General features: G+C 61.2%; 50 protein-coding genes and 1 riboswitch (1 of these 51 only partly in view). Of the genes, 17 read left to right on the forward strand and 33 right to left on the reverse strand.

The features are described 5' to 3' along the window. Positions 1–249: 249 nt before the first annotated feature. Positions 250–684, reverse strand: a complete 435-nt coding sequence (locus DBR46_RS13145) for a MarR family transcriptional regulator (RefSeq protein ID WP_017734658.1) — start codon at positions 682–684, stop codon at positions 250–252. Positions 685–805: 121 nt separating this feature from the next. Continuing rightward, complete coding sequence (recQ, locus tag DBR46_RS13150) at positions 806–2,932, reverse strand: DNA helicase RecQ (protein ID WP_017734657.1); 2,127 nt, start codon at positions 2,930–2,932, stop codon at positions 806–808. A 276-nt stretch (positions 2,933–3,208) separates the two neighbouring features. Between recQ and DBR46_RS13155 the strand changes: the two genes are divergently transcribed. The 3 genes from DBR46_RS13155 (at position 3,209) to DBR46_RS13165 (ending at position 7,790) form a co-directional block, all read left to right on the forward strand. Beyond that, a complete protein-coding gene (locus DBR46_RS13155; RefSeq protein WP_017734656.1) occupies positions 3,209–3,796 on the forward strand; it encodes a YecA family protein in 588 nt (195 codons plus the stop codon). 20 nt (positions 3,797–3,816) lie between these two features. Next, entirely contained in the window at positions 3,817–4,200 is a 384-nt protein-coding gene (locus DBR46_RS13160; protein WP_124526724.1) for a YbaN family protein, read from the forward strand. 119 nt (positions 4,201–4,319) lie between these two features. Beyond that, on the forward strand, positions 4,320–7,790 hold the full coding sequence (locus DBR46_RS13165) for a PAS domain-containing hybrid sensor histidine kinase/response regulator (protein ID WP_124526541.1): 3,471 nt from the start codon (positions 4,320–4,322) through the stop codon (positions 7,788–7,790). A gap of 106 nt (positions 7,791–7,896) precedes the next feature. Here the strand turns inward: DBR46_RS13165 and rmuC are convergent, their stop codons facing one another. Then, positions 7,897–9,261 (reverse strand): DNA recombination protein RmuC, encoded by a 1,365-nt coding sequence (gene rmuC / locus DBR46_RS13170; protein WP_177414053.1) that lies wholly within the window; start codon positions 9,259–9,261, stop codon positions 7,897–7,899. 175 nt (positions 9,262–9,436) lie between these two features. Then, positions 9,437–9,760 carry a sel1 repeat family protein gene (locus DBR46_RS13175; RefSeq protein WP_124526543.1) on the reverse strand — a complete coding sequence of 108 codons (324 nt, stop codon included), beginning with the start codon at positions 9,758–9,760 and terminating at the stop codon, positions 9,437–9,439. Positions 9,761–10,216: 456 nt separating this feature from the next. Between DBR46_RS13175 and DBR46_RS13180 the strand changes: the two genes are divergently transcribed. The 4 genes from DBR46_RS13180 (at position 10,217) to DBR46_RS13200 (ending at position 13,369) form a co-directional block, all read left to right on the forward strand. Continuing rightward, entirely contained in the window at positions 10,217–10,522 is a 306-nt protein-coding gene (locus DBR46_RS13180; RefSeq protein ID WP_124526544.1) for a hypothetical protein, read from the forward strand. A 443-nt stretch (positions 10,523–10,965) separates the two neighbouring features. Further along, positions 10,966–11,190 (forward strand): hypothetical protein, encoded by a 225-nt coding sequence (locus DBR46_RS13190; protein ID WP_005790139.1) that lies wholly within the window; start codon positions 10,966–10,968, stop codon positions 11,188–11,190. Between the two features lie 281 nt (positions 11,191–11,471). Next, on the forward strand, positions 11,472–11,954 hold the full coding sequence (locus DBR46_RS13195) for a hypothetical protein (RefSeq protein WP_124526545.1): 483 nt from the start codon (positions 11,472–11,474) through the stop codon (positions 11,952–11,954). Between the two features lie 146 nt (positions 11,955–12,100). Continuing rightward, positions 12,101–13,369, forward strand: coding sequence for an OmpP1/FadL family transporter (locus tag DBR46_RS13200; RefSeq protein ID WP_124526546.1), 1,269 nt, complete (start codon positions 12,101–12,103; stop codon positions 13,367–13,369). Between the two features lie 65 nt (positions 13,370–13,434). Here the strand turns inward: DBR46_RS13200 and DBR46_RS13205 are convergent, their stop codons facing one another. The 13 genes from DBR46_RS13205 to cobO form a co-directional block, all read right to left on the reverse strand. Next, a complete protein-coding gene (locus DBR46_RS13205) occupies positions 13,435–13,983 on the reverse strand; it encodes a glutathione peroxidase (protein ID WP_124526547.1) in 549 nt (182 codons plus the stop codon). 150 nt (positions 13,984–14,133) lie between these two features. Beyond that, entirely contained in the window at positions 14,134–15,333 is a 1,200-nt protein-coding gene (locus DBR46_RS13210) for an MFS transporter (RefSeq protein ID WP_177325305.1), read from the reverse strand. A gap of 63 nt (positions 15,334–15,396) precedes the next feature. Then, entirely contained in the window at positions 15,397–15,801 is a 405-nt protein-coding gene (locus DBR46_RS13215; RefSeq protein WP_124526548.1) for a MarR family winged helix-turn-helix transcriptional regulator, read from the reverse strand. A gap of 42 nt (positions 15,802–15,843) precedes the next feature. Further along, on the reverse strand, positions 15,844–16,572 hold the full coding sequence (locus DBR46_RS13220) for an adenosylcobinamide-GDP ribazoletransferase (RefSeq protein ID WP_124526549.1): 729 nt from the start codon (positions 16,570–16,572) through the stop codon (positions 15,844–15,846). A 2-nt stretch (positions 16,573–16,574) separates the two neighbouring features. Beyond that, positions 16,575–17,150, reverse strand: coding sequence for an alpha-ribazole phosphatase family protein (gene cobC, locus DBR46_RS13225; protein WP_124526550.1), 576 nt, complete (start codon positions 17,148–17,150; stop codon positions 16,575–16,577). Further along, positions 17,147–18,202, reverse strand: coding sequence for a nicotinate-nucleotide--dimethylbenzimidazole phosphoribosyltransferase (gene cobT / locus DBR46_RS13230; protein ID WP_124526551.1), 1,056 nt, complete (start codon positions 18,200–18,202; stop codon positions 17,147–17,149). Before cobT ends, cobC begins: the two co-directional genes overlap by 4 nt. Continuing rightward, the gene (gene cobU / locus DBR46_RS13235) at positions 18,199–18,720 is read right to left on the reverse strand and encodes a bifunctional adenosylcobinamide kinase/adenosylcobinamide-phosphate guanylyltransferase (protein ID WP_124526552.1); all 522 of its coding nucleotides are present in this window, start codon (positions 18,718–18,720) and stop codon (positions 18,199–18,201) included. Before cobU ends, cobT begins: the two co-directional genes overlap by 4 nt. Before the next feature lie 141 nt (positions 18,721–18,861). Continuing rightward, positions 18,862–20,313 (reverse strand): cobyric acid synthase, encoded by a 1,452-nt coding sequence (locus DBR46_RS13240; protein ID WP_124526553.1) that lies wholly within the window; start codon positions 20,311–20,313, stop codon positions 18,862–18,864. After that, positions 20,310–21,299: a threonine-phosphate decarboxylase CobD gene (cobD, locus tag DBR46_RS13245; RefSeq protein WP_124526554.1), complete on the reverse strand. Its 990-nt coding sequence runs from the start codon at positions 21,297–21,299 to the stop codon at positions 20,310–20,312. Before cobD ends, DBR46_RS13240 begins: the two co-directional genes overlap by 4 nt. Beyond that, positions 21,292–22,200 (reverse strand): adenosylcobinamide-phosphate synthase CbiB, encoded by a 909-nt coding sequence (gene cbiB / locus DBR46_RS13250; protein ID WP_124526555.1) that lies wholly within the window; start codon positions 22,198–22,200, stop codon positions 21,292–21,294. The genes cobD and cbiB overlap by 8 nt, the downstream gene beginning before the upstream one ends. Further along, complete coding sequence (gene bluB, locus DBR46_RS13255; RefSeq protein ID WP_124526556.1) at positions 22,197–22,847, reverse strand: 5,6-dimethylbenzimidazole synthase; 651 nt, start codon at positions 22,845–22,847, stop codon at positions 22,197–22,199. The genes cbiB and bluB overlap by 4 nt, the downstream gene beginning before the upstream one ends. Beyond that, positions 22,844–24,235, reverse strand: a complete 1,392-nt coding sequence (locus tag DBR46_RS13260) for a cobyrinate a,c-diamide synthase (RefSeq protein WP_124526557.1) — start codon at positions 24,233–24,235, stop codon at positions 22,844–22,846. The genes bluB and DBR46_RS13260 overlap by 4 nt, the downstream gene beginning before the upstream one ends. Beyond that, complete coding sequence (gene cobO, locus DBR46_RS13265) at positions 24,232–24,843, reverse strand: cob(I)yrinic acid a,c-diamide adenosyltransferase (RefSeq protein ID WP_017734635.1); 612 nt, start codon at positions 24,841–24,843, stop codon at positions 24,232–24,234. The genes DBR46_RS13260 and cobO overlap by 4 nt, the downstream gene beginning before the upstream one ends. Positions 24,844–24,921: 78 nt before the next feature. After that, a riboswitch (cobalamin riboswitch) is annotated at positions 24,922–25,158 on the reverse strand. A gap of 99 nt (positions 25,159–25,257) precedes the next feature. On the opposite strand from cobO, the gene DBR46_RS13270 reads away from it, so the two are divergent. Beyond that, on the forward strand, positions 25,258–26,571 hold the full coding sequence (locus tag DBR46_RS13270; RefSeq protein ID WP_124526558.1) for a sorbosone dehydrogenase family protein: 1,314 nt from the start codon (positions 25,258–25,260) through the stop codon (positions 26,569–26,571). 150 nt (positions 26,572–26,721) lie between these two features. Here the strand turns inward: DBR46_RS13270 and DBR46_RS13275 are convergent, their stop codons facing one another. The 5 genes from DBR46_RS13275 to DBR46_RS13295 form a co-directional block, all read right to left on the reverse strand. Further along, positions 26,722–27,258 (reverse strand): C40 family peptidase, encoded by a 537-nt coding sequence (locus tag DBR46_RS13275; protein WP_017734633.1) that lies wholly within the window; start codon positions 27,256–27,258, stop codon positions 26,722–26,724. A gap of 144 nt (positions 27,259–27,402) precedes the next feature. After that, the gene (locus DBR46_RS13280; RefSeq protein WP_124526559.1) at positions 27,403–28,032 is read right to left on the reverse strand and encodes a C40 family peptidase; all 630 of its coding nucleotides are present in this window, start codon (positions 28,030–28,032) and stop codon (positions 27,403–27,405) included. A gap of 213 nt (positions 28,033–28,245) precedes the next feature. Next, the gene (hda, locus tag DBR46_RS13285; protein ID WP_017734631.1) at positions 28,246–28,950 is read right to left on the reverse strand and encodes a DnaA regulatory inactivator Hda; all 705 of its coding nucleotides are present in this window, start codon (positions 28,948–28,950) and stop codon (positions 28,246–28,248) included. A 194-nt stretch (positions 28,951–29,144) separates the two neighbouring features. Beyond that, on the reverse strand, positions 29,145–30,218 hold the full coding sequence (locus DBR46_RS13290) for an AI-2E family transporter (protein WP_124526560.1): 1,074 nt from the start codon (positions 30,216–30,218) through the stop codon (positions 29,145–29,147). A 35-nt stretch (positions 30,219–30,253) separates the two neighbouring features. Next, entirely contained in the window at positions 30,254–31,270 is a 1,017-nt protein-coding gene (locus DBR46_RS13295; RefSeq protein ID WP_124526561.1) for a DUF2066 domain-containing protein, read from the reverse strand. A gap of 356 nt (positions 31,271–31,626) precedes the next feature. Here DBR46_RS13295 and purM point away from each other — a divergent pair, with 356 nt between their 5' ends. The 4 genes from purM to DBR46_RS13315 all read left to right on the forward strand — a co-directional run bounded on the left by purM (position 31,627) and on the right by DBR46_RS13315 (position 34,631). Continuing rightward, the gene (gene purM / locus DBR46_RS13300; protein WP_005790182.1) at positions 31,627–32,685 is read left to right on the forward strand and encodes a phosphoribosylformylglycinamidine cyclo-ligase; all 1,059 of its coding nucleotides are present in this window, start codon (positions 31,627–31,629) and stop codon (positions 32,683–32,685) included. Continuing rightward, entirely contained in the window at positions 32,685–33,335 is a 651-nt protein-coding gene (gene purN / locus DBR46_RS13305) for a phosphoribosylglycinamide formyltransferase (RefSeq protein WP_017734628.1), read from the forward strand. The genes purM and purN overlap by 1 nt, the downstream gene beginning before the upstream one ends. An 8-nt stretch (positions 33,336–33,343) precedes the next feature. Next, entirely contained in the window at positions 33,344–34,057 is a 714-nt protein-coding gene (locus tag DBR46_RS13310; RefSeq protein WP_017734627.1) for a DUF3108 domain-containing protein, read from the forward strand. Between the two features lie 385 nt (positions 34,058–34,442). Beyond that, positions 34,443–34,631, forward strand: coding sequence for a hypothetical protein (locus DBR46_RS13315; RefSeq protein WP_017734626.1), 189 nt, complete (start codon positions 34,443–34,445; stop codon positions 34,629–34,631). A gap of 216 nt (positions 34,632–34,847) precedes the next feature. On the opposite strand, the gene DBR46_RS13320 is transcribed toward DBR46_RS13315, so the two are convergent. The 8 genes from DBR46_RS13320 to DBR46_RS13355 form a co-directional block, all read right to left on the reverse strand. Continuing rightward, positions 34,848–35,393 carry a DUF2058 domain-containing protein gene (locus tag DBR46_RS13320; RefSeq protein ID WP_017734625.1) on the reverse strand — a complete coding sequence of 182 codons (546 nt, stop codon included), beginning with the start codon at positions 35,391–35,393 and terminating at the stop codon, positions 34,848–34,850. 25 nt (positions 35,394–35,418) lie between these two features. After that, positions 35,419–36,252 carry a nucleoside triphosphate pyrophosphohydrolase gene (gene mazG, locus DBR46_RS13325; protein WP_124526562.1) on the reverse strand — a complete coding sequence of 278 codons (834 nt, stop codon included), beginning with the start codon at positions 36,250–36,252 and terminating at the stop codon, positions 35,419–35,421. A 169-nt stretch (positions 36,253–36,421) separates the two neighbouring features. Then, positions 36,422–38,665, reverse strand: coding sequence for a GTP diphosphokinase (relA, locus tag DBR46_RS13330; RefSeq protein WP_124526563.1), 2,244 nt, complete (start codon positions 38,663–38,665; stop codon positions 36,422–36,424). Between the two features lie 122 nt (positions 38,666–38,787). Further along, positions 38,788–40,140 (reverse strand): 23S rRNA (uracil(1939)-C(5))-methyltransferase RlmD, encoded by a 1,353-nt coding sequence (gene rlmD, locus DBR46_RS13335; RefSeq protein WP_124526564.1) that lies wholly within the window; start codon positions 40,138–40,140, stop codon positions 38,788–38,790. Next, positions 40,140–41,042, reverse strand: coding sequence for a cysteine synthase CysM (gene cysM, locus DBR46_RS13340; RefSeq protein WP_124526565.1), 903 nt, complete (start codon positions 41,040–41,042; stop codon positions 40,140–40,142). Before cysM ends, rlmD begins: the two co-directional genes overlap by 1 nt. A gap of 83 nt (positions 41,043–41,125) precedes the next feature. Beyond that, positions 41,126–47,065 carry an NEL-type E3 ubiquitin ligase domain-containing protein gene (locus DBR46_RS13345; RefSeq protein WP_124526566.1) on the reverse strand — a complete coding sequence of 1,980 codons (5,940 nt, stop codon included), beginning with the start codon at positions 47,063–47,065 and terminating at the stop codon, positions 41,126–41,128. A 73-nt stretch (positions 47,066–47,138) separates the two neighbouring features. Then, positions 47,139–47,729, reverse strand: coding sequence for a tRNA-uridine aminocarboxypropyltransferase (locus DBR46_RS13350; RefSeq protein WP_124526567.1), 591 nt, complete (start codon positions 47,727–47,729; stop codon positions 47,139–47,141). A 4-nt stretch (positions 47,730–47,733) separates the two neighbouring features. Further along, positions 47,734–48,627 carry a LysR family transcriptional regulator gene (locus DBR46_RS13355; protein ID WP_034108063.1) on the reverse strand — a complete coding sequence of 298 codons (894 nt, stop codon included), beginning with the start codon at positions 48,625–48,627 and terminating at the stop codon, positions 47,734–47,736. 246 nt (positions 48,628–48,873) lie between these two features. Between DBR46_RS13355 and speB the strand changes: the two genes are divergently transcribed. The 4 genes from speB to DBR46_RS13380 are packed head-to-tail and all read left to right on the forward strand — an operon-like array spanning position 48,874 to position 53,245. Then, the gene (speB, locus tag DBR46_RS13365; RefSeq protein ID WP_017134866.1) at positions 48,874–49,824 is read left to right on the forward strand and encodes an agmatinase; all 951 of its coding nucleotides are present in this window, start codon (positions 48,874–48,876) and stop codon (positions 49,822–49,824) included. Continuing rightward, positions 49,824–50,246, forward strand: coding sequence for a nuclear transport factor 2 family protein (locus DBR46_RS13370; RefSeq protein ID WP_124526568.1), 423 nt, complete (start codon positions 49,824–49,826; stop codon positions 50,244–50,246). Before speB ends, DBR46_RS13370 begins: the two co-directional genes overlap by 1 nt. A gap of 21 nt (positions 50,247–50,267) precedes the next feature. Further along, a complete protein-coding gene (locus DBR46_RS13375; protein ID WP_124526569.1) occupies positions 50,268–51,839 on the forward strand; it encodes a cytosine permease in 1,572 nt (523 codons plus the stop codon). A 23-nt stretch (positions 51,840–51,862) separates the two neighbouring features. Continuing rightward, on the forward strand, positions 51,863–53,245 hold the full coding sequence (locus tag DBR46_RS13380; RefSeq protein WP_124526570.1) for a sodium:solute symporter: 1,383 nt from the start codon (positions 51,863–51,865) through the stop codon (positions 53,243–53,245). Positions 53,246–53,313: 68 nt separating this feature from the next. On the opposite strand, the gene DBR46_RS13385 is transcribed toward DBR46_RS13380, so the two are convergent. The 3 genes from DBR46_RS13385 to DBR46_RS13390 all read right to left on the reverse strand — a co-directional run bounded on the left by DBR46_RS13385 (position 53,314) and on the right by DBR46_RS13390 (position 56,999). Continuing rightward, a complete protein-coding gene (locus DBR46_RS13385) occupies positions 53,314–55,368 on the reverse strand; it encodes an FAD-dependent oxidoreductase (RefSeq protein ID WP_124526571.1) in 2,055 nt (684 codons plus the stop codon). 472 nt (positions 55,369–55,840) lie between these two features. Next, positions 55,841–55,963, reverse strand: a complete 123-nt coding sequence (locus DBR46_RS30535; RefSeq protein WP_003193089.1) for a PA1414 family protein — start codon at positions 55,961–55,963, stop codon at positions 55,841–55,843. 142 nt (positions 55,964–56,105) lie between these two features. After that, entirely contained in the window at positions 56,106–56,999 is an 894-nt protein-coding gene (locus tag DBR46_RS13390; RefSeq protein ID WP_124526572.1) for a LysR family transcriptional regulator, read from the reverse strand. Positions 57,000–57,103: 104 nt separating this feature from the next. Here DBR46_RS13390 and DBR46_RS13395 point away from each other — a divergent pair, with 104 nt between their 5' ends. Further along, positions 57,104–57,671, forward strand: the beginning of a protein-coding gene (locus DBR46_RS13395) for an MFS transporter (protein WP_124526573.1). The gene runs 629 nt beyond the window's last position; 568 of the gene's 1,197 nt are visible here — the first part of the coding sequence; its start codon is at positions 57,104–57,106; its stop codon lies off the right edge, out of view.

Here is a 57,671-nt window from a genome sequence, read left to right on the forward strand (position 1 = left end):
GGCTTGAATCCGTGGGCCGCCGTCATGGGCCATCCTTGGCCCAGGACGGCTAACCCGGCGTCCTGCCGGGTTACCCGCGGATTCAAGCCTGCGTTCGGCCAGCGTGGTTAACGGGGCGCCTAAGATCAAAAGCTGAAGAGCCAGAGCCAGAACTTCGGGTTTTGTCAGGTCTAGTAGTTGTGTAGATACCTGTGGCCATCGCAGGCAAGCCAGCTCCCACACAAGCCAGCCGCCACATATCTTCTAGGATCAGGACTTTTCCAGATTCGCCAGAATGTGCCCATGCACGCGCATGCACACCTTCATATCCTCTTCATCCACTCCCACAAACAGCTCATGCCGTAACGCCGTGGCGATGGTTTCGATCTGATCAATCAGCGGGCGAGCGGTGTCGCACAGCAAGATGCGCTTGGCGCGGCGGTCTTCCACCACGGCCTGGCGTTGCACCAGGCCCTGGCTTTCGAGGCTGTCGAGCAAACGCGCCAGCGTTGGCCCTTCGACGCCAACACTTTGTGCCAACTCACGTTGGGTAGGCGCTTCTTCAAAACGCGCCAGGTGCAACAGCACCAACCAGCGCGCCTGGGACAAGCCCAGCCCCGCCAGGCGGCGATCCAGCTCGGCGCGCCAACCTCGGGACATTTGCGCCAACTGCATGCCAAAACGGTGTTGATCGGTTAACGGCATAAAAAACTCATGATTTAGACTGAAAACAAAGTGTGGCTAATTATTAGTCAGCTAAGCATGAGCCCTGCCAGTAGGCAAGAGGTGCTATGTACTGATTCGTTACATTGTCGTAATTGACGCACTAAATTTCGAATTCGGACTGCAAAGCGGCTCGAACGCAGTACAAAACACCCTCAGGCACCCGCCCGGTGAACAATGGCGCGATCTCCGCAACCGGCGGCAATTCGCCCTCGCCGTCAAGGAATGCATCCTGGATTTCGCCCAGCAAGTCTTCCGGCAAATCGAGGGCCTGCTCCAGCGACAGCTGTTGCGCGCCGATGGACTCGGCCAGCAAGGTGTAGACGTTCTTCTCCGAGCATTGCAGTTGCCCGGCGATCTGGATCGGCGTCATGCCCGCACGCGCCAGGCTGATCAGCTCGTGGCGGATGTCGGCGACTTCCTTCGGCGCTTCGGCCTGGCCGCCGAGGACTTCGAGGAAGGCCTGGCCATAACGCTCCAGCTTGCGCGCACCCACGCCACTGACCCGGGCCATTTCCGACATGGTTGTCGGCTGCTCGCGCAGCATCTCCAACAAGGTGGAGTCGGGGAAGATAACGTACGGTGGCACGCTGTGTTCCTGGGCCAGCTTGCGGCGCAGGGTGCGCAAGGCTTCCCATTGCTCGCGCTCTTCGCCACGTACCAGTTGGCTGGCCTGGCTGGTGCTGGTCTTGGCGGTGGTTTGCGGCTTGAGGTCGCGACGCAGCTCCAGGCTGACTTCGCCCTTGAGCAGCGGCCGGCAGCTGTCGTTCAGGCGCAGGCCGCCATAACCCTCGATGTCGATGTCCACCAGGCCACGCGCAACCATCTGCCGGAACAGCGAGCGCCATTCGCCTTCGGCGCGGGCCTTGCCGACGCCGTAGACCGAGAGTTTCTCGTGACCGAAGCTGCGTACTTTCTCGTTGTCCTTGCCCAGCAACACATCCACCAGGTGGCCGACGCCGTAGCGCTGGCCGGTGCGATAGATGGCCGAAAGGCCCTGGCGCGCCGGTTCGGTGGCATCCCAGGTCTGCACGCCGTCGGTGCAGTTGTCGCAGTGCCCACAGGGCTCGGGCATGTCTTCGTCGAAATACGCGAGCAAGGTCTGGCGGCGGCAGCGGGTTTCTTCGCACAACGAGAGCATGGCATCCAGCTTGTGCTGCTCCAGGCGCTTGTGGCGCTCGTCACCTTCGGAGTTTTGCAGCATCTGCTTGAGCATCACCACGTCTTGCAGGCCGTAGACCATCCACGCATCCGCCGGCAGGCCATCACGGCCGGCGCGGCCGGTTTCCTGGTAATACGCCTCAAGGGACTTGGGCAGATCCATGTGCGCCACGAAACGCACGTTGGATTTGTCGATGCCCATGCCAAACGCGATGGTCGCCACCATGATCAGGCCTTCCTCGTTGAGGAAGCGCTTCTGGTGCGCCGAGCGCGTTTCATTGGGCAGGCCCGCGTGGTAAGGCAGCGCCGGGTAGCCTTGCTCGCAGAGGAACGCGGCCACTTCATCGACCTTCTTGCGCGACAGGCAATAGACGATACCCGCATCACTGCGCCGCTCCGACAGGAACGCGAGCAACTGCTTGCGCGGCTGCTCCTTGGGCACGATGCGGTAGAAGATATTCGGCCGGTCGAAACTCGACAGGAACCGCTCGGCGTTCTGCAAATGCAGGCGTTCGACGATTTCTTCACGGGTGCGCTTGTCGGCGGTGGCGGTCAGCGCGATGCGCGGTACATCGGGGAACAGCTCGGCCAGTTGCCCTAGTTGCAGGTACTCGCGGCGAAAATCGTGACCCCATTGCGACACGCAGTGGGCCTCGTCAATCGCGAACAGGGCAATTTCCAGGCTCTGCAGGAAGGCCAGCATGCGCGGCTGCACCAGGCGTTCGGGCGCCAGGTACAGCATCTTCACTTCGCCGCGCTTGATCCGCGCAGCCAGGTCGCGCTGCTGCTCGGCGCTGAGGGTGGAGTTCAACGAAGCGGCGGCAACACCGAGTTCTTCGAGGGTCGCGACCTGATCGTCCATCAACGCGATCAGCGGCGACACCACCACCGCCAGGCCATTGCGCAACAGCGCCGGCACCTGGAAGCACAGCGACTTGCCGCCGCCGGTAGGCATCAATACCAGGGCATCGCCGCCACTGGCCACGCGCTCAATGATCGCACCCTGGCGGCCACGAAAACTGTCGTAGCCGAAGATGTCCTTGAGGACGCGTTGAGCCTGCTCGAGCATGTAAAACTCCAAAATATCGCCGAAATCCCTCTGTACAGGCTGGCCGAAAAAACCCGGCCTCACGGAAAATAATCCGTAAGCGAAGTTTTCGCGGGTTGGCGCTTGGCCTGCAGGGGCATCACAAAACGCGGCAGTATACCCGAGCAGCACCTGGCAAAGGGCGCGGCTGACGAATAGCGATGGCTATCTAAAACCTGGCAAATATGCAGTGTGGCTGGCCTGGGCGCTCAAGAAAGCCTAGAATTCAGCATCGTTTATTCCCAAGGTAGTCCTTCAATGTCCTTCGCTGAGCAACTAACCCGCCTGCAAGCCTTCCTCGACGCCGATGAGCTGCATGACGAGGCGCTGGACTACGTGGCCGCCCACGGCTACCTGACCGCCCTGTCCATCTGTTCCGAGGAAGTACCGGATCGTGAGTGGATCGACGCCCTGTTCGCCGAAGAGCCGCACTACGCCGACGCCGCCCAGCGTGAAGAAATCGAATCCACCCTGATCGCCCTCAAAGCCCACATCGGTCGCCAACTGGCCTCCGACGAGGAATTCGAGCTGCCATGCGACCTCGACCTGGGCGAAGAGCCGGACGACTCCGACCTGCGCGGCTGGTGCATCGGCTTCATGGAAGGCGTGTTCCTGCGCGAAGCTGCCTGGTTCGAAACCGCCGAGGAAGAAGTCAGCGAAATGCTGCTGCCGATCATGGTCGGTTCGGGCCTGTTCGACGACCAGCCAGAGTTCGCCGACATCGCCTCCGACGCCAACCTGATGGACGACATGATCGTCCAGATCCCGGAAGCCCTGACCGCCTTGTACCTGCTGTGCAACGCCCCTGACGAAAAACCGGCGATCCTCAAGCCACGTCACCACTGAGTCGCGTGCCCGTGACACCCATGGGCAACCGCTCGCTGCTCCTGCGTTACGCACTGCTGGCCATCGGCTGGCTGAGCGTAGCGCTGGGGGTGATCGGCATTTTCCTACCGGTATTGCCAACTACGCCCTTCCTCCTCCTCGCCGCCGCCTGCTTCGCCCGCAGCTCCCCGCGCTTCTACCACTGGCTGGTGGAACACCCGCGCCTGGGCCCGTGGATTCGCGACTATCTGGACGGCAATGGCATTCCCCTAAAGGGCAAGGTCTACGCCATCGGCTTGATGTGGTTGAGCATCGGGCTGTCCTGCTACCTGGTGCCGCTGCCGTGGGCACGAGGGTTCATGCTGACCAGCGCCGTACTGGTGACGATCTACATCCTGCGCCAGAAGACCTTGCCGCCACGCTGAGAGCCCCCTGCGACATTCCCCCTCACGCGACCTTGGTCGACACTGACTAACCCCCGGCATCATGCGAAACTGCCCCACCGGGCCTGGAATGCCTGGGTGTTCTTCTGCTCGGAGTTACCATGACGCTGTCCAGCGGGCTGATCGCCGCCGTTGCCCTGGCCTATATGGCCATTATGTTTGCCATCGCCTTCTACGGTGACCGCCGCCGTGCGCCGCTGCCGCCACGCGTGCGCGCCTGGGTGTACAGCCTGTCACTGGCGGTCTACTGCACCAGTTGGACCTTCTTTGGTGCTGTCGGCCAAGCCGCCGAACAGTTGTGGGCGTTTTTACCGATCTACCTGGGACCTGTCCTGCTGCTGGTGTTGGCACCCTGGGTATTGCAAAAGATGATCCTGATCAGCAAGCAGGAAAACATCACCTCCATTGCCGACTTTATCGCCGCACGCTACGGCAAATCCCAGTCCCTGGCGGTGGTGGTCGCGCTGATCTGCCTGGTCGGCGTGCTGCCCTACATCGCCCTGCAACTCAAAGGCATCGTGCTCGGCGTGAACCTGCTGATCGGCGCCGGCGCAGACACCACCGGCACCCGCGCCCAGGACACGGCGTTGATCGTGTCACTGGTGCTGGCGCTGTTTACCATCGTCTTCGGTACCCGCAACCTCGATGCCACCGAACACCACCGAGGCATGGTGCTGGCGATTGCGTTTGAATCGCTGGTCAAGCTGTTCGCCTTTCTCGCCGTCGGCGCGTTTGTGACCTACGGCCTGTACGACGGTTTCGGCGACCTGTTCAACCAGGCGATGCTCGCGCCGCGCCTGGAGGAATACTGGAAAGAAACCGTCAACTGGCCGTCGATGGTGGTACAGACCGGCGTGGCCATGATGGCAATCATCTGCCTGCCGCGGCAGTTCCATGTGACAGTGGTGGAGAACATCGACCCCCAGGACCTGCGTCTGGCCAAATGGGTGTTCCCCGCCTACCTGATCCTCGCCGCACTGTTCGTCATCCCTATCGCCCTCGGCGGCAAGATGCTGCTGCCCGGCTCGGTGCTGCCAGATTCCTACGTAATCAGCCTGCCGATGGCGGAAGCCCATCCGGCCCTCGCCGTGCTGGCGTTTATCGGTGGCGCTTCGGCGGCCACCGGCATGGTGATCGTGGCGAGCATCGCCCTGTCCACCATGGTCTCCAATGACATGCTGCTGCCCTGGCTGTTGCGCCGCTCCAGCGCCGAGCGACCGTTCGAAGTGTTCCGCCACTGGATGCTGTCGGTGCGCCGGGTCAGCATTGTGATCATTCTGTTGCTGGCCTACGTGAGCTACCGCTTGCTGGGCTCCACGGCGAGCCTGGCGACCATCGGCCAGATCGCCTTCGCCGCCGTGACCCAACTGGCACCCGCCATGCTCGGCGCGCTGTATTGGAAACAAGCGAACCGGCGCGGCGTATTCGCCGGATTGGCGGCGGGCACTTTCCTGTGGTTCTACACCTTGGTCCTACCGGTGACGGCGAAAAGTCTCGGCTGGTCCTTGAGCCTTTTCCCCGGCCTGACGTGGATGCATTCCCACCCGTTTGGCTTGTCGGTGACCTCGCTGACCCTGGGTACGGTGTTCTCCCTGGCGGGCAACTTCACCCTGTTCGTCTGGGTGTCGATGCTGTCCCGCACACGGGTGTCCGAGCATTGGCAGGCTGGACGCTTTATTGGCCAGGAAATCAGCCAGCGGGCCAGTGCGCGTTCGATGTTGTCGGTGCAGATCAGCGACCTGCTGAGCCTGGCGGCGCGCTTTGTCGGTGAAGAGCGCGCCCAGCAGAGCTTTATCCGTTTCGCCTACCGCCAGGGCAAAGGCTTCAACCCCAACCAGAATGCCGATAACGATTGGATCGCCCACACCGAACGCCTGCTGGCCGGCGTGCTTGGCGCATCGTCGACACGGGCTGTGGTAAAAGCCGCGATTGAAGGTAGGGAGATGCAGCTGGAGGACGTGGTACGGATCGCCGACGAAGCCTCCGAGGTGCTGCAATTCAACCGGGCGCTGTTGCAAGGCGCGATTGAAAACATCACCCAGGGCATCAGCGTGGTGGACCAGTCCCTCAAGCTGGTGGCGTGGAACCGCCGTTACCTGGAGCTGTTCAACTACCCGGAAGGCTTGATCAGCGTCGGCCGGCCGATTGCCGACATCATTCGCTACAACGCCGAGCGCGGCCTGTGCGGGCCGGGCGAGGCGGAAGTGCATGTGGCGCGCCGCCTGCACTGGATGCGCCAAGGCCGCGCGCACACCTCCGAGCGCTTGTTCCCCAACGGGCGGGTGATCGAGCTGATCGGCAACCCGATGCCGGGCGGCGGTTTTGTCATGAGTTTCACCGACATCACCGCCTTCCGCGAAGCCGAGCAAGCACTGACCGAGGCCAACGAAGGCCTGGAACAACGAGTGACCGAGCGCACCCATGAACTGTCGCAGCTGAATGTGGCGCTCACCGACGCCAAAGGCGTGGCCGAGTCCGCCAGCCAATCGAAGACGCGCTTCCTCGCCGCGGTCAGCCATGACCTGATGCAACCGCTGAACGCTGCACGCCTGTTCTCTGCCGCCCTGTCCCACCAGAACGACGGCCTGTCCGGCGAAGCGCGACAATTGGTGCAGCACCTGGACAGCTCGCTGCGCTCCGCCGAAGACCTGATCAGCGACCTGCTGGACATCTCGCGCTTGGAAAACGGCAAGATCAACCCCCAGCGCCAACCCTTTGCCCTCAATGAACTGTTCGACACCCTAGGCGCCGAATTCAAGGCCCTGGCCCAGGAACAAGGCTTGCGCTTCCGCCTGCGCGGCAGCCGCCTGCGGGTGGACAGTGACATCAAGTTGCTAAGGCGGATCTTGCAGAACTTTCTCACCAACGCCTTCCGTTATGCCGACGGCCCGGTGCTGCTTGGCGTACGCCGGCGCAAGGGCGAGTTGTGCCTGGAGGTGTGGGACCGTGGCCCCGGCATTCCGGTGGATAAACAGAAGGTGATCTTCGAAGAATTCAAACGCCTGGACAGCCACCAGACCCGCGCCGAAAAAGGCCTGGGCCTGGGCCTGGCGATTGCCGATGGCCTGTGCCGCGTCTTGGGCCACCGCTTGAGCGTGCGCTCATGGCCCGGCAAGGGCAGCGTGTTCAGCGTGCGCGTGCCATTGGCGCGCAACCAGGCAAGCCCGCAGGTGAAGAGCACGCAAGAAAGCGGCTTGCCATTGAGCGGTGCGCAAGTGCTGTGCGTCGATAACGAGGAAAGCATCCTGATCGGCATGCGCAGCCTGTTGAGCCGCTGGGGCTGCGAGGTGTGGACCGCCACCGACCAGGCGCAATGTGCGGCGCTGTTGGCCGATGGCGTGCGTCCGCAACTGGCCTTGGTGGATTACCACCTGGACCATGGCGAAACCGGTACCGAGTTGATGGGCTGGCTGCGTGCGCAATTGGCGGAGCCGATCCCCGGCGTGGTGATCAGCGCCGACGGCAGGCCGGAGATGGTGGCCGAGGTGCATGCGGCGGGGTTGGATTACCTGGCCAAGCCGGTGAAGCCGGCGGCGTTGCGTGCGTTGCTGAGTCGGCATTTGCCGCTGTAGGTAGGCTTGGCACATATCTCTGTGGGAGCTGGCTTGCCTGCGATAGCGGTTGGTCAGTCACCACCGCTATCGCAGGCAAGCCAGCTCCCACATTTTTGATCGGTGCTTATTCAGGAAGGTGCGCAACGCCGTCTGAGTCAGTCATTGCCCGTTCCAGCAGGTCTGCCGGCAGGCTTTTGCTGGCCCGCGCACCCAGCAACCTTAATTGCTCAGTACGACTGACCAGATTTCCGCGTCCATCTGTCAGCTTGTTCCGCGCCGAGCTGTAAGCCTTATCCAACTGCTGCAGCCGATTGCCCACTTCATCCAGATCCTGGATAAACAGCACGAACTTGTCGTACAGCCACCCGGCACGCTCGGCGATTTCCCGCGCGTTCTGGCTTTGCCGCTCCTGCTTCCACAGACTGTCGATCACCCGCAGGGTGGCAAGCAACGTGGTCGGGCTGACGATCACGATATGGCGGTCGAACGCCTCCTGGAACAGGTTGGGCTCGGCCTGCAGCGCCGCGGAAAACGCCGCTTCGATCGGCACGAACAGCAACACGAAATCCAGGCTGTGCAAGCCTTCCAGGCGCTTGTAATCCTTGCCGGCCAGGCCTTTGACGTGATTACGCAGGGACAGGACGTGCTGCTTCAACGCCGCCTGGCCGATCACCTCATCATCCGCGCCAACATACTGTTGATAGGCGGTCAGGCTGACTTTGGAGTCGACCACCACCTGCTTGTCGCCGGGCAACATGATCAACACGTCCGGCTGGAATCGCTCGCCGTCCGGGCCTTTGAGGCTGACCTGGGTCTGGTACTCGCGGCCCTTTTCCAGGCCGGCGTGTTCCAGCACGCGCTCAAGGATCAGTTCGCCCCAGTTGCCCTGGGTTTTCTGGCCCTTGAGGGCGCGGGTCAGGTTGGTGGCTTCGTCGGACAGACGCAGATTCAGTTGTTGTAGGCGTTCGAGCTCCTTGGCCAGGGAAAAGCGCTCGCGGGCTTCATTCTGGTAACTCTCTTCCACGCGTTTTTCAAAGGACTGGATGCGCTCTTTCAGCGGATCGAGCAACTGTCCCAGGCGCTCCTGGCTGGTTTCGGCAAAGCGTTGTTCACGCTCATCAAAGATCTTGCCGGCCAGCTCGGCGAACTGCGCCCGCAGTTCATCACGCGAGCCCTGCAGGTCGGTGAGGCGCTGTTGATGGCTGTCCTGTTGCTCGCGCAGCTCAGCGCGCAGCGAGGCCGACAACGCGTCGAGGCGACGCAGTTCGGTGTCCTTGGCGTTGCGGTCGAGGTTCCAGGCATGGGCGGCGTCGCGGGCGTTGTCGCGGTCGATCTGCAATAGTTCGACTTCGCGGCGCACGGCAGCCAGGTCGGCTTGCTTGGCAGCATTGGCCTGGCTCAGGTCGCTGATTTCATCGCGGCTCGCATCCAACTGGGCAGCCAGGCCTTCCTGGGCCATCTGTGCCGTGGCCAGGCGCTCTTCGAGCAATTCCCAGCCGGTGGTGCGTGCGGTCAAGCGCCGCTGCAACTGCCAGCACAGAGCCAGTAGCGGCAATCCAGCGCCAGCGAGGCCCAGGGCAATACCTGTCCAGTCAAAAGCCATAGCCATTTCTGCCATCAGCGAAAAAGAGAGAGGTTAACGGAGCACAGGGCCTGGCGACAGCTCAGTCTTCGACCTGGCCCAGTTCACGCTGGGCACGACGATCACCCGCGCGGGCCGCCAGGCGCAGCAGATCATGGCCGATGCGTCGGTCGCGCGCATTCCCGCATTCGCGGCACATCAATTGGCCCAGGCGGCTCTGGGCGGCCACGACACCGTCACGGGCAGGCTGCTTGAGCAAGCGCCCGGCAAAGTGTTTGACGTTGGTGTTGTGCCCCAGACGAGGACTGTCGAGCAACCACAAGGCGACTTTCAAGGAGAAGCGCTTGGGTGCGGTAACAGTTTGGGGGGTATCGGTAACAGAAGGTGATACTGAGCGAAACTTCATAAAGCACTGTGGGACAGAACGGAAGGCGCGCCACTCTACTCTTTTTTTCGTACAGGTAAAGCTGAAAAAACGTGGCACCCCCGTTCTAGAGCAAGCGCTCGGGACAATCCACAGAAGCTGTGGATAAGTCAGTGGACAACCCTGCTTAAACTTACGCAAAGGCCCATGCAGCGGGGGCCGCAGTCAAACTGACGATTTTTTCACCAATTAAAAAAAGCGAGATTTTTCATTGACTTAAATTTCCATCGTAGGCTAAAGGCATCCCTTCGAAGCAGTTGACAGGTTGGTTACACACATCGCAACTAATGTGCACAAGTACCCATCCGATGGTTATATCGCCGTTTTTTTTAAAGCATTTGCTCGCAAAAATGTTACCGCCGCCGCGAATCGGCCACTTTTCAAATCCTGGCCGGCTCGCCACACTGCTCCACCGATAGCGCAACGGTGAGTGAGCCGATGAAAGGGATATTGTTGTTCGCCGTGTTGCTACTGGCGATCTGTGCGACATCGTTGGGGATCAATGCAGCGCTACCCTCCCCCGACGGTGCGTTGTTTGCCATCGCCATTCTGTTGTCAGCCGCCTTTACCGCCGTGAGCCTGTGCATCGAGCTGAGCGACGGCCGGATCAACGACATGCGCGACGTGATGAACGTGATCGAGGCCGGCCAATCATTGCGCCTGACCCTGGCGGCCTACGCCCTCGGCTGCTCGCTGGCCGCAGCCGCCACGGTGCTGGTCTACCGCAGCCTGCTGGGGGGCTGATTGAAGTTTTTTGACTAGCACACTTCCTTTCCTTGTTTCAATCCGTTACTATCCGCGGCGTTAGTACCAAGCTGAAAGTCAATTCTGGTCGAACAACTCCCCCGAACAACGCGGGATCGACCACCTCGATGGTTTCCAGGTATCACTTGCGACGACACTGCCTTTGCACAAGCGAAGGGTGACGCGAAGTATTGATACTCTGACCGAACCAACCTGCAAATTGATCAGGATCTTCACCCCGGGCCCAGAACCTTTGCCCCTGTTGTGCTGCCTGCCCTCCTAAGTACCTACCTGCCAGCCCAAGCGCGCCTAACTTATCAGCGCTTCAAACTGGCTGCTTTGTTCCAGTCGGTTTCTTCGTTCGGTCAATCGTGATCAACGTCGCTGGAACGTTTTAATACGGCACGGTTCTTATCCGTGTCATTTGTAGGAACACCAATAATATGAACGCTCAAATCCATACTCAGGATGCCATTCGCACCCTCACCAACGCTTTTGCACCAATGAACTGCCTGATCATGGCTGCTCGCAAAGGCTGCTTCAGCTTCACCCTGGTCAATGAACATGGCATCGCTCGTCACAGCGAACGCCTGTACCCCGATCAATACTCCAGCGCAGAACCGCTGCAGGCCGTGATCGAGCGTACCCGTCAGGCACTGACTGCCTGATCGACCCGAGTCGCTGAAACACAAAAACCCTGTTTAAAACACAGGGTTTTTTATTGCCTGACGTTTCTGTGATGCGCTTTTTTACTCATTACGAATAGATATAAACGATATAACTAAATGAATAAGATGTTTTAAAAACAATCCTTTACATCATGAATATGACACTACACTTCAACTCAAGCGGCATGATCCGCTTCCGGCAAGCCTGAGATCCGATCCATTGCTGCCAAGCCCCCTCTCTCAGGCTTCGCCGACCCTTTTCGTCACGGATTGAGGCTTGTATGGGTATCGCTGCCAGCGAATTATGTCGTTATGTGATCCGGCCGACGTTGATCTACCTGGGCCGCCACAACCCGACTGCCGAAGCCCTGCTGCTGGGCATCGCGGCCAGCCAGTCAGAACTGGGCTCGGCCTTGCATGACCGGCGCGGCCATGGCCTGTACAGCATCACCGAGCCACGCCATCGCGCCCTGTGGGACGATTACCTGGCGCTGGACCCCGAACGCGCCAGCCTCGTGCGTGGGCTGGCCAGCCAACACGCCTTCCTCAGCGCACCACAACTTGAGCTCACCGTAAACCTGCGTTACGCCACCGCCATCGCCTGGCTGCTGGTAGAACAACATCACCCCGCACTGCCACCCCCCGGCGATGTCTTGGCCATGGCGCGTATCTGGAAAGAAATATTTCACCCTCAAGGACGCCTGCGTGATTTCACCCAAACCTGGCAAACCTGTGTTTCACCCATGAATCAGGTGGTTTGCTGACCGGGCAATTTGCAAGATTCGTCAAAAACACTGAATTTTGGTCGGATTGTCCTACAAAACCGCTCTATCTCCAGCATTCCAGCCTATGGCGCGAACTTAAATTTATTGTTACTTTCCGCAGCGGTGATCACCACGGAGTTCTAATAATGAAAAAAGTAATGCTCAAGACCACACTTAGCCTCGCCGTTGCCATGGCCTCTTCCCAACTGTTCGCAAGCGGCTTTGCCCTCAACGAACAGAGCGTCAGCGGGATGGGTACCGGTTTCGCAGGTCGCTCTTCTTCTGCCGATGATGCAAGCACTGTCTACGGTAACCCTGCCGGTATGTCGCGCCTCAATGGCCAGCAAATCACTGGCGGCGTTGCAGCCATTGATGCATCGACCAACATCAAAGATGCGAGCGGTGGCGTCAAAGGCACCAACAAAGGCGACATGGTTCCCTTCACGGCCGTGCCCTTTGGTTTCTACACCAACAAACTCAACGATCAGTGGGCCATCGGCTTTGGTGTGTATGCACCGTTCGGCTTGGTGACCGACTATGAAAACGGCTTCCAGGGCCGTGGCTTCGGCAGCAAGAGCGAAGTGAAGGTCATGACCTTCCAGCCGACTGTCAGCTATGCATTCAACGACCGCGTATCCATCGGCTTCGGTCCGACCATCAACCGGATTTCCGGCGTACTGGAATCGGAAAAAACCATCAGCCCGCTGGCCTCCGACACCAACGTCAAAATCAAGGGCGACGATACCGCCCTTGGCTTCAACGTCGGCGTACTGGTTCAAGCCACCGATACCACCCGCGTTGGCCTGACCTACCATTCGAAGGTCAAGTACAAGCTTGAAGGTCACACCACCGTCAGCGGTCCAGCCGCGACTCAAGCCGTGCTGAAAAACAACCGTTACGACGCGTCGCTGAAAATCGACACGCCGGAATCCTGGGATGCGTCGGTCACTCAAGACCTGACCGCCGACTGGAAACTGTACGGCGGTGCTACCTGGACCCGCTGGAGCCGCCTGAAAGAAATCACCGTCAACAACGAAGGTGTAACGGCCGCGTCGGGCATTGGTGCTGCCGCAATCAAGACCATCAGCGAGCCGCAAAACTGGCACGACACCTGGGCCTACGCCGTGGGTACCTCGTACCAGCTGACCAAGCAGGTTGTGCTGCGTACCGGCCTGACCTTCGACCAGTCGCCAACCAACAACAAAGACCGTTCGCCGCGTATCCCGACTGGCGACCGTACGATCTTCAGCGTCGGCCTGGGCTACAAAGTCATGGATAACATGACCGTCGACCTGGCTTATTCCTACCTGCAGGAAGAAGACATCAAGGTCACACGTACCGACGCGCCGGGCTACCGCGCCAAGTACGAGAACAGTGCCAACGGTTTCGGCCTGGGCATGACTTACACCTTCTGATTCAGACCGGTGTAAAAAAGCCCCGCTCTCCTGCAAAGGAGGCGGGGCTTTTCAGTGGCTGACAATCAAGGCTTGGAAGCTAGAGCTTTCTCCACAGCCTCGATCAAATCCGGGCTGTCCGGTTTGGTCAGGCTGGAGAAGTCGGCAATCACCTTGCCTTGACGGTCGACGACGTACTTGTAGAAATTCCACTTCGGCGCGTTGCTCTGCTGCGCCAACACCTTGAACAGGTGCACCGCATCCGGCCCCTTGACCTTCTGCGGTTCGGTCATGGTAAAGGTCACGCCGTAGTTCACGTAGCAGACCTTGGCGGTCTCCTCGCCGGTCTTGGCTTCCTGCTTGAAGTCATCGGACGGTACGCCAATCACTTCCAGCCCTTGGTCCTTGTAACGCTGATACAGGGCCTCAAGCCCTTTGAATTGCGGCGCGAACCCGCAAAAGCTCGCAGTATTGACGATCACCAGGGGCTTGCCGGCAAAGCGCTGGCACAAGTCGATGGATTCCTTGGCCCGCAGCTTGGGCAATTGGCCCTCCAGCAACGGCGGGCAACTGGCGGCCATTGCGGCACTGCCAATGGCCATCAGCACGGGTACAGCGAGCCAGCGCATCTGCATGTCGTGTGTCCTTGAATAGATTCAGGCAACGAACTTAACAGATCGCCATGCCCAGTTGCATCAATGCCAGGCCACCGTGCTGCCAGCCCATCCAGGCCAGCACCATCAGGATCAACCCCGCCGCGATCAACACCCCCCTTACCGCTTTGCTCATGCCGCCTCCATCTGCGCCTGCAAGCGTGCCACCGGCCGCTCGCGCACCGGCCAATTCAGGGCCGCCGCGAGCAGGCTCAAGAGAATCGCGCCCTGCCAGATCAAATCGTAGTTACCGGTTCGATCATAGACCACCCCGCCCAGCCAGCCGCCAAGGAAGGAGCCGATCTGATGGAACAGGAACACAATCCCACCGAGCATCGACAGGTTTCGTACACCAAATAACGTCGCCACCGTGCCGTTGGTCAGTGGCACGGTGGACAGCCACAACAAGCCCATCGCCATGCCGAACAGGTAGGCGCTGACCTGCGTCACCGGCGCCCACAGGAACAACACGATGACCACCGCACGCAACAGGTACAACGCCGTCAACAAGCGCGGCTTGGACATGCGCCCGCCGAGCCAGCCGGCGGTGTAGGTGCCGATGATATTGAACAGGCCAATCAACGCCAGCACGGTGGTGCCGGTGGTTGCCGGCAGGTGCTGATCCACCAGGTAGGCCGGCAGGTGTACGCCGATAAACACCACCTGGAATCCGCAGACGAAAAAGCCGAACGCCAACAGCCAGAACCCGGAGTGGGAGCAGGCTTCTTTCAACGCTTCACGCAGGGTTTGCTGGCCGGCCATCACCGGCAGCGGCTTGTCCTTGAGCATGCCGACCAGTGGCAGAATCAGCGCAACCATCAGACCCAACGCCAGCAACGCGGCGGACCAGCCCAACCAACTGATCAACCCCAAGGTGCCCGGCACCATGGCGAACTGGCCGAACGAACCGGCGGCACTCGCGATGCCCATGGCCATGCTGCGTTTTTCCGGCGCTACGGCACGGCCCACCACACCGAGAATCACCGAGAACGAGGTCCCAGACAGGCCGATACCAATCAGCAACCCCGCGCTGAGGGACAACGACCACGCAGAATCAGACAAGCCCATCAACACCAGGCCCACGGCGTAGAGCACCCCGCCGACAAACACCACCTTGGTCGCGCCAAAACGGTCGGCCAACGCGCCGGCAAACGGCTGCGCCAGGCCCCACACCAGGTTCTGCAAGGCGATCGCCAGGGCAAACGTGCCACGACCCCAGCCGAATTCAGCGCTCATCGGCGCCAGGAACAGGCCGAAGCCATGCCGTACACCCAAGGACAACGCCAGGATCAGCGCACTCCCTAAAAGGATCCAACCACTGGTGCGCCACATCGAGGTCATTTCTTATTCTCCGCTCGCGGGTATATACCCGCTTGTATTCGAACAAACCCGCCGTCAGGCGAGTTCGTCCAGCAAGGCCAACAAGGTTTCGCGTTTTTCCGCGCCGAGTTGATCGATCAATTTCTGCTGTGCTGCTTCCCAGGCCGGTAACGCGGCGGCCAATCGCTCCTCGCCTGCCTCGGTCAACAACACCAGGCGGTTGCGCAGGTCATCACCTTCCACCAACTGCACCAGGCCTTCGCCTTCCAACACCCGCAGGTTGCGCCCCAGGGTGCTGCGATCCAGGCCCATGGCTTCGGCCAGGCTGGAGATACTCGGCTGATCGAGACGTTGCAGGTTGCACAGCAAGGAATACTGGGCAACGTTGATCCCGAAGCCGTCGAGAGCGCCGTCGTAGTGCCTGCTGACGCCACGAGCGGCGCGACGCAGGTTGGTGCATAAACATTGGGAGGCAAGCATGGAACGTGTATATACCCGCGATTAAGGAAATGCAAGAAAGTGTTACAGCGCCAAGCCGACCAAAACCGCGACTTCCAGCAGCTCCAGCAAGGCACCAGCGGTGTCGCCCGTGGTGCCGCCCAGGCGCTTGACCATCAGGTGGCGCAGGCCGACAAAGCACAGCGCCGCGAGCAGCACCGCGATCCCACCACTAAAGCCACCGATCAGAAGGCACGCCAGGCCGCTGAGGATCAGCACCTGCTGGCCGACAACTCGAGGTAAATGATCCGACAATGCCTGGCCCAATCCACCTGCGCGCACGTAACGCGTGGTCAGAAACAGCGCGAGCATCGACGCCCGACCAATCAGCGGCGCGAGGATCAGCGCCGCACCGTTGTGTTGTTCGATCAACGCCACCAGCGCAGTGAACTTGAGCAGCAGCACCAAACCCAGGGTGACCACGGCAATCGGTCCGCTGCGTGGGTCTTTCATGATGGTGAGGGTGCGCTCGCGGTCGCCGAAGCCGCCGAGCCAGGCGTCGGCGCTGTCAGCCAGGCCGTCCAGGTGCAGGCCACCACTGAGCAGCACCCAGGCCGTCAACAACAGCGCGGCATGCAGCAGCAAGGGCGCGCCCATCAACACCGCGTTCAAGCCCCACAGCAGTCCGCCGAACAACAGGCCGACCAGAGGATAAAACAGCAACGAGCGCCCCAGTTCCTGTGGCTGCGGCATACCCGGCAGGCGAATCGGCAGGCTGCTGAGAAATTGCAGGGCGATCCAGAACGGCAGCATCGTCAGACTCCTTCCTTCAACACGCCATCAGCCGCGACGTGCAGGCTGAACAGCGCGCCGTGGCCGACTTCGACATTCAGCAACTGCTCCCGGGGCAACCCGCGTGCCCGCGCCAGCAGCAGGCGCATCACGCCGCCATGGCTGACCAACAACACGCGCTCACCGGCATAAGCCTGATGCAAGCGTGCGACGGCGCCGAGAACACGGTCGGAGAAGTCGCTGACCGGCTCGCCCTCGGGCGGCGTAAAGCTGTAAGGATCTGCCCAGAATAAGCCCAACGCTTCGGCGTCGGTCTCCATCAGTGCCGCCGCGCTTTGCCCTTCCCAAGCGCCAAAATGCAGCTCTTGCAGATCCTTCTCAAGGCTCACCGGCACCTCGAGTTGCGCACCCAACTCATCGGCAAACCGTGCGCAACGCTGCAACGGCGAACTGACCACACGATCCCACGGCCCCTGCGCCACCACTGCGGCACGCATCTGCTCCCAGCCCTTGGCGGTGAGCGCGTCGTCCAGGCTGCCGCGCAGGCCACCGCCCAGCTCGGTTTCGCCATGGCGCAGCAGGTCCAGGTGCAGGGTCATGCCGGGCGATCTGCCACGGCGGCTTCGGCAAATGTCGCCATCTGGCCGTGCAGGGCACAGGCCAGGCGCAGCAGCGGCACCGCCAGCGCCGCGCCACTGCCTTCGCCCAGGCGCAGGCCAAGCTCCAGCAGCGGTTGCGCGTCGAGGCTTTGCAGCACATGGCGATGACCCGGCTCGGCGCCCCGATGGCCGAACAGCAGCCATTCGCGGCTTGCCGGGTTCAGGCGCGTGGCCACCAACGCGGCGACCGTACAGATAAACCCATCCACCAACACCACGATACCTGCCTGGGCACAGGCCAGGTAGGCGCCGACCAGCGCGGCAATTTCAAAACCACCCAGGTTGAACAGGGTTTGCAGCGCATCACCACGCTGCCCGGCATGCAACGCCAGCGCGCGTTCGATCACCGCCACCTTGTGGCTGACGCCCTCGGCATTCAGCCCGGTGCCCGGACCTGTCAGGTCGCTGACCTGGCAATCGAGCAACGCACACGCCAGCGCACTGGCGGCGGTGGTGTTGCCGATGCCCATCTCGCCGCCGATAAACAATTGCGCCCCGCCTTGCAACGCACGCAAGGCACTGTCGCGACCGGCTTGCAGGGCCAGGCGTCCCTGAGCTTCAGTCATCGCCGGGCCGTTGACGAAATTGGCGGTGCCCGCGCCGATATTCAGGTGACGCACCCCAGGCAAGTCCAGCGTCGGCGTCACGGTGCCCAGATCGACCACTTCCAATTGCGCGCTCAACTGTCGCGCCAACACGCTGATCGCCGCGCCACCGGTGACAAAGTTATGCAGCATCTGCCCGGTCACTTCCTGGGGAAACGCCGACACGCCCTCCGCCACCACACCGTGGTCGCCGGCAAAGATCGCGATCCACACCTGCTCCACCGAGGGTTTGACCTGGCCTTGCAAACCCGCCAACTGCACCGCCAACGCCTCCAGCTGGCCGAGGGAACCGGCGGGCTTGGTCAGTTGCTGCTGGCGTGCCAGGGCCTGTTCGTACGCATTCGCGTCGATTGCCTTACAAGGGTTGAGCCACCAGGTGTCAGTCATAACGCAGTACCTTTCAAAGTCAGGGGCAGGCCGGCAACCGTCAGGACAACACGCTGACAACGCTCGGCCAAGGCTTGATGCAGCCATCCGGCTTCATCCACATAGCGGCGAGTCAATTCGCCCAGCGGCACGACACCCATTCCGGTCTCGTTGCTGACAAAAATGATTTCACCCGGCAGCGTGGCCAGGGTTTCCAGCAATTCATCGCGTTCCAACGCCAAGCGCTGCGGGTCTTCGAGCATCAGCAGGTTGGTCAGCCACAGGGTCAGGCAGTCGACCAACAGGCAGACGTCGGCGGCAGCGTTTTCCCGCAGCACCCGGGCGAGTTCGATGGGTTCTTCGATCAGCCCCCAGTGGTCAGGGCGGCGCTGGCGATGCAGGGCGACGCGCTCGTTCATCTCGCCGTCCAGGGGTTGGCTGGTGGCGATATAGATGACCGGCAGCGCGCTGTCGCTGGCGAGTTTTTCGGCGAGGCGGCTCTTGCCGGAACGGGCGCCGCCGAGGATCAGTTGCAGCATAAAGTCATACCTTCCTGTGGGAGCGGGCTTGCTCGCGAAAGCGGTATATCAGTATCAAATGTACTGACTGACCCGCCGCTTTCGCGAGCAAGCCCGCTCCCACATTTGGATCGCAGTGCATCAGTTAAAACCCACATGCTGTTAAATCCCACACAGCTTGCGCAGCAGCTCGGTATCCAGATGGTTCTCCACCAAGTCCGCCAAGCGCTCGATATCGCGCTCGCGCAGCGCGTGGTAATCCACTTCCTGCACATCCTGCAACCCCGCCCAGCGCAACAAGGCGCTGCACGCTGCCGGCGTTTCAAACAAGCCATGCAGGTACGTACCAAGGATTTGCCCGTCTGCACTTTGCGCGCCGTCACGACGACCGTCATCCAGTAGCACGGCGGCACTCGACAGGGCATCGCCAGTTGTCACGCCCGCATGGATTTCGTAACCGCTCACTTCGGCGTCTTCCAGCAGCAACCGCCCACGCACATTACGCAGTTGCTTCTCCTCCTCCAGCGTGGTGCTGAATGCCAACAACCCCAGGCCCTCACTGGAACCTGCGGGCCCTTCCAAACCGAGCGGGTCGTGCACCTGCTCGCCGAGCATCTGCAACCCCCCGCAAATCCCCAGCACCTTGCCGCCATAGCGCAAGTGCCGCGCCACGGCGCTGTCCCAGCCATTGGCACGCAGATAGGCCAGGTCGCTGCGCACGCTTTTCGAGCCAGGCAGGATGATCAGGTCGGCAGGCGGAATCGGCTGGCCTGGGCCGACGAACTGCAAGTCCACCTGGGGATGCAGGCGCAGCGGATCGAAATCGGTGTGATTGCTGATGCGCGGTAGCACCGGCACCACCACTTTGAGCACCTGGGCGGCCTTGTCGATTTGGCGTCGGTCGATGCCGTCTTCGGCTTCCAGGTGCAGGTCCATCACGTAGGGCAGCACGCCCACCACCGGTTTGCCGGTGCGCGCCTCCAGCCAATCCAGGCCGGGTTGCAGCAGCGCAATGTCGCCACGGAAACGGTTGATGATGAAGCCTTTGACCCGCGCCTGCTCGGTTGGCGAGAGCAATTCCAGGGTGCCGACCAGATGGGCAAACACGCCGCCACGATTGATATCGGCGATCAGCAGCACCGGGCAATCCACCGCTTCGGCGAAACCCATGTTGGCGATGTCATTGGCGCGCAGGTTGATCTCCGCCGGGGAGCCCGCGCCCTCCACCATGACCACCGGATAGGCTTGGCTCAAGCGTGCGTGAGAGGCCAGTACCGCTTGCATGGCGATGGCTTTGTAGTCGTGATAGGCCACGGCGTTCATGCTGGTCACGGCGCGGCCGTGGATGATGACCTGGGAACCGGTGTCGCTGTTGGGCTTGAGCAGCACCGGGTTCATGTCGGTGTGCGGCGCCAGGTTGGCAGCCTGGGCCTGCACGGCCTGGGCGCGGCCGATTTCGCCACCTTCGGCGGTCACAGCACTGTTGAGGGCCATGTTCTGCGGCTTGAACGGCGCCACAGCCACGCCCTGGCGTATCAGCCAGCGGCACAGTGCGGTCACCAGCGTGCTTTTGCCGGCATCGGAGGTGGTGCCTTGCACCATCAGCGTACTCATGAGGCGTCCTTGTAGGCGGTCAGTGCCGCGTCGAGGCGCTGCCAGTCGGCCTCGGTGTCGGGCAGGCCAAAACGCAGGCTGCTGTCATGCACAAACAGGCGCAGCAGAATGCCGCGCTGGGCCATGAATTCATGCAGGCGCTCGGCGTGCGGGGTGATCAGCCATTGGAACAAGGCGCAACCGCCCTGGGGTTGAAAACCGTGGCGCTCAAGCACGCCGAACAAACGCTCGGCGGCGTCGGCGCAGCGCTTGCGCTGGCGCGTATGCCCGGCCACGTCGAGCAAGCATTCCTGGCCCAGCACGCGGGTCGGCCCACTGACCGCCCACGGCCCGACCTGTTCGGCGAGCAGCTTGAGCAACTTGCGCTCGGCCAGCACAAACCCCAGGCGCACCCCGGCGAGGCCGAAGAATTTGCCAAACGAGCGCAACACGATCAGCCCGACTTGGTGAGCCTGGCTGGCCAGGCTCAGGTGCGGGGTGATGTCCATGAACGCTTCATCCACCACCAGCCAGCCGCCGCGTTGGGCCAGGCGCGCATGCCAATCCAGCAGGCGTTCCGGGGTCAAGCTCAGGCCGGTGGGGTTATTCGGGTTGACCACCACCAGCACGTCGAGGCCGTCGAGGAAGAAATCGACTTCCTGCTCCAGCACTTCGCGCACCACATAACCGGCGCGGCGCCAGGCTTCGGCGTGTTCGGCATAGCACGGCGACAGCACGCCGACCTTGCCCGCCCGGCGCAAGCGCGGCAGCAACTGGATCGCGGCCTGGGAGCCAGGCACCGGCAACACATGCGCGGCGCCGTAATATTCGCTGGCGGCGCGTTCCAGGCCGTCGTCGGTCTCGGGCAAGCGCGCCCAGGCGCGCAGCGGGATCTCGGGGATCGGCCAGGGCCACGGCGCAAGGCCGCTGGACAGGTCGAGCCAGTCGGCCTCGGCAATCCCGTACTGAATCGCCGCCTTGCGCAGCCGGCCACCGTGCTCAAGCATAGAATTGCGCCCCCGCGCAGAGAATCAGCAACCACAACCATACGCCGCGCTGCACCAGTTGCCAGCCTCGGTCAATAGAATCCGCATCCGCCGCCGGGCCTTCGCCGAGCTGCGGACGCTGGTGGACTTCGCCGTGATAAATCGCGGCGCCGCCCAGTTCGACACCCAAGGCACCCGCCCCCGCCGCCATCACCGGACCAGCATTTGGGCTGTCCCAGGTCGGGCCCTGCGTGCGCCAGCATTTCAGCGCCAGGCGGGTTTTGCCCAGCAGCGCGTAGGTCAGCGCCACCAGGCGCGCCGGAATATAGTTGAGCACGTCGTCGATTTTCGCCGCTGCCCAGCCGAAGCGCTCGAAGCGTTCGTTGCGATAGCCCCACATGGCATCCAGGGTGTTGCTCAGGCGATAAAGCACCACGCCCGGCACGCCGGCCACCACAAACCAGAACAGCGCGGCGAACACCGCATCGCTGCCGTTCTCCAACACCGATTCGGTGGCGGCACGGGCGACTTCGGTGCGGTCCAGCTCACTGGTCTGCCGGCTCACCAGGTAACTTACGCGCTGGCGCGCTTCGTCCAGGTCGTCGCTGCGCAGGGCCTGGGCCACGGGGATCACGTGTTCGCCAAGGCTGCGCATGCCCAAGGCGCAATACAGCGCCAGGATCTCCAGCACCCAGCCGATATACGGCGCCCACGACAACGCGGTGGCCAGCAAGGTCAGCGGCACCACGGCGATAAACCACGCGGTCACGCCATGGCTGCGCCAGCCACGGCCACCGGTGTTGAAACGTTGCTCGATGCGCCCGGCGAAATTACCGAACGCCACCAGCGGATGCCAGCGCTTGGGTTCGCCCAGCAGCGCATCCAGCGCGACAGCGGCGACACACAGCAAGGCCACACTCATTGACTCACTCCCCACACATTTTCATACAACATGTCACTCAGCGGCCGTGGTTCGGTCCAGCCTTCGAGTTGCAGCATCGGTGCCGGATAGAACTCGGCCACCGGCCCCAGGCACAGCACGGCCAGGGGTTTGGCGCCGGCGGGCAAGCCCAGCAGGTCGGCCAGGGCCTGGGGCTCGAACAGCGAGACCCAGCCCATGCCCAGGCCTTCGACGCGGGCGGCCAGCCATAGGTTCTGGATTGCACAGGACAACGAGGCCATGTCCATCTCCGGCAAAGTGCGGCGGCCGAAGATGTGGCGCTCGCGATCGTCCATCAGTGCCGCCACCAGTACCTCGGCGCAGTCGTGGATGCCTTCGACCTTGAGCTTCATGAAGTCATCGGAGCGTTCGCCCAGCGCTTCGGCGGTGCGTATGCGTTCTTCTTCCACCAGTTGCTGAATTTGCCCACGCAGTTGACGGTCGCTGATGCGGATGAAGCGCCAGGGTTGCATCAGGCCGACACTCGGCGCCTGGTGGGCGGCCTGGAGCAGGCGGTGGAGCAGTTCGGGGGCCACCGTGCCGCCAGTGAAGTGGCGCATGTCGCGGCGTTCGGCGATGGCGCGGTAGACGGCGTCGCGGTCGGCTGGGGGGAAGGCGTTGTCGGTCATGGCCTCTTCGCGGGCAAGCCCGCTCCCACATTGGATTGGGTTTCAACTCGGTCAAGTGTGGGAGCGGGCTTGCTCGCGAAAGCGCCTTCCCGGTCTGGCGCAAACAATGCAGCCACCGCCGCCGGATTCGACGGAAAGTAAAAGTGCACGTAGGAAGCCGTCATCCGCCCCTGTCGGTAAACCGCCTCGGCGCCACGCCCGCCATTGGGGCTTACGCCACGGGCAATCGGCGTGCATGCGGTGCTGGTCAGGGAGTGGTGATAGGTATGCCCACGCAGTACACCTTCCGGCAATTCGACATTTTGCAGGGCCAAGGCGGCCAACTTCTTCTGCATCACGGCGTCGCCCGGCAGCAGGCCGAGCAACTCGGCACGTTGGCCGGCGACATCGGTGAGCGAGTCCAGCAGGTACAACATGCCGCCGCATTCGGCGAGCAACGGTTTACCAGCGGCGTGATGGGCGCGGATCGCCTCCAGCATCGCGGTGTTTTCCGCCAACGCCTGGTGATGCAATTCCGGGTAGCCGCCCGGCAGATACAGACTGTCGGCGTCAGGCAATTCACGATCATGGATCGGCGAAAAGAAGTGCAACTCGGCACCCATCGCCCGCAACAGGTCGAGGCTGGCGCCGTAGGTAAAGGCGAAGGCTTCGTCGCGGGCCACGGCGATGCGCACACCGTCGAGCAGCGGCTCGGCAGCGATCACTTCAGGCGCGGCGAAGGTCACTGGCGGCGGCAAGGCGACTTCGCAACTGCTGCCCAACGCTTGGGCGGCGGCGTCGAGGCGCACGTCGAGGTCATTCAGTTCGCTGGCCTGCACCAGGCCCAGATGACGACTTGGCAATTCGATGCCCGTCTCACGGGACAAGGCGCCGTACCAACGCAGGCCTTCGGTGAGGCTGCCTTCGAGCAGTTGCGCATGGCGCAGGGTGCCGACGCGGTTGGCCAGCACGCCGGCGAACGGCAGGTCCGGCTGATAACGCGCCAAGCCCAAGGCCAACGCGCCAAACGTCTGGGCCATGGCGGTGCCGTCGATCACGCCAAGTACCGGCACGCCGAAGTGGCGGGCCAGGTCAGCGCTGGAGGGGGTACCGTCGAACAGGCCCATGACGCCTTCGATAAGGATCAGGTCGGCCTCGCCGGCAGCTTCCCACAACAGGCGGCGACTTTCCTGCTCGCCCACCATCCACATGTCCAACTGATACACCGGCGCACCGCTGGCGCGCTCGTGGATCATCGGGTCGAGAAAGTCCGGCCCGCATTTGAACACGCGCACCTTGCGCCCCAGGTTGCGGTGCAAACGGGCCAGCGCTGCGGTGACGGTGGTTTTGCCCTGGCCAGACGCCGGTGCGGCGATCAATACGGCCGGGCAATGACGGGGCTGATTCAAAGTTCGACGCCCTTCTGTGCCTTGATACCGGCCTGGAATGCGTGCTTGAGCATGCCCATTTCGGTGACGGTGTCGCCCATTTCGATCAATTCAGGCTTGGCGCCACGGCCGGTGACCACCACATGCTGCATCGGCGGACGCGCTTGCAGGTCGCTGAGCACTTGGTCGAGGTCGAGGTAGCCGTGCTTGAGGGCGATGTTCAGTTCATCAAGGACGACAAGGCCGATGGACGGGTCTTGCAGCAGTTCGCGGGAAACTTCCCACGCGGCTTCGGCGGCGGCGATGTCGCGCTGGCGGTCCTGGGTTTCCCAGGTGAAGCCTTCGCCCATGACATGGAAGCGCACTTGCTCGGGGAAACGGCGGAAGAACAGTTCTTCGCCCGTGCTGTTACGCCCCTTGATGAACTGCACCACGCCGCACTGCATACCGTGGCCCATGGCGCGGGCGAGCATGCCGAACGCGGAACTGCTTTTGCCTTTGCCGTTGCCGGTCAGCACCAGCAGCAGGCCGCACTCGTTGGGGGAATTGGCGATACGCTCGTCGATCACGGCTTTTTTGCGCAGCATGCGCGCCAGGTGGCGTTCGTCGCGGTCGGGGGAATCGGTCATGGCAGCTCTCCGTTGGGGCTGGACAAAAACGGCGGGCAGGAAAAAGAGAAAACAGACAGCCAAGCATCGCCCACCGTGATGCTGTTGGATGTTTCAGGCCGGTCTCCGGGCTCATGAGTGGCGCGCTTGCCGACACTGCGCCTTCCCATATCGCGGGGCGATACAGTGGCAAAAGCAGCGTCTTGACTCATTTACCGTTGCGGGGGCAGCGCCGGAATTGCGGCAGCACTGTGTACAAGTGCGCTCGCTCACCGGCTTCCCTGTTTCACTCGGTGGACCCGTGGGTCACAGAGCACCTGGAACAAGTCGCGAAGGGTAGAGGGTTGGGGGTGGAGCGTCAATTAAAGCCGGCTTCGCACTTGAACCATCGGCCCGCCGCGCGCCTCTACCCTTACAGGTATCCAGGAGAAAACCATGCACAAGACCCGACTTGCCCTACTGATCATGTGCGCAGGCGCCCTCGCCGCCTGCGGTGAAAGCTCGACTTTGCAAGTGTCTGACGGCACCGGGCCCTCCCCCAAGCTTCCGGAGCCGAACAAGACCCTGATTCCCACGGTCAACATCGCGCCAGCCATCGGCTGGCCTGAGGGCGCGAAGCCAACTGCCGCTGCGGGCACCCAAGTGGCGGCGTTTGCCGAAGGGCTGGACCACCCGCGCTGGCTCTATGTACTGCCCAATGGCGACGTGCTGGTCGCAGAAACCAATGCGCCGCCCAAACCCGATGACGCAAAGGGCATTCGTGGCTGGGTGATGGAGAAGGTCATGGGCCGAGCCGGCGCTGGCGTGCCAAGCCCGAACCGCATCACGCTGCTGCGCGATGCCGACCACGACGGCATCGCCGAGACCCGCACGGTCTTCCTGGCTGACCTCAATTCGCCGTTCGGCATGGCCCTGGTGGGCAATGACCTGTATGTGGCGGACTCGGACAAGCTGCTGCGCTTCCCCTACCAACCGGGTGAGACCACGATCAAGGCAGCCGGCACCAAGGTCATCGACCTCCCCGGCGGCAGCATCAACCACCACTGGACGAAAAACGTGGTGGCGAGCAAGGACGGCAGCAAGCTTTACGTTAGCGTTGGCTCTAACAGCAACGTGGGTGAAAACGGCCTGCAGGCAGAAGAAGGTCGGGCGGCGATCTGGGAAGTGGACCGCGCCAGCGGCCAGCACCGCATCTTCGCCTCAGGCTTGCGCAACCCCAACGGCATGGCCTGGGAACCCCAAAGCGGCAAGCTGTGGACGGCGGTGAACGAACGCGATGAAATCGGCAGCGACCTGGTGCCGGACTACATCACCTCGGTGCAGGATGGCGCCTTCTATGGCTGGCCGTTCAGCTACTACGGGCAGCATGTGGATGTGCGGGTCAACCCGCAAAACCTCGACCTGGTGGCCAAGGCGATTGCGCCGGACTACGCCGTGGGCCCACATACCGCCTCGCTGGGCCTGACGTTTGCCGAGGGCAGCAACTTGCCGGCGCCGTTCACGCATGGCGCGTTCATCGGCCAGCATGGCTCATGGAACCGCAAGCCCCACAGTGGTTACAAGGTGATATTCGTGCCGTTCGAGGCTGGCCAGCCCAAGGGGCAGCCGGTGGATGTGCTGACCGGGTTCCTCGACAAAGACGAGAAAGCCATGGGCCGGCCGGTGGGCGTGGTGGTGGATCAGCAAGGCGGGGTGCTGGTGGCAGATGATGTGGGGAATAAGGTGTGGCGGGTTTCGGCGGCCAAGTAATTAGGCTTCAGACCACCACAAACCCCATGTGGGAGCGGGCTTGCTCGCGAATGCGCCGGATCAGACGACACATCTGTGACTGACACACCGCCTTCGCGAGCAAGCCCCCTCCCACACAAGCCCGCTCCCACATTTGGATCTGTATGCAATTCAGGGATTACGTGCCAGATTCCCTGGCAACACGCGCTTGGCACTCAGGTAAGCATTCTGCCAATACGCCTTGGACAGGGTATCCAGCTTCACCGTACCGCCGGTTTGCGGCGCGTGCACGAAGCGGCCCTCGCCCACATAGATGCCGGCATGGCTGACCTGGGAGCCTCCGCCTGTAGCGAAGAACAACAGGTCACCCGTTTGCAGGTTCTGCTCACTGACATCCTGCGCACGCATCACGATCAGCTCGCGGGTGGTACGCGGCAAGGAGATGCCGGCGGCGTCACGAAACACAAAGCCGATCAGGCCACTGCAATCAAAGCCTGAGTCCGGCGTGTTGCCGCCCCAGCGATAAGGCGTGCCGACCAGGCCCAACGCACGAAAGAGCACGTCTTCGGCAGCAGGCGAGAAATTCTGAGTGGCGTAGTTGAACACCGGCTTGGGCTTCACCGCTACGGGAGCGGGCGGTGGACGGCTGGCGCAGGCGCTGAGCAGCGCGGCGCAGACAATGAGGATCAGGCGGGCCGAGGTCGACATGTGCAGAACAATCCTGGTCTGGATGCGGCTTTCGCTGCCGAACGCTGAAAACCAGAACGCGCAAGCAAAGCTCGCGCGTACGGATTACAACAATATCCAGGGATTCTAGCGCTTACACGTCAAACTTCAAGTATCACTTTAAGTTTACTTGCTAGCGGTAACCGTTGTCGGTGCCATGGCGAGTGCGCGCTTGGCTTCGATAAAGGTTTTGCTCCAGTAGCTGTCGCCCAGGTTGTCGACTCGAACACCGCCACTGCGACGGCTGCTGGAGTGGATAAACTGGTTATCGCCCAGGTAGATACCGGCATGGCTTACGCGACCACGGCCAGCCGTACTAAAGAAAAGCAGATCACCTGGCTTGAGGTTGTTGCGCGCGACCAACGGTGCATCCACGTTGATCATCTCGCGAGTGGAGCGTGGCAGGTTCATGCCAGCTTCTTCGCGAAACAGGTAGCCGATAAAACCGCTGCAGTCGAAACCGGCTTCAGAGGTACCGCCGAATCGGTAACGGGTACCGATCAGGGACATGCCGCGTTCGAGGATGCTGTCGGCCAGGACTGGAAGCTGGTAAGGCTTGTTGCCGGAGAAGGCGCCCAGTTCCTTTTCAGTCGCCAGCTCTTCTTCATAAACAGAAGCAGACTGTGCAGCGACGAATTTTGCCTGATTTTGAACCTGGGGTTTGGGCTGTTCAACCACTTGTTGAGGGTGGGAAGCGCAACCAAACAACAGGGTAACGAGTGCGAGAGGCACGAGGGGTGCGAAGCGATTTAGCATGGGCACGACCGTGGCTGATGTGTAAAGAAGTCGAGACTATGCCCTCTATCACATCGATTTGCAAATTCAATCGTGATCTATGTGACTTCTTGTTTGGACTATGACATCTAAGCCCTTAACACCCTATACGCGCCTTTTGCGTGGCCAAAGCGGCCCAAACGCAGGTTTTCTGGCGCCTGGAATTTGCCGAAAGCCCCGAAAACAAAGGGTCGGCTACCAGCCGAGGGTTTCCTTGAGGAAGGGAATGGTCAGCTTGCGCTGGGCCTGCAAGGAGGCCTGATCGAGCTGTTCGAGCAAATCGAACAACGCGCTCATGCTGCGGGTGCCACGAGTGAGGATGAAGTGCCCGACTTCGTCAGTGAGGTGCAGGCCGCGACGGGATGCACGCAATTGCAGGGCGCGCAGTTTGTCTTCGTCGGAGAGCGGGCGCATCTGGAAGATCAACGCCAGGGTCAGGCGAGACTTGAGGTCAGCCAGCTTCACCGGCAGCTCGCGCGGCGAGGTAGATGCGGCGATCAGCAAGCGCCGGCCGCTGTCACGCAGGCGGTTGAACAGATGGAACAGCGCCTCTTCCCACTCCGCCTTGCCGGCAATCGCCTGCAGGTCATCCAGGCAGACCAGCTCGTATTGCTCAAGGTGGTCGAAAATGCCGATGCCACGGTCCATCAATTCAGCCAGCGGCAGGTAGACCGCCGCTTCACCCATCTGCTCGAAGCGCAGGCACGCGGCCTGCAATAGGTGAGTACGCCCTACGCCGTGTTTGCCCCACAGATAGATCAGGCTTTCGGTCCACCCGGCGTCGGCTTCGCAGAGCCGCTCGACATAGCCGAGTGCAGCGGCATTGGCGCCTGGGTAGTAGTTGATAAAGGTGGCGTCGTCACGCAGACGCACACCCAAGGGCAGCTGAATCGGTTTCATGCTGACTGAACGGCTCCAAACGAACCGCTAGTGGCCTCTGTGTAAAGTTTGCAAAGTTTATACCCGTGAAGCCGGGCGCACAATGCAGCAGACCACAAGCAAAATCAAAGGTTTGCGTTAACTTGCCGGTTTTGCGCAAATTGTTTGACACCAGAAACAACAAACCCGGCCAGGCCGGGTTTGTGACACAAGGTTTACAGATCGGGATCTTCAACCCCCGTGTACACATCCGAATCCTTGTACAGATCGTGCACATGGCGCACCAGCACCATGATCACCGCCGCTACCGGCAGTGCCAGCAAGATGCCAGTAAAGCCGAACAACTCGCCACCCGCCAGGATCGCAAAGATCACCGCTACAGGGTGCAGGCCGATCCGGTCCCCCACCAGCAGCGGTGTCAGCACCATCCCTTCCAAGGCCTGGCCGACCATAAACACCGCGACAATCCCCAGCATCGGGTACAGGTCGCCGCCGAACTGGAACAACCCCGCCACCAGCGCCGCGCCGATACCGATCACAAAACCCATGTAAGGCACGATGGCCGCCAGGCCAGCGATCAGGCCAATCAACAGGCCCAGCTCCAGGCCAATCGCCATCAGACCCGCCGCGTAGATAACCCCCAAGGCCAGCATCACCAGCAACTGCCCACGCACGAATGCGCCGAGCACTTCATGGCATTCCTCCGCCAGGGAGACAATGCGCTCCTCGCGATTGCGCGGCAGCAGGCTGCGGATCTTGGCCATCATGATGTCCCAGTCACGCAGCAGGTAGAACGCCACCACCGGGATCAGCACCAGGTTGGTCAACCAGCCGATCAGCGCCAGGCTGGACGCCGTGGCCTGGCTGAGCACCATGCCGACAATGTCGGTGGTCTGGCCCATATGCTCGCTGATCGCGGCCTTGACCTTGTCGAACTTCCAGAAGCCATCCGACAACCCCAACTTGGCCTGGGCCCACGGCATCGCCGTGTGCTGCAACCAATCGAGCATCTGCGGCGCCAGTTCATACAGACGGAACAGCTGCTTGGCCAGCATCGGCACCAGCACCAGCACCAGGGCCGTGATGATCAAGGTAAACAGGGCGAACACCGCCACCACGCCCCAGGTACGTGACAAGCCGGCTTTCTCCAGGCGATCCACCACCGGATCAAACAGATAGGCCAACAGCAACGCAACCAGGAACGGCGTCAGGATCGAATGCAGCAAAAAAACAAAAGCGCACAGCAGGACGATCCCGCCAATCCACACCCAACGACGCGTATCCGCCATAAACCACTCCATTGCTTCTATATAAGGAAGAACGTTTACCAGTGAAAGCGCAGTTGCGCCTGAGGCTCTGGAGCACCATCAGCCGCAGCCGGCACTTCCCCCGGCGCAACCTCCTGCAACTTGGCCAGGCTCAACTGGCTGCGCAACTGCTCGGCACTGCCGTTGACCCGGTAAACAATGCGACTGCCATCCACCAGCAACGGCTGGCCGCCAAACGGTTCAAGCAGATGCCCCAGGGCGGCGTAGCGCTCCAGTGTCATGCCCTGCACTTCCAGCAGTTGCTCGGCACTGACGCCCGGCTTGACCGCAAAGCGCGGCGCCAACTTCTGGCTGACGGCCAACATCACCGCATCGGCCACAGCGGCGGTATCGGCCCCTTGGACACTGCCCTGCTCGCTCTTGTCGCCCAACCACAACCGCCACTTGGCCTGCCATTGGCTGCCTTCCTGCCGCGCATGCACCGCCAGCAAGGCATCCGCGCCGTAACGCTCGGAGGCGGCGCGCAGTGGTGTGGCGTCGGCGCTTTCCAGGTTTGGCGCGGTGGCGACCACCTGCTCGTCCAGATCACCCAACGGCAGGCGCAACGGCAAGCCTCGGTGTTGCGCCGCGCGGCGCAAGGCTTGGGCGACGCTTTGGCCATCGCCCACCAAGCTGCTGCCTTCGGTAGAGTCATTCAGCCACCAGCCGAGGATCGACGGCCGGTTGCTGCCCCAGATCGACAGGCCGGCGTCACGCAAGGCACGGTCGGTGCTCACCGGGTCAAAATCCACTTGCAGGCTCTCGGGCGGGCCGGCGTCGTAGCCGTATTGGCTGATGATTTGTTGCGGGTCCTTGCGAATCGCCGCCAGGCCCGGGCCGTCGGCGGCCTTGGCGTCACCGGTGAGGCGAATCACCAGGGTCTGCACGGCGCGTTGGGTCGCCTGGTCGCGCTCTTGTGGCGACTGGCCGCTGACCGGTTCAAGTACTTGATAGAGGCCATTGAGGGTTTCGGCATGACTCGCCAGGCTGACCAACGACAAGCAGCCTACAAAGAAGAATTTACACAGACGCATGAAAGATTCCCGAACGACAAATTTAGCGGCTGGAACAGACCGCGTGAACTCGGTTGCGCAAGGCTGTGACCACAGCGACCGGTAAAACATTCACAGGGTCTTGGTAAGTTTTCGTACTGTCATAACGATAGCGGGTTCAAGGCTATACCTTAATACGCACCAAGGCAGAGCCGATTAGCATTTTTTTAATCGGCTTTTTTTGCCTATATCGCCCTGCCCGTCGGCCCGAGGATGGCCGCTGCCCCTCAAGCCTGATAAAATCGCGCGCCTTCGCAGACCGTCAACGGCTGGGCCTTTTACCAAAAGCGCCTGCCCGCTCGGTCGTTACCCCTGAATCCCCCCTAAAGGCCTGGATCATGAGCAAGCAACCCTCCCTGAGCTACAAGGACGCCGGTGTAGACATCGACGCCGGTGAAGCATTGGTCGAACGCATCAAGAGCGTCGCCAAGCGCACTGCGCGCCCCGAAGTCATGGGCGGCCTGGGCGGTTTTGGCGCCCTCTGCGAGATCCCGGCCGGCTACAAACAGCCTGTGCTGGTCTCCGGCACCGACGGCGTGGGCACCAAGCTGCGCCTGGCACTGAACCTGAACAAGCACGACAGCATCGGCATCGACCTGGTTGCCATGTGCGTAAACGACCTGGTGGTATGCGGCGCCGAGCCGTTGTTCTTCCTGGACTACTACGCCACCGGCAAGCTCAACGTCGAGACCGCTACCCAGGTAGTGACCGGCATTGGCGCTGGCTGCGAACTGTCGGGTTGCTCCCTGGTCGGCGGCGAAACCGCTGAAATGCCAGGCATGTACGAAGGCGAAGACTACGACCTGGCCGGCTTCTGCGTCGGCGTTGTAGAAAAAGCCGAGATCATCGACGGCTCCAAGGTTGCCGCCGGTGACGCCCTGCTCGCCCTGCCATCGTCCGGCCCGCACTCCAACGGCTACTCGCTGATCCGCAAGATCATCGAAGTGTCCGGCGCCGACATCGAAAACATCCAGCTCGACGGCAAGCCACTGACCGACCTGCTGATGGCCCCGACCCGCATCTACGTCAAGCCACTGCTCAAGCTCATCAAGGACACCGGTGCTGTCAAAGCCATGGCCCATATCACCGGTGGCGGCCTGCTGGACAACATCCCGCGCGTCCTGCCAAAAGGCGCCCAGGCAATCGTCGACGTGGCGAGCTGGCAGCGCCCTGCGGTCTTCGACTGGCTGCAAGAGAAAGGCAACGTCAACGAAACCGAGATGCACCGCGTGCTGAACTGCGGCGTGGGCATGGTCATCTGCGTGGCGCAAGAGCACGTTGAAACCGCGCTGAACGTCCTGCGTGAAGCGGGCGAGCAGCCTTGGGTCATCGGCCAGATCGCCACCGCACCGGAAGGCGCGGCCCAGGTCGAACTGAAGAACCTCAAGGCTCATTGATGTCCCAGACCTGTGATGTCGTGGTGCTGCTCTCCGGCACCGGCAGTAACTTGCAGGCCCTGATCGACAGCACGCGCACCGGCGACAGCCCGGTGCGCATCGCTGCGGTGATCTCCAACCGCAGCGACGCCTACGGCCTGCAACGCGCCAGGGACGCAGGTATCGACACCCGCTCCCTGGATCACAAGGCTTTCGAGGGCCGCGAGGCCTTCGATGCTGCCTTGATCGAACTGATCGACGCCTTCAACCCCAAGCTCGTGGTCCTGGCCGGTTTCATGCGCATCCTCAGCGCTGATTTCGTACGCCACTACGACGGGCGCCTGCTCAATATCCACCCTTCCCTGCTGCCCAAGTACAAAGGCATGCATACGCACCAGCGGGCGCTCGACGCCGGCGACAGCGAGCATGGCTGCAGCGTGCACTTCGTCACCGAGGAACTCGATGGCGGGCCTCTGGTCGTACAGGCAGTGGTTCCGGTAGAGTCTGACGACTCGGCGCAGACCCTTGCGCAACGGGTTCACACCCAGGAACACAGGATTTACCCGTTGGCTGTACGCTGGTTTGCCGAGGGGCGGTTGATTCTTGGTGACCAGGGTGCATTATTGGACGGTCAGTTACTCGCGGCCAGCGGCCACTTGATTCGAACCTAGGAGATTTTATGCGTCGCGCCTTGCTCTTCGCTTTTGCTCTGTTTGCCTTGCCTGCGGTGCAAGCGGCAGACCTTCACCCTTTCTCCGTCAGCTACACCGCCGACTGGAAACAGTTGCCCATGAGTGGCTCGGCTGAACGCAGCCTGGCCAAGAATGGCGATGGCACCTGGACCTTGAACTTCAAGGCTTCGATGATGATCGCCAGCCTTACCGAAACCAGCGTGATCCTGTTTGACAAGGACACCCTGCAACCGAAGAGCTACACCTTCGAACGCGGTGGCCTGGGCAAGGCGAAGAAGATCAATCTGGACTTCGATCAAACCGCCAAGAAAGTCACCGGCTTTGAGAACAAAGACCCGGTCAACGTAGCGCTGCAAAGCGGCATGCTCGACAAGTCGACCTACCAGTTGGCCCTGCAACGTGATGTGGCCGCCGGCAAGAAAAGCATGAGCTACAACGTGGTGGAAGGCACCGACGTCGATACCTACGACTTCCGCGTGATTGGCCCGGAAAAGGTCCAGACCAAGGTCGGCTCGATTGACGCGATCAAGGTTGAGCGCGTGCGTGACCCGACGCAAAGCAAGCGCATTACCCAGATGTGGTTCGCCAAGGACCAGGGCGGTATCCTGGTTGCACTGCGCCAGGTAGAAACCGACGGCAAGGAATACAACATCATGCTGCAAGACGGCACCGTTGACGGCAAGGCTGTCAAAGGTAGCTGATGAGCTGATGAGCTGGTGAACTGAAGAAGAGCCTCGCTGAATGCGGGGCTTTTTTTTGCCTGCGGATTTTGTGTTGAAGCTTCTGCCGTCTTCGCGAGCAAGCCCGCTCCCACATTTGGAATGCACTCCAAGTGTGGGAGCGGGCTTGCTCGCGAAGGCGATGGCAGGGCCGATACAAAGCTCAAGCCTGACCTGAACATGAAACTTCTGTCATAAAACTCCAGCCCCCAAAACACAAACCCCCAATTCTCAAGGCCTGTAGCACTGTTGCAATTCCTGCAATGAATAGTTGCGCGAAAAGTCGGTTTACTTAGCAAGCTAACAAAACATATAAAAGAGGCCTGCGACGACTTGCCGCAGACCCACCAGAGATTGGAGCAAGCAGATGACTGTAAAAGTAACTGAACGCGACGATGCACATATGTCCCACGAAGCGCTGGGCCATGGGATTCACATCTGGGATGTACACCAACAAGACCTGCTGGTCGGCATGTTTCACAACGAGAGTGACGCTCACAATTATAAGAACGAGCTAGAGTCGCTTGAGATGAAACGTCAGGCAGAGAGCTCCTGAGTATTCGTAGAGTTTAGGTACTCCATTGTGGCGAGCGAGCTTGCTCGCGCTGGGCTGCGAAGCGGCCCCAATAGAATCACCACGCTCTACCAGAAAGAATCGCGGTGTCTGGTTTTGGGGCTGCTACGCAGCCCAGCGCGAGCAAGCTCGCTCGCCACACGGACACCCATCAACAAAAACCCCGCCTTTTGAGCGGGGTTTGTTGTTTCTACAGCCTTACCACATCAGATCGTCAGGGATCTGGTAGGCGGCGTACGGATCATCCTCATCCGGCACTTGGCTTTCCGTGAGGATGTTGAGCTGCACGATACGCTCTGGCGCACGCTCCTGGATCTTCAGCGCCGCTTCACGCGGGATCACCTCATAACTGCCACCGTGGTGCACGATCGCCAGGGAGCCGTTGCTCAGCTTGTTGCGCATCAAAGTGTTGACCGACAGGCGCTTGACCTTCTTGTCATCCACAAAGTTGTAGTAGTCCTCGGTGGTCAGCTTGGGCAGGCGCGAAGTCTCGATCAACTGTTTGACCTGGGCCGTGCGGGCCTTGGCCTCGGCTTTTTCCTGCTGCTGGCGGTTCAGCTCCTGGTCGCGCTTGACCTTCTCGGCCTGCGCTTCCTGGGCCAGGCGGGCCTGGGTGTCATCGGCCTCGATCTGGCCCTTGTGGACCAGGCGCTGCTGCTTCTGCTTCTCTTTGCCGACCTGCTTGGCCTGCTTTTGGTTGACCAGACCTGCTTTGAGTAACTGATCGCGAAGGGAAATGCTCATGGTGCTTACTCACTTAGGCAGCCGCTCAACCGCAGCTGGACATGTTCTTTTCCTGGCGTTTGGCTTCGCCCCACAGGGCGTCCAACGTTTCGAGGGTGCAATCTTCTATGGGTTGATGCGTGTCGCGCAATGCCTGTTCGATAAATCGGAAACGTCGCTCGAACTTGGCATTGGCGCCACGCAGCGCAGTTTCCGGGTCGACCTTGAGATGGCGGGCCAGGTTGACCGCGGCAAAGAGCAGGTCGCCGACTTCATCAGCGATAGCCGCCGGGTCGTTATCGGCCATGGCTTCGAGCACTTCATCGAGCTCTTCGCGCACGTTGTCCACTACTGGCAACGCCGACGGCCAGTCAAATCCCACCTGGCTGGCGCGCTTTTGCAGTTTGGCCGCGCGGGACAAGGACGGCAGTGCTGTAGGAACATCATCCAGTAGGGAGAGCTGCTCCGGCGCGTCGGATTTTTCCGCACGCTCCTCGGCCTTGATCTGCTCCCAACGTTCCTTGACCTGCTCTTCACTCAGTTGCGGGACATCCAGCGGCGCATACAGGTCGCCAGTGGGAAACACGTGGGGGTGACGACGGATCAGCTTGCGCGTGATGCTGTCGATCACCCCGGCGAATTCGAAACGCCCCTCTTCCCGCGCCAGCTGGCTGTAATACACCACCTGGAACAACAGATCGCCCAACTCGCCTTGCAGGTGATCGAAATCGCCGCGCTCGATGGCGTCGGCAACTTCATAGGCTTCTTCCAGCGTATGCGGGACGATGGTGGCGTAGGTTTGCTTGATGTCCCACGGGCAGCCGTATTGCGGGTCGCGCAGGCGGCTCATCAGGTGCAGCAGGTCGTCTAGTGAATACATTGATCTCTATCCGCTGAAGTGGGAACGCTGAAGATCAAATGTGGGAGCGGGCTTGCTCGCGAATGCGTAGTGTCAGCCAATGAATCTGGCACTGACACACCGTATTCGCGAGCAAGCCCGCTCCCACACAAGCCCGCTCCTACATTTTAAACCGCGCTCATCCAGCTAATCATGGTGTGCGGTTACGCCGCGTCTCGATGATGTTCGGCAACTGGGAAATCCGCCCCAACAACCGCCCCAACGCGTCCAACCCCGGAATCTCGATGGTCAGGGACATCAACGCGGTGTTGTCCTCTTTGTTCGAGCGGGTGTTGACCGCCAGCACGTTGATCCGCTCATTGAGCAGCACTTGCGACACATCCCGCAGCAAGCCGGAACGGTCGTACGCCCGAATCACAATGTCCACCGGATAGGTGAGCACCGGCACCGGCCCCCAGCTGACCTGGATGATGCGCTCCGGCTCACGCCCGCCCAGTTGCAGCACCGAGGCGCAGTCCTGGCGGTGAATGCTCACGCCACGGCCCTGGGTGATGTAGCCGACGATGGCGTCGCCCGGCAACGGTTGGCAGCAGCCGGCCATTTGCGTCATCAGGTTGCCCACGCCCTGGATCTGGATATCGCCGCGCTTGCCGGGCTTGTAGCCGGTGGCTTTGCGTGGGATCAGCTCCAGTTGCTCGCTGCCGCGTTCCGGTTCGACCAACTGTTGCGCCAGGTTGACCAGTTGCGCCAAACGCAGGTCGCCGGCACCGAGGGCGGCGAACATGTCTTCGGCGATCTTCATGTTGGCCTTTTCGGCCAGCTTGTCGAAGTCCACCTGGGGCAGGCCCAGGCGGGCCAGTTCGCGTTCGAGCAGGGTCTTGCCGGCGGCGACGTTCTGGTCGCGCGCCTGCAACTTGAACCAGTGCACGATCTTTGCCCGCGCCCGCGACGTGGTGATGTAGCCCAGGTTCGGGTTCAGCCAGTCGCGGCTCGGCGTACCGTGCTTGCTGGTGATGATCTCGACCTGTTCACCGGTTTGCAGGCTGTAGTTGAGCGGCACGATGCGCCCGTTGATCTTGGCGCCCCGGCAGTTGTGGCCGATCTCGGTGTGTACGCGGTAGGCGAAGTCCAGCGGCGTCGCGCCCTTGGGCAGGTCGATGGCGTGGCCGTCAGGGGTAAAGATGTAGACCCGGTCCGGCTCGATATCCACGCGCAGCTGTTCGGCGAGGCCGCCGATGTCGCCGAGTTCTTCGTGCCATTCCAGCACTTGGCGCAGCCAGGAGATTTTCTCTTCGTACTGGTTGGACCCGGCCTTGACGTCGGTGCCCTTGTAACGCCAGTGCGCACATACGCCCAGCTCGGCCTCTTCGTGCATGGCGTGGGTGCGGATCTGCACTTCCAGCACCTTGCCTTCGGGGCCGATCACGGCAGTGTGCAGCGAGCGGTAGCCGTTCTCCTTGGGGTTGGCGATGTAGTCGTCAAACTCCTTGGGAATGTGCCGCCACAGGGTGTGGACGATGCCCAGCGCGGTGTAGCAATCGCGCATTTCCGGCACCAGCACACGCACGGCGCGCACGTCGTAGATCTGGCTGAAGGCCAGGCCCTTGCGCTGCATTTTGCGCCAGATGGAATAGATGTGTTTGGCGCGGCCGCTGATGTCGGCATCGACGCCGGTGGCTTGCAGCTCGGCGCGCAACTGGCCCATCACGTCGCTGATAAAGCGCTCGCGGTCGAGCCGCCGCTCATGCAGCAGCGTGGCGATCTGTTTGTATTGGTCGGGCTCGAGGTAGCGGAAGGACAAGTCCTCCAGCTCCCACTTGATATGGCCGATACCCAGGCGGTGCGCCAGCGGCGCGTAGATGTCGAAGACCTCGCGGGCGACGCGATTGCGCTTTTCGTCGTCGGCGGTCTTCACCGCACGGATCGCGCAGGTGCGTTCGGCCAGCTTGATCAGGGCGACGCGCACGTCGTCGACCATCGCCACCAGCATCTTGCGCAGGTTCTCGACCTGGCCCTGGGTGCCCAGCACCATCGACTGGCGCGGGCTGAGGCTGGCGCTGATGGCGGCCATGCGCAGCACGCCGTCGATCAGCTTGGCCACCACGGCGCCGAAACGCTGGCTGACCAGCGGCAACGCGATATGCCCTTCACGCACGCCGCGATAAAGCACGGCGGCGATCAGCGAATCCTGGTCCAGCTTGAGATCGGCCAGGATCTCGGCAATCTCAAGCCCGGTGCGAAAGCTGGAAGTGCCTTCGGCCCACAGGTTCTTCGCCGCATTGTCTTGCTGCTCAGCCTCACGCGCGAACTCGCAGGCGGCTTTCATTGCTTCACGGTCCAGTGCCGGATCGACACTGATGGCATGGTCCAGCCATGCCTCCAGGTTGATACTGCCGTCGGTGTTGATCGGCTGGTGTGCTCTCACCTGTACCATCTTTCTTACCTTCCCTACGACGCACCTTGGGTGCGCCAATATCATCGCCGACCTTTTACTGCGAACTCCCTGGCAGGTCACAGGCCCTGGAGAACGCAGGCCAGTCGGATTAAACGGGCATCCTAGCCCGCTTCAAATAACGCCATGGCCTCGACATGCGCGGTTTGCGGAAACATGTCGAGGATCCCGGCACGTTTTAGCCGGTAGCCTTGCTTGACCAACTCAATCGTGTCCCGCGCCAGCGTCGCCGGGTTGCAGGACACATACACCAGACGCTTGGCTCCCAGGGTGGCAAGCTTGCGCACAACCTCTTGGGCACCGTCACGGGGTGGGTCCAAGAGTACCGCAGAAAAGCCCTGTTTGGCCCATTCTGCGTCGGTCAAAGGCTGGGACAAATCGGCCTGAAAAAACTGCGCATTATGCAAATTGTTGCTGACGGCATTGAGAGCCGCCCGATCCACCATGGTCTGCACACCTTCCACCGCCACCACTTCGCGTACTTGCCGGGCGAGTGGCAGGGCAAAGTTGCCCAGGCCGCAAAACAGGTCCAGCACCCGCTCATCGGGCTGTGGCGCCAGCCATTCAAGGGCCTGGGCAACCATCGCGGCGTTGACCCCGGCGTTGACTTGCACGAAGTCCCCTGGACGGTAGGCCAATTCCAGATCCCACTGCTGCAAACGGAAACCCAGCACAGCACCAGCGTCCACCGGCTCCGGCTGGCCCTCGCCATGCAGCCACAACTGGGCTTCATGGAAAGCGCAAAACTCTTTCAACACCAGCAGGTCCGCTTCCGACAACGGCGCCATATGGCGCAGCAACACGGCGATGGACGTACCGCTGAACAGCTCCACATGCCCGAGTGCCTTCGGATTGCTCAAGCGGCGCAGCATGTTCGGCAGGCGCTGCATGATCGGTTGCAAGGCCTGTACCAGCACCGGGCAGTCATCGATGGCGACGATGTCCTGGCTGGCGACCGCACGAAAACCTACTTCCAGATGTTTCGCCTTGGCGTCCCAACGCACCGCCACACGGGCACGGCGGCGGTAGCCGAACTCTGGCCCGCTCAACGGCGCAGCCCATTCTTGCGGTTCGACACCGGCCACGCGCGACAGTTGCTCGGCGAGCATGCGCTGTTTCAGGGCAAGCTGTTCGCTATGGGGCAAGTGCTGCACGCTGCAACCGCCACAGCGGCCAACATGCGCGCACGGCGCCGGGCGGCGCAATTCACTGGCCGTGAACACCCGCTCGGTACGCGCCTCGACCACTTTACCGTGGGCGCCCAACACCCGCGCTTCGACTTCTTCGCCGGCCAGCGCACCATTCACAAACCAGGTGCGGCCTTCGAAAAACACGATGCCACGGCCGTCATTGGCCAGGCGCTCGATGGTCAGGCGTTGTTTCTTGCCCACGGGAATCTGCGGGGCGCGGCTGCCGCCCGTCGGTTGGAAGCGCAGGCCTCTCTCGTGCTTGGCCATCAGTTGGGTTCGTCGAAAATGCCGGTCGACAAGTAACGGTCGCCTCGGTCACAGATGATCGCGACGATCACCGCGTTTTCCACTTCCCTGGACAAGCGCAACATGCCCGCGACAGCGCCACCGGAGGACACGCCGCAGAAGATGCCTTCTTCACGGGCCAGGCGGCGCGTGGTGTCTTCGGCTTCACGCTGGGCCATGTCGATAATGCGGTCCACACGCGTGGCGTTGTAGATCTTCGGCAGATACTCCTCGGGCCAGCGGCGGATACCGGGGATGGCCGCGCCTTCCATCGGTTGCAGGCCGACGATCTGGATCGCCGGGTTCTGCTCCTTGAGGTAGCGCGAATTGCCCATGATGGTGCCGGTGGTGCCCATGGAGCTGACGAAATGGGTGATGGTGCCCCCGGTCTGGCGCCAGATTTCCGGGCCAGTGGTGGTGTAGTGCGCCTCGGGGTTGTCGCCGTTGGCGAACTGGTCCAGCACCTGGCCACGACCTTCGGCGGCCATGCGCTCGGCGAGGTCACGGGCACCTTCCATGCCCTCTTCCTGGGTCACCAGCACCAGCTCGGCGCCATAGGCGGTCATCGCCGCCTTGCGCTCGGCGCTGCCGTTGTCGGGCATGATCAGTACCATCTTGTAACCCTTGATCGCGGCAGCCATGGCCAGGGCGATCCCGGTGTTGCCCGAGGTGGCTTCGATCAAGGTGTCGCCTGGCTTGATCTGCCCGCGCAGCTCGGCGCGGGTGATCATCGACAGCGCCGGGCGGTCCTTGACGGAGCCAGCCGGGTTGTTCCCTTCGAGCTTGAGCAGCAGGGTATTGCTGGTCTCGCCCGCCATGCGTTGCAAGCGGACCAGGGGCGTGTTGCCGACGCAATCGGCGATTGTTGGGTACTGCAAGGTCATGGCGTATTCGCAATCCAGACTGCGGGGGCGAACATCATACCGGGAAAGGTCGGCGGGCCATATCACGCAAAGTGTGGTGCTTATTACTGATAGATATAAGCAGCGTCAGCGGCGCCGTTGAAGTTGCCCCACTCACCCTGCGTCAATGCTAGAAGCAAGCGACTTTCATCGGCTTGACGCCGACGTAAAAGGTCATCAACCAACGTCAGATAGGCGCCCTCGCTCAGCTCTGCGCGGTCGGCTCTATCCGAGGCGGCCTCCTGCTCTCGATGGTACCTCCCCAACGCGGCGTGAAAGAGCACCTCATACTTCGCTAACAGAAACTGCCTCCAATACTCATGGGTGACCAGCCACCCAGGCCAGTCCAGCGACGCCTCGTCAGCCAAGATGTTGTTACGCATGGCGGCAACCGTTTCCGGGTCAGGTGTGCCCAAGGTTCGGTCAAGTCGCTGGTCAAATCCCAGGGGGAGGTCCAAGGTCTGGGACAATGCAATTCGGTAGGCCAGTACGCGCGTTCCCATCAGCTCCCCCGGCTGATTAGGGTCAGACAAAATGATAACGCTCTCGATGGCTGCACACCGGCTTGTGGCCCGAAAACAGTTCAAGAGCGGCATGGCATCCACGCCGCCCCTTGTGCTCAGCTCGAACATCCTGAACTTGAGTTCCAAATCGTTGAGCGACACCATCCAACCGTTAACACCACGACTCATTTTGTACGGGTGCTCGAACATGATCGTAGCCAGTTGCGCGTTATTGGCAGCCCCGTCGATCAAGCGCCAGACCCTGCCGGCCAGATCTTCACGCAACGCCCGATACCCCGGTTCGACGAGCTTGGGTTCAGCGGCAAGACACTCGATCAGGGTGAAAAAACGATTGAAAGCACCACGCCCCTGCAAGTCCTGCCACAGCGCGAGGAGTGACGCTACTTCCCCGACCGCCAGCACAGCGAGCCAACGGTCGGGGCCGGCCGTGACGGGGACGTTGCGCGGGTGCAATCCGAAATGAATGTCTGCACGCCCCGGCTGCTCCCGATACTGACGAAACATCTGAAGCGTGCCCTCCGATAAGGGGTTACCGACCAGATCCATGGCTCGATGGACATCCGAAAACAAAAACAGGTCAGAACGGGTGAGTACTTTGATCCGGTTATCCCGCAGGTCAAACACTTCAAGCCACCTCAAGGTGACGGCACCTTTGGGCAAGCTTTCCAGCTGAGTGTTGCGCAGGTTCAAATAGCGCAGATATTTCAATCGCGACAGGTCCAGGCGCTGCCCTTGCCGCAGAGGGTTGGAGGACAAATCCAACACGCGCAGTTGCACAAGTTCACTCAGATAAATCACATCACCCAGTTTGAATTTGAGTCGATTGTTACCAAGGTATAAAGCGGTCAGATGTGGCAACCGGGAAAGCCCCGAGGGCATCTGCGCAAACTGATTGTTGCTCAGGTAAACCCTGGTCACGCCCGGAAAGCACCGCAGGAAGCGCTGGGGCAGTTCAGAGAGTTGGTTATTTTTAAGGCTCAGCACCTGCACATGACCAAAATGAGCACCCAACACGGGCAGATCAGTCAGGTCCAGGCCATCGAGGTTCAGTTCCTTGACCATCGCGGTCCCGTGAGCGGAGGGTTCCTTCGCCCAGCATCTCTTTATTCGCTCAACCGCCAACGCCCGTGCATCGCGCGCCTGGCCGCCCGGCGCAACATGAAGCCATTGCGCCAACGCAGCGTTCATGGCTTCACGCTCCCGGTACAGATAGTCAATCATTGCATCGCGCTCTCGAGCCGAGTCGCCAGCATCTCTCCATAGCTGCAAAACGTCTTCGTCCGTTCTTGACGGATACAACATGCGCAGGCGAGCGACCTGCTGACGCTCCACCGGCCTCAGCCCCCGACCACTCAGCGGGTAACCGATCCGCCCATCCGCCACACGCTGAGGGGGATGGAAATGAGGCCGATGCCCAATGCCCCGAAAGGTCTCGGCATACTCCCATTTCCTCTGCAGGCGGGAGCAGACCTCTGCCACCAATTCCCCCTCTCCAGCGCCCTCGATGTAACCCAACGATTGACGTTCGGCCAGCGGCAGCGCCGCCAACAACACTTCAAGAAGCGGGCCGGTGCTGCCGGTCGGGCTGCGCTTGCCGTTCGCCAAGGGGATATAGACCTGGTACTGATTGGATACAGCCACCACGACGCGTTTGAGCAATCCGTCGAAAGGGCCCACGCTGGTACGCAGAAAACCGTCTTTCCACAGTTCCACCCGCAAATGTGCCGGCCAACCGTCGATCTGCGGCAACGCATGCAGGATCGCTGTGGAGCTGTCCTCATTGGCTGCGGCAGGCAGGCGCACGCTTTCCAGCGCCCTGGTTTTGCGCAAGTACTCCACCCACCACCGGATCGCTGCATTCAGCGATGCGGGGACTATGCCGTTCTCCAGACTTTTACGCTCGGCCGGTGTGATGTTGTGCACCAGGTCTTCTGCGACCCGTGTGGTCAATCCGGGGTTAACACGCTGTAGCACTTGCGCCAGTGGGTTAGCAGAATGCTGGCTGCCAGCGCACAACGCCTCGAAAAAAAGGTGCTCCATCAGAGGCTTGTCCAACGCGACTTTGGTTTCCAGCACAGTGACCTGATCTGCACGTGCGACGCCTTCGCGCCCCACCAATGCATCCGCACGATCGGGACCGACTTCACCAAGCAAGCGGTCGAAAAAATCCGCCCCGGCCTCCACGCCCGACATGACCCGTTGGTGCACCCTGAAACGCTCGACGGTCTCCACAAGAATGGCCGGAGGGCGCTCATTGCGCACATGCACCCGCCGCAGAATATCTGGGGTAATGCCACTGATCTGCTGGATCTGCGCGATTGCATCCGGCGACAACGAGCGCGCCAGAGGCCCCAGCCGATAAAACGGCCGTTGCCCCTCCCAGGTCAGCGGGTTCTCCCACTCATGTCGCCAGGCGCCGGCGCCGTTGTGCGTCAACGCTGGCGCATACGCATCGCTCAACGACGGATGCTGAATGCGCCAAGGCTGTGCAGGATCGGCCTGGGTGACCTGGAAATATTCGCCTTCGATAAACAGGTAGTGGTCCGAACCCAAGCGGTAAAAACCGAGGGCGTCGGGCACGTTCGCGATACCCAGGGTCTCCACCGCCCGGGCGTACTGCGTGATCTCGCGCCGATACGGGTAAAACGAACCATCGAGCGCACGATTGCGCAGCACCTCGTGGGCAATCCGCTCACGCAAATCGGCAATCGCCCGGCGCGCAGAGAGGCTTAGCTGGTTGCGTTCAGGCTCGGACAATTGGCGCACGACGGCATCATAGAAGCTATCGACACCGGTCAGTATTTCACCGCTGCGCAGTGAGTGAGGGTCATACGCAGAAAACCGTCCTTGACGATGATCAATCACGACCAGCGTGCGATCCTTGCTGCCCTTGGCAACATAAGGCACTCCGTGCCCCGCCGGGCTGACGACCAACGCTCGCCCCGTGAAATCACTCACCATCCCTTGGGCGAACACAGCCGCCCAGTTCTGGGTTTGCCGGTCAAAGCTGCGTCCATGGTAAAGCCCGTCCACAATGGCCTCTCGGCGCGCTGCCCGACGTGCGGCACGCAACGCCAGGTACAACGCCTGAGGCTGCAACTGCGATTCCAGCAATTGTGTTTGCTGATGTTCGGATAATGGATGCCCACGCAGCACCTCAAGCAACCGCGCCTGGCTCACGTGCGGGTGCAGCGCCTGCAACTGCGCAACCACGGCAGGGATGTCACCCTCGGCGCCCAGGCGGTCCGGCAACACACGACGCACCGACGCACTGGCACCTTGCGCCGCCTGGCGGCTGGCGCGGGCAAAGCGCGTGAGTGCGTCAAACAGATCGACACCCAGTGCCTTGGCCAGCGCCGTCAGATGCTGGCGAATCAACGGCTCGCCGCCTGGAAACTGGCCGGGCAGCAACGCCACGATGGCGCTCGGCAAATGCGTCGTGAGGCGACGCGGTGTCGCGTAGGCGAATTGATGGTTTTCCTGCACGGTCACGCTGACAGTTTCGGTCACCGGATGCGCGGCATCCTTGCTGTAGCACCGTAATTCCAGGCCTTGCGGGTTGATGATGCTCAGGGCCGTACCCGCAGGCCAGTGCTCCAACTGAGTCAGCAGCGGCGCCATGACTTCAACTGCACCAACGGGCGTGGGGTGCTCAGGGGCAGCGCCATCAGCGACCCACCCGATCAAACGGTCGGTCCTGAACCGGTGCGCTGCCTCTACCAACGATGCCGAAGGCGTGGCGCCCTCCCACACTTGGTTCAAGGTTTCATGGGTAGTGCCACTGATATCAAGCACGTTCGCCAGCGCCTGGACCGGCGCGTCCTGTGTACCGAGCATTCTTTCGAGCAAGGGCGGGCCGCTCGGCTGCGGGGTGTCGGGAACGGCACTGCGCAGCTGCGCCAGTTGCTGGTACACATGCCGATGGCGACGTAGGGCGGTCTTGGCCAGACGGGTGTGCAATCGACCACTGACCAGCAAGTCCGCCAGGTCCATCAGCCCTTGCAACAGATCGCCAGGCTCGTCCTGGAGCACCTGGGAACCGCCCCCCACCAGCGACTGTGACAGCGTCACGAACATCCCGAAGGCACGCGCGCGCCCCAAGCCTTTCAAGGCGCCAGGCACCGGGATCAGCAGCACGTTGAGGAGTTCATTGAGCACGGTCTGAAACAGCTCGATCAGGGTCGGCATGAAACCAGGCGTCGCGTTGGTGAGCTCTTGCAGGTTGGCTCGGCTGCGCTCGATATAGAGATCGCATAAGGCGACAACCGGCATTTTTTGCACCGAGACGCGTACATAGCCGATGGTCCGCGGGTGATCGACCTTGGGAATCGACTGCACCAGTTCATAAACCAGTCGGGCAAAAAAAACGAGGTTTGGCGGGCGAGCCGTGACCTTGGCAAATTGGCTGAGGCGCGCAGCGTCGCGCAACGACATCATCTGGTACAGCCAATCGACCCGGCCTCTGAGGTAGAACCCATGAAAGGCGACATGGAACTCTTCGCAGGCGGTTCGGGCGCTGTCATGGTGGCGCAAAGAGCCCCCAGGTCGATTCGGGAAAAAGCTGAATGCCCCCGGGCAACCACTGACCGAAAAAACCAGGTGGGGAATACACAGGTAATCGCCCGGTGGTGGCGCCACGTATTGTCCGGTCAAGCCTATGGTCTGCGGCAACCAGCTGATGTTGTCCGCACCATGGGGGACAAACAGGCGCATTTCTTCGGTAATGTTCCAGGCAGTCGCCCCTGCCAGCGCTTGTTTCACTTGATGATATTTGGTGCGATCAACGTGACTGAGCGTGCTGTTTCTCAAGGCTTCGATCAACGCGAATTCAAATTCGGCACTGGCCAAGCCCAGGAAGCTGTCACCCAACGCAGCATTGCCGCGCAGCGCATCATTCAATTGCTGTTCGAGTTGCCCGCCGAGATCGAGCCGACGCACCAGCGCGATGAACTCGCCGGCGGTGGTGTCGATGCCGCTGTCGAGATAACTGGCCTGCGCCAAACCGGTACGGCCCGGGTAGCTCCAACCGGTCAACCCATCATAGTTGCGACAAGCGGCGTCCCACAGCGTGAGGCTCGCCACTTGTACGACCTCATCTTCACTCGCTGCGCGCCGAACACGCGGGGAGGATTGGAGGTAGCGGGTATGGATTTTCGCGACGCTGGGATCGATATCCTGACCCGTCAGCGTTTTAAGCCCCGCACGCAACGCGCCTATTGCCTGGTGTTCAAACGCCTGGGTGAATTGGGCAATGGCCCGTTCGACCGCCTGCTGGGCCTCGATCCAGGCCCCTTGCAGGCGCACGTACTCAAGTTTCTCCTCGTCATTGAAGTTGGCGAGGAAACCGTCGAAGTCTACTCGAATCAAGTCCAGGGCCTGCAAGGCGGCCCACTCTGGGGCCGCCATCAACGGAGAATGTTGATTGGCAACGAATTCAGCCAGCGGATCTGGCACTGGCGCACGGGTCAGCGGCTCGGTCATTTTTCTGCTCCCAGAAAAAAGATCAGGCTATCCGGTCGCCGTCAGCCGCTGCGGTAGCTATGTAATGCTGGGGTCAGCTGTGGTTTTTTTCGAAGACGGCCGGTCCCATTGCCGCGATCTGCCCTTCGATCAGCGCGTCAAACGGCTTGAGCAGCGCCTCGAAGCACGTCGGCGCCTCCAGCACCTGCAAGGCTTGCGTTATCGCTTCTATCGTCGATAACGCACCCGGCGCCGGTGCCTTGCGCAGCCGGTAGCGCGACACAGCGCCCTCGGCCAAGGTCACCCGGGGCAACGCGGCCAGCAGCGGATTGAGGTGCAACATTTTTCGCGCCTTGCGCCAGGTGCCATCGGGGACCACCAGCAGCAGCGGCTCATCGGACGATGCGTAGGCCTGCAACGGCTGGGCATCATCGGCCGGAAACAACAGCCGCGCCTGATAGCCGGGCGCGCTCAATAGCGTCGGCAAATCCTCAAACACCTCACCCACCAGCAACTGCGCATTGTTCAATCCGAGCGCCGCCAACCGCGCGGTATTGAGCGCATGGTTGACCTCGCTCGGATGCTGCAACAGCAACACGCGGGTGCGGCTGTCGAGGCTGGGGATCAGCGCGCACAGGCAGTGGGTGACGGGCCGCAGGCAACGGGAGCATTGGGGTCTGGACATGTTTTCAGGCCTGATTGAGCTGGGTTTTGAGCAGGTCGCGGAACGTCTGGATCAGCGGTTCACGGCTGCGGCCCCGACGCATGATCATCGAGAACGGCGCCTGGTAGCCGAAGGTCGCCGGCAGCAAGACGCGCAGGTCGCCCTTGTCGGCCCAGGCCTGGGCGTAATGTTCGGGCAGGTAGCCGATATAAGCGCCGGAAAGCACCAGGATCAGTTGCGCCTCCATGCTTTCCACCGTGGCGGCGCTGTGCTTGAAGCCGTGGCGTGCCAGCTCCGCCTGGCTCCAGTAACCGCGACCGACCATGCGTTGTTGGGTGATGACTTGTTCGGGAATGCGCCGCTCGTTGAACAGCGGATGGCGGGTGCTGCAATACAGCCAGTGCTGTTCGCGGTACAGCGGCATGTAGATCAAGCCGCTCATGCGATTGGAGAAAGCGCCAATAGCCAGATCCAGGCGGTTGTCCTGCACACCCAATTGCAATTCATAAGGGCTCATCACCGATAAGTGCAGGTGCACCGCCGGGTGTTCCAGGCTGTAGGCACCAATCACTTCGGCGAACGGCAGGGCCTTGTCGCTGACGGTGGAATCGAGTACGCCGAGCTTGAGGGTGCCGCGCAGCTCGCCTTTCAACGCGGCGGCGTACTGCTCGAAGCCTTCCAGCTCGCCCAGCAGGCGCAAGGTCTCTTGATGGAACAGCTCGCCCTTGCTGGTCAGGCTGAACCCACCGCGCCCGCGATGGCACAGCACCAGGCCCAACGCCGACTCCAACTGGCTCATGTAAGTGCTGATGGCCGACGTGGACAGGTTGAGTTCGTGCTGGGCATTGGCGAACCCCTGGTGCCGCACGACGCTGACGAAGATGCGCAGGAGTTTCAGGTCGGGCAAGGCGTTGGCCATCGGATCTCCAGATGCATACAAAAACCTGTGGGAGCGGGCTTGCTCGCGAAAGCGGTGGATCAGTCACATGACCTTTGAATGACACACCGCTTTCGCGAGCAAGCCCGCTCCCACATTTGAACGGAGTTTACCTCAGGCATTAGTTTAGAAAAATCTGAACTAAGTATTTGCCCCTGCCGATTCTTTCGTCACGGGGTATTTCGCAGAATCGGCCTCTAATAAACAAAACAACGATGAGGCACTCCCGTGGACAAGATTTTCCACCAACCACTGGGCGGCAACGAAATGCCGCGCTTTGCCGGCATCGCCACCATGATGCGTCTTCCCCACCTGCAAACCGCCAAGGGCCTGGACGCCGCCTTTATCGGCGTGCCCCTGGACATCGGCACCTCACTGCGCGCCGGCACCCGCTTCGGGCCGCGTGAAATCCGCGCTGAATCGGTGATGATCCGCCCGTACAACATGGCCACCGGTGCCGCACCGTTCGACTCGCTGTCCGTGGCCGATATCGGCGACGTGGCGATCAACACCTTCAACCTGCTCGACGCCGTGCGCATCATCGAAGAAGCCTACGACGAGATCCTCGAACACGATGTGATCCCGATGACCCTGGGCGGCGACCACACCATCACCCTGCCGATCCTGCGGGCGATCCACAAGAAACACGGCAAGGTCGGCCTGGTGCACATCGATGCCCACGCCGATGTGAACGACCATATGTTCGGCGAGAAAATCGCCCACGGCACCACCTTCCGCCGCGCCGTGGAAGAAGGCCTGCTCGATTGCGACCGCGTCGTGCAAATCGGCCTGCGCGCCCAGGGCTATACCGCCGAAGACTTCAACTGGAGCCGCAAACAGGGGTTCCGCGTGGTCCAGGCCGAAGAGTGCTGGCACCACTCCCTCGCGCCGTTGATGGCCGAAGTGCGCGAAAAGGTCGGTGGCGGCCCGGTGTACCTGAGCTTTGACATCGACGGCATCGACCCCGCCTGGGCACCCGGCACCGGCACCCCGGAAATCGGCGGGTTGACCACCATCCAGGCCATCGAGATCATTCGCGGCTGCCAGGGCCTCGACTTGGTTGGTTGCGATTTGGTAGAAGTTTCACCGCCTTACGACACCACCGGCAACACCTCGCTGCTCGGCGCCAACCTGCTGTACGAGATGCTCTGCGTACTGCCTGGCGTGGCGCATCGTTGATGAGCGCCCGCGAAGTGCTGCAAGCCGCCGCCGACCTGGTGGCGGCCTTCGCCCGCAATGACCGCGCCGCCTACTTCGGCGCGTTCACGGCCGATGCCAGCTTTGTGTTCTACACCCTGCCCCAGCCGCTGCTCAGTCGCGATGCCTACCAGGCCGTGTGGGACAGCTGGCGCCGGGACGAGGGGTTCGAGGTGCTGTCGTGCACATCGAGCAACGCCTTTGTCAGCCTGCAAGGTGACGTGGCGATTTTTATGCATGACGTGGCCACCGAGCTGCGCATGCAAGGGGAGCAATTTTTTAGCCAGGAACGCGAGACCATTGTCTTCAAACGACAAGGATCTCGCACAGAACAAAAAGAAGGCCTGTGGCTGGCCTGTCACGAACATTTGTCCGCTATGCCGGAAGGGCTGCCGCCCCCTTAGCCAATGTGATCGGAGCTGATCATGAATAATAAAAACAACGATAAAAGTATTCGCCAGATAGAAACCAACGGGGTCGAACAGATCCCGGACCATGAACGTACCGCCGGCCCCAAGGATCTGTTTCGCCTGATCTTCGGCGGTGCCAATACCTTTGCCACCGCCGTGCTGGGTTCCTTTCCTGTGCTGTTCGGTTTGTCGTTCCAGGCCGGGGTCTGGGCGATTGTGCTGGGCGTGCTGGTGGGCGCGCTGATCCTCGCGCCCATGGGCCTGTTCGGGCCGATCAACGGCACCAACAACGCGGTGTCGTCCGGTGCGCACTTCGGCGTGCACGGGCGGATTGTCGGCTCGTTTCTGTCGTTGCTGACGGCGATTGCGTTCTTCTCACTGTCGGTGTGGAGTTCAGGCGATGCGCTGGTGGGCGGTGCGAAACGCCTGATCGGCCTGCCGGAAACCGACCTGACCCTGGGCTTGGCCTATGGCGTGTTCGCGATCCTAGTGCTGACCGTGTGCATCTACGGCTTTCGCTTCATGCTGTGGGTCAACCGCATCGCGGTGTGGGCAGCAAGCCTCCTGTTTTTGCTGGGCATCTTCGCCTTTGCGCCAGCGTTCGACAGCCACTTCGCCGGCACTGTTGCCCTCGGCCAGACTGGCTTTTGGGCGGCGTTTATCGGTGCAGCACTGGTAGCCATGAGCAACCCGATTTCCTTCGGTGCGTTCCTCGGCGACTGGTCGCGCTACATCCCGCGTGAGACGCCGAAAATGCGCATCATGCTGGCCGTGGTGCTGGCGCAGATCGCTACCCTGATCCCGTTTTTGTTCGGCCTGGCCACCGCGACCATCGTGGCGATCAAGGCACCGGACTACATTGCGGCCAACAACTACGTCGGCGGTTTGCTGGCGGTGGCGCCGAGTTGGTTCTTCCTGCCGGTGTGCCTGATCGCGGTAATCGGCGGCATGTCCACCGGCACCACGTCGCTGTATGGCACGGGGCTGGACATGTCCAGCGTGTTCCCGCGCCTGCTGTCGCGGGTCAAGGCCACGCTGCTGATCGGGGTGATGTCGATTGCCTTCATCTTTATCGGACGTTTCGCCGCCAACCTGGTGCAGAGCGTCTCGACCTTCGCCGTGCTGATCATCACTTGCACCACGCCGTGGATGGTGATGATGATCATCGGCCTGATCGTGCGCCGCGGCTTCTACTGCCCGGATGACTTGCAGGTGTTCACCCGCGGTGAGACCGGTGGCCGCTACTGGTTCAGCCATGGCTGGAACTGGCGCGGGCTGGGCGCGTGGATACCGAGTGCGTTGGTGGGGCTGTGCTTCGTCAACTTGCCGGGGCAGTTTGTCGGGCCGCTGGGCAATTTGGCGGATGGCATTGATATCAGCTTGCCGGTGACGTTGGGGCTGGCGTCGGTGGTGTACCTGACCTTGCTGCGCGTTTTTCCTGAGCCGGATGCGGTGTATGGCCCCGCCTTTGTGGCGAGGGAGCTTGCTCCCGCTGGGCTGCGCAGCGGCCCCAAAAAAGCCGGCTCCAGCTTCGCTGTCGAGCGGGAGCAAGCTCCCTCGCCACAACAAGCCTCTTCACCACAATAAAAAATAATCGGAGAACCGCCGTCATGGCTTTGGATTTATTCGTCGTACTCATCTACGCCGCCGGCATGCTCGTGCTCGGCTATTACGGCATGCGCCGCGCCAAGACCCACGAAGATTATCTGGTGGCCGGCCGCAACCTCGGCCCGACCCTGTACATGGGCACCATGGCCGCCACGGTGCTGGGCGGCGCTTCTACCGTCGGCACCGTGCGTCTGGGTTATGTGCATGGCATCTCGGGCTTCTGGCTGTGCGCCGCGCTGGGCGCGGGGATCATTGCGCTGAACCTGTTCCTGGCCAAGCCGCTGTTGAAGCTGAAGATCTTCACCGTCACCCAGGTCCTCGAAAAACGCTACAACCCCATGGCGCGCCAAGCCAGCGCAGTGATCATGCTGGCCTACGCCTTGATGATCGGCGTGACCTCGATCCTCGCCATCGGCACCGTGCTGCAAGTGCTGTTTGGCCTGCCGTTCTGGATCTCGGTACTGCTCGGCGGCGGCGTGGTAGTGGTGTACTCGACCATCGGCGGCATGTGGTCGCTGACCCTCACCGACATCGTGCAATTCGTGATCAAGACCGTCGGCCTGATGTTTATCCTGCTGCCGATCTGCCTGTACCGCGTCGGCGGCTGGGATGAGCTGGTGGCCAAGCTGCCGGCGTCGAGTTTCAGCTTCACCGCGATTGGCTGGGACACGATCATTACCTACTTCATGATCTACTTCTTCGGCATCCTGATCGGCCAGGACATCTGGCAACGGGTGTTCACCGCCCGTGACGAAAAGGTCGCCAAGTACGCAGGCACGTTCGCCGGGTTCTACTGCATCCTCTACGGCCTGGCCTGTGCGTTGATCGGCATGGCCGCACACGTGCTGATCCCGGACCTGGACAACGTCAACAACGCGTTTGCCGCCATCGTCAAAGTCTCGCTGCCAGACGGCATCCGTGGCTTGGTGATTGCAGCAGCACTCGCCGCGATGATGTCTACCGCCAGCGCCGGTTTGCTCGCGGCCTCCACCGTACTGACCGAAGACCTGCTGCCACGCCTGCGCGGCGGCAAACAGTCGAGCCTGGCGATCAACCGCTGGTTCACGATGCTGACCGGCATCGCCGTACTGGGCATCGCCCTGGTGGTGAACGACGTGATCAGCGCGCTGACCCTGGCCTACAACCTGCTGGTGGGCGGCATGCTGATCCCGCTGATCGGCGCGATCTTCTGGAAGCGCGCGACCACCTCCGGGGCAATCACCTCGATGACGCTGGGCTTTGTCACGGCGCTGGTGTTCATGCTCAAGGATGGCTTGGATGCGAACACGCCGATCTACTACAGCCTCGCGGTTGGGTTGGTGAGTTTTGTGCTGGTGAGTGTGTTGTCGCGCAAGCCTGAGGCGGTGACGGCTCGCACGGTTTGATGCAATACAGGGTTTAGAGCGGTTTCTTCAGCGGGCACGACGTCGGATGTCGTGCCCGTTTTTTTGTTTCAGTTTGCCTGGATGATTTCCTGAACCAAAGAGGCCCAGACCAAGCCCTGTGTTGTGCCAGCGGCATAAGTGCCCCCAGCTACAATTTGGTGATGGGCAGCGTGATGAACGATCGAAAGTCCGTCTGGAGTACCGGGCCTGGCACATTCGATAATTTGCAAATCGCCACTGTCTATTGCCCTTCGGTACGACGCTGGAAAGTGCCGAGAAACAGCAGCGAGACACGCAGCCAGTATCTGTTCCTTGTACTCCGGCGCCGAGTGGGGCGGAACCTGTCCCCCGGAGACAAGAATGCAATCCCCGTCCAAGCGGCAATTCATGACGCCAACCGGCAGATCGTACTGCAGCTTGAGTCCTCGCAGTTCGGCCCCCTCATTGCCAACAGCACGCAATCTGAAAAACCAGCCAATGATCGCGACTACTTGTGATTCCTCTATCCCCATGGCGGTAACGACGAAGTGATCTCTGCTCAGCTCCGCAATTTGAGCCGGACTCAGATGCTGGGGCAGGAACTGAACCCCTGAGTACCGCAAAAGATTCTCTATCCCTTCCTTTAAATGGATAAATTCCAAATCGTAGCCCGATACCTCAATAGCTTGACCGATCCCAGAAACACCACAACGCGCCTGTAATTGCTGTGGGCTGATCTCTGCGATCTCACACCCTGGCTTGCCGCTCGGCCACGGCCTGTTTTCGATGTCACGTTGTTCGCGGATCGCCTCCTCTACGCCAATGGCTTCATCCACATAGGCTCGTACAATCCGTGCCCGCGCAAACTTTGCCAAGGATGGATTATCGGCCAGAAACTTTTCAAACAGCTCAATGCCTGCGCGATTGCACTCAACGGCCAAATATTGATTCCCTGCAAATAGGTAGTCGTTATGTAACGGCTTTGCCGTCGTCTCCGTTGCAGATAGATGGCGCATGTTTACATTCTTATGACTGGCCCCATCGCTCTGCTGATTGCCTCCGTACACCGTGACCTGATAGTTCGCCAGACGGAGCATCACCGCTTGAAGCAGACCGTTGATCCCTCGACCGACAATCGACACGCGGGGCGCATCGGTACCAGCTTGTTGAGAGGGGATCATCAATGATTGCGCAAGTGTGCGTCGCACAAGACCGTGCAAGGCCGTCAAGCTCAGTTGAACGCAGACGGCATAGTCGAGATCGCAATGGCAGGCCTCGGAGGTTGACGCCTGGGTCGTCAGCATTGCGGGGTTGCGCCATGTGGAGACACTACAGCCGAGTGCTTGTGTGCGCATCCGAAACGCATCCAGTGTTGTAGGGCCATAGTCCAATACAACCTGGATGGATTCAGCCATCGCCAGGGCCTGCAAAGCATCATCGCTGAAGACATCCGGTTTGGCGACGCAGACCAGACGAGCTTGTTTGCACAGGCATTGAATCAGGGTTCGATCAATACGGTGAGCGGATGCATCGTTCAGGGGTAAACAGACGGCCAGTGCATAGGCCCCCTCAAGCGCCTCGCGCCAGTCCACGAAAAATGACACTCTGCTGTCGGAATCCGGCACTCGACCGTGTCGAACCAGCACCTTGACCCGAACATCGGGATCTCGATCCAGCAACAGCTTGACCAGCTCTTTACCCACAGCTCCGTATCCCAGTACACAGACATCGCGGGGGATGGAGCCATCGGCCAATGTCAGCCAGTGCGCGATGTATGCAGCAACATGCGGCGCGTTGACCCCGGGAGTGCTGACCACTTGGATGCCGTTGGACTCGCACAGATCCAGACGAATCTTATCCAGGCTGGTACCCCTGCGAACCAGACAGAGCTTTCCAAATGGGTGAGATATACGCCATTGATCAATGACGTCTGCATCAATGGCTTGGTCGCCGACGATGATCGTCGATGGACTCAGCAGAGCGATCTGTATGAGCAGGGCTTGCTGGGTCAACGTCGGCGCAAGGAACACCAAATTGCTGGGTGCATCGGCCTTCCAGCGCCTTGATACAGGTGCGATATGCAGAATGGTTTCGGTTGTGGCAATCAGCGACGCGGCGACTGGCGGAACGGAAGAGAGCATCATAGTTTTGCCTCCAACAATGCTGACTTACGGATGCCTCGTGGCGAGGATTTCAATTCTGTTAGGCACTACGGAACTGAACCTACGCTCATCGCTAAAATTAAATAACTCAGCCGATTCTGATAAGCAGGTAGCCTGATTCCGACACTGGAACGGCAAAAACCAACTGGCATGCGAACGCGCCGACTGACTGGAACCTGGGATCGGAAGGATGATCTTTGTGCTGGTGAGCGTGCAGTCGCGCAAGCCACAGGCGGTGGTGGCTCGGGTGGTTTGATGTCGCGCAGGGTTTAGAGCGGTTTCTTCAGTGGGCACGACGTCGGATGTCGTGCCCGTTTTTTTTGCCTGGCACAAAAACAAATGTGGGAGCGGGCTTGCCCGCGATTGCAGAGTGTCAGCCGACGAAGATGTCGCTGGTTCACCGCTATCGCGGGCAAGCCCGCTCCCACATGTTTAATCCCGCTTTGACCTGAGATTATCTGCGACGTGGCCGACGCTGCTCGTCATCGGTACGAATCGGCACCGGTTGCAATGGCGGTTCGATCAGGCCCAGTGCAACACCGAGGTCATGGAGCCAGTTTTGAATTTTCTCTTTCATGGTTGCCCCCTTTGAGGGTAATGCTGGCAGGCGCAAATTCTGTCGCCGTTTCCTACAGTGATAGTAGCCCTAAGTCCTACGTATTGCATGGACGAAACCACAACGAACTATTACTGAATTGATCTGAATCCTGACGGATCGCTCAAGCAATCGCCCGCGCGTCTTGCAGGACTTCGGCCTTGCCCGCTTGCTGCAAGTCGATCCATGCATTGAGGTTAGCGCCGAGCATACCCTTTCGCCACATCAGCCAGGTGGTGGCAGTGGCAAAATGCCCTGTCAGCGGATGAACGGACACGCTGTCCTTGCCTGGCAGGCTGTCGAGCATGGATTCGGACATCAGCGCCACTCCGGAACCGGCTATCACGCAGGCCAGCATGCCCTGATAGGACTCGATCTCGATCGCACGCCCCATGGCTACATGCTCGTGGGAAAACCACGTCTCCAGCCGCGTCCGATAGGCACAACTGCGTCGGAACGTGAACACCGAACGCCCCGCGACATCCTGCGGCCCACGCACTGGCGGGTGATCGGCCTCACAGATCAATACCAGACGCTCTTCACACAACGGCACACCGTCCAGGGTGGCGATAGTGATCGGGCCGTCCACAAATGCCGCATCCAGGCGACCGGTAATCAACCCTTCGAGCAACTCGCCACTGGGCGCCGATTGCACCTGAAGGTTCACCATCGGGTAAGCCTTGTGATAGCCGGCCAACAGTTTTGGCAAGTGCACCGCCGCCGTGCTGTACATGCTGCCCAGCACAAAGTCGCCCGCCGGTTGCCCGCCCTGCACCGCGCCGTGGGCTTCGTCGTGCAGCGCCAGCAGGCGGCTGCTGTAGTCCAGCAAGACTTTGCCCGCCGGAGAAAGCTGCAAGCGCTGGCGTTCGCGCACGAACAGCTCGACGCCGAGCTGCTCTTCCATCTGCTTGAGCCGGGTCGACAGGTTCGATGGCACACGATGCAGGCGCTCGGCCGCACGGGTGATGGAGCCCTCTTCCGCCACGGCCTGGAAAATGCGCAATTGACTGAACTCCATTCCTTTCTCCAAAACTGAACAAGTTGCTCACTATTATTCAATTTTACAGAAAGTCAATCCGCTTTAGCCTGAAAGTCATTCGTTGACCCGCAGGAAAACAGCCCATGTCGCCCCTGATTCGTTTACTCGCCAGCTTTATCGCCCTGATGATGGCCATGGGCATTGGCCGCTTTGCCCTCACCCCGCAAATGCCGCATTTGCTCGGCGAAGGGCAGATCGACCTGACCGGCGCCGGCCTGATTGCCGCGGCCAACTACCTGGGTTACTTCGTCGGGGCGGTGGATTCGATCTTCGCCCGCAGCCATCACCACGTGCGCGGCCGGCTCTATGGTGGGCTGTGGTTGTGCGTGCTGCTGACCTTGGCGTCGTACTGGGCCCATGGGTTCTGGTCCCATCTGCTGTTGCGCTTTGGGACCGGCGTCGCGAGTGCCTGGGCGTTGGTGATGATCACCAGCCTGAGCCAGCCGCTGGCGCTTGCCGCCGGGCGTCCGCGCCTGGGCGCCCTGGTATTTGCCGGGCCGGGGCTGGGGATTTTTCTCACAGGGGTGCTGGCACTGGGCTCTAACCTGCTAGGCCAGGACTCGGCCACCTTATGGCTGGTCTATGGGGCGGTGGCGCTGGTGATGCTGCTGGCCGTCCTGCCCTTCCTGCCCCAGCCGACACCGGCCACTG

Source organism: Pseudomonas sp. KBW05, assembly GCF_003852405.1.
In the GTDB taxonomy this organism is placed as follows: domain Bacteria; phylum Pseudomonadota; class Gammaproteobacteria; order Pseudomonadales; family Pseudomonadaceae; genus Aquipseudomonas.

What these genes read in the sequence shown, in the direction of transcription:
- DBR46_RS13145 (WP_017734658.1), bottom strand. Translation starts at nt 684, where the DNA reads ATGCCGTTAACCGATCAACACCGTTTTGGCATGCAGTTGGCGCAAATG.
- recQ (WP_017734657.1), bottom strand. Translation starts at nt 2,932, where the DNA reads ATGCTCGAGCAGGCTCAACGCGTCCTCAAGGACATCTTCGGCTACGAC.
- DBR46_RS13155 (WP_017734656.1), top strand. Translation starts at nt 3,209, where the DNA reads ATGTCCTTCGCTGAGCAACTAACCCGCCTGCAAGCCTTCCTCGACGCC.
- DBR46_RS13160 (WP_124526724.1), top strand. Translation starts at nt 3,817, where the DNA reads ATGGGCAACCGCTCGCTGCTCCTGCGTTACGCACTGCTGGCCATCGGC.
- DBR46_RS13165 (WP_124526541.1), top strand. Translation starts at nt 4,320, where the DNA reads ATGACGCTGTCCAGCGGGCTGATCGCCGCCGTTGCCCTGGCCTATATG.
- DBR46_RS13175 (WP_124526543.1), bottom strand. Translation starts at nt 9,760, where the DNA reads ATGAAGTTTCGCTCAGTATCACCTTCTGTTACCGATACCCCCCAAACT.
- DBR46_RS13180 (WP_124526544.1), top strand. Translation starts at nt 10,217, where the DNA reads ATGAAAGGGATATTGTTGTTCGCCGTGTTGCTACTGGCGATCTGTGCG.
- DBR46_RS13190 (WP_005790139.1), top strand. Translation starts at nt 10,966, where the DNA reads ATGAACGCTCAAATCCATACTCAGGATGCCATTCGCACCCTCACCAAC.
- DBR46_RS13195 (WP_124526545.1), top strand. Translation starts at nt 11,472, where the DNA reads ATGGGTATCGCTGCCAGCGAATTATGTCGTTATGTGATCCGGCCGACG.
- DBR46_RS13200 (WP_124526546.1), top strand. Translation starts at nt 12,101, where the DNA reads ATGAAAAAAGTAATGCTCAAGACCACACTTAGCCTCGCCGTTGCCATG.
- DBR46_RS13205 (WP_124526547.1), bottom strand. Translation starts at nt 13,983, where the DNA reads ATGCAGATGCGCTGGCTCGCTGTACCCGTGCTGATGGCCATTGGCAGT.
- DBR46_RS13210 (WP_177325305.1), bottom strand. Translation starts at nt 15,333, where the DNA reads ATGTGGCGCACCAGTGGTTGGATCCTTTTAGGGAGTGCGCTGATCCTG.
- DBR46_RS13215 (WP_124526548.1), bottom strand. Translation starts at nt 15,801, where the DNA reads ATGCTTGCCTCCCAATGTTTATGCACCAACCTGCGTCGCGCCGCTCGT.
- DBR46_RS13220 (WP_124526549.1), bottom strand. Translation starts at nt 16,572, where the DNA reads ATGCTGCCGTTCTGGATCGCCCTGCAATTTCTCAGCAGCCTGCCGATT.
- cobC (WP_124526550.1), bottom strand. Translation starts at nt 17,150, where the DNA reads ATGACCCTGCACCTGGACCTGCTGCGCCATGGCGAAACCGAGCTGGGC.
- cobT (WP_124526551.1), bottom strand. Translation starts at nt 18,202, where the DNA reads ATGACTGACACCTGGTGGCTCAACCCTTGTAAGGCAATCGACGCGAAT.
- cobU (WP_124526552.1), bottom strand. Translation starts at nt 18,720, where the DNA reads ATGCTGCAACTGATCCTCGGCGGCGCCCGTTCCGGCAAGAGCCGCCTC.
- DBR46_RS13240 (WP_124526553.1), bottom strand. Translation starts at nt 20,313, where the DNA reads ATGAGTACGCTGATGGTGCAAGGCACCACCTCCGATGCCGGCAAAAGC.
- cobD (WP_124526554.1), bottom strand. Translation starts at nt 21,299, where the DNA reads ATGCTTGAGCACGGTGGCCGGCTGCGCAAGGCGGCGATTCAGTACGGG.
- cbiB (WP_124526555.1), bottom strand. Translation starts at nt 22,200, where the DNA reads ATGAGTGTGGCCTTGCTGTGTGTCGCCGCTGTCGCGCTGGATGCGCTG.
- bluB (WP_124526556.1), bottom strand. Translation starts at nt 22,847, where the DNA reads ATGACCGACAACGCCTTCCCCCCAGCCGACCGCGACGCCGTCTACCGC.
- cobO (WP_017734635.1), bottom strand. Translation starts at nt 24,843, where the DNA reads ATGACCGATTCCCCCGACCGCGACGAACGCCACCTGGCGCGCATGCTG.
- DBR46_RS13270 (WP_124526558.1), top strand. Translation starts at nt 25,258, where the DNA reads ATGCACAAGACCCGACTTGCCCTACTGATCATGTGCGCAGGCGCCCTC.
- DBR46_RS13275 (WP_017734633.1), bottom strand. Translation starts at nt 27,258, where the DNA reads ATGTCGACCTCGGCCCGCCTGATCCTCATTGTCTGCGCCGCGCTGCTC.
- DBR46_RS13280 (WP_124526559.1), bottom strand. Translation starts at nt 28,032, where the DNA reads ATGCTAAATCGCTTCGCACCCCTCGTGCCTCTCGCACTCGTTACCCTG.
- hda (WP_017734631.1), bottom strand. Translation starts at nt 28,950, where the DNA reads ATGAAACCGATTCAGCTGCCCTTGGGTGTGCGTCTGCGTGACGACGCC.
- DBR46_RS13290 (WP_124526560.1), bottom strand. Translation starts at nt 30,218, where the DNA reads ATGGCGGATACGCGTCGTTGGGTGTGGATTGGCGGGATCGTCCTGCTG.
- DBR46_RS13295 (WP_124526561.1), bottom strand. Translation starts at nt 31,270, where the DNA reads ATGCGTCTGTGTAAATTCTTCTTTGTAGGCTGCTTGTCGTTGGTCAGC.
- purM (WP_005790182.1), top strand. Translation starts at nt 31,627, where the DNA reads ATGAGCAAGCAACCCTCCCTGAGCTACAAGGACGCCGGTGTAGACATC.
- purN (WP_017734628.1), top strand. Translation starts at nt 32,685, where the DNA reads ATGTCCCAGACCTGTGATGTCGTGGTGCTGCTCTCCGGCACCGGCAGT.
- DBR46_RS13310 (WP_017734627.1), top strand. Translation starts at nt 33,344, where the DNA reads ATGCGTCGCGCCTTGCTCTTCGCTTTTGCTCTGTTTGCCTTGCCTGCG.
- DBR46_RS13315 (WP_017734626.1), top strand. Translation starts at nt 34,443, where the DNA reads ATGACTGTAAAAGTAACTGAACGCGACGATGCACATATGTCCCACGAA.
- DBR46_RS13320 (WP_017734625.1), bottom strand. Translation starts at nt 35,393, where the DNA reads ATGAGCATTTCCCTTCGCGATCAGTTACTCAAAGCAGGTCTGGTCAAC.
- mazG (WP_124526562.1), bottom strand. Translation starts at nt 36,252, where the DNA reads ATGTATTCACTAGACGACCTGCTGCACCTGATGAGCCGCCTGCGCGAC.
- relA (WP_124526563.1), bottom strand. Translation starts at nt 38,665, where the DNA reads ATGGTACAGGTGAGAGCACACCAGCCGATCAACACCGACGGCAGTATC.
- rlmD (WP_124526564.1), bottom strand. Translation starts at nt 40,140, where the DNA reads ATGGCCAAGCACGAGAGAGGCCTGCGCTTCCAACCGACGGGCGGCAGC.
- cysM (WP_124526565.1), bottom strand. Translation starts at nt 41,042, where the DNA reads ATGACCTTGCAGTACCCAACAATCGCCGATTGCGTCGGCAACACGCCC.
- DBR46_RS13345 (WP_124526566.1), bottom strand. Translation starts at nt 47,065, where the DNA reads ATGACCGAGCCGCTGACCCGTGCGCCAGTGCCAGATCCGCTGGCTGAA.
- DBR46_RS13350 (WP_124526567.1), bottom strand. Translation starts at nt 47,729, where the DNA reads ATGTCCAGACCCCAATGCTCCCGTTGCCTGCGGCCCGTCACCCACTGC.
- DBR46_RS13355 (WP_034108063.1), bottom strand. Translation starts at nt 48,627, where the DNA reads ATGGCCAACGCCTTGCCCGACCTGAAACTCCTGCGCATCTTCGTCAGC.
- DBR46_RS13370 (WP_124526568.1), top strand. Translation starts at nt 49,824, where the DNA reads ATGAGCGCCCGCGAAGTGCTGCAAGCCGCCGCCGACCTGGTGGCGGCC.
- DBR46_RS13375 (WP_124526569.1), top strand. Translation starts at nt 50,268, where the DNA reads ATGAATAATAAAAACAACGATAAAAGTATTCGCCAGATAGAAACCAAC.
- DBR46_RS13380 (WP_124526570.1), top strand. Translation starts at nt 51,863, where the DNA reads ATGGCTTTGGATTTATTCGTCGTACTCATCTACGCCGCCGGCATGCTC.
- DBR46_RS13385 (WP_124526571.1), bottom strand. Translation starts at nt 55,368, where the DNA reads ATGATGCTCTCTTCCGTTCCGCCAGTCGCCGCGTCGCTGATTGCCACA.
- DBR46_RS30535 (WP_003193089.1), bottom strand. Translation starts at nt 55,963, where the DNA reads ATGAAAGAGAAAATTCAAAACTGGCTCCATGACCTCGGTGTTGCACTG.
- DBR46_RS13390 (WP_124526572.1), bottom strand. Translation starts at nt 56,999, where the DNA reads ATGGAGTTCAGTCAATTGCGCATTTTCCAGGCCGTGGCGGAAGAGGGC.